The organism is Nonomuraea sp. NPDC001636 (assembly GCF_040298265.1).
GTDB lineage: Bacteria > Actinomycetota > Actinomycetes > Streptosporangiales > Streptosporangiaceae > Nonomuraea.
This window is the reverse complement of record NZ_JBEOZT010000006.1, coordinates 225,237-281,787: the sequence shown is the minus strand read 5'-3', so window position 1 is coordinate 281,787 and position 56,551 is coordinate 225,237. Positions and strand designations below refer to the sequence as shown.

Sequence of the window (56,551 nt, the reverse complement as noted above, 5' to 3'; positions counted from 1 at the left end):
AGCTGGAGCGCATCTACTCCTGGATCCTCGGCGACGTCGGCGGCGGGTGGGACCAGCTCCTGCTGGTGCTGCCGTACGCCGCGGTCTCCTCCGTCCTGCTCCTGCTGCACGGCCGGATGCTGGACGTGCTCAGCGTCGGCGACGAGGAGGCCGGCAGCCTCGGCGTGCGGGCCGGCCGGGTGCGCCTGACCGTCCTCGTGGCCGCCTCGCTGGCCACCGCGTCGGCCGTCGCGGTCAGCGGGCTCATCGGGTTCGTCGGCGTGGTCGTGCCGCACGTCGTCCGGCGGCTGGCGGGCGGCTCGTACCGGATCGTGCTGCCGCTGTCGCTGATCGGCGGCGCGGCCTTCCTCGTGGCGGCCGACCTCATCGCCCGCACCGTGATCGCGCCGGCCGAGCTGCCCATCGGGGTCGTCACGATGTTCGTCGGGGCGCCGTTCTTCGTCGGCGTCCTGCGCATGACCAGGCGGGTGGCCACGTGATCGGCGTACGGGCCCTGTCGGTGCGCCTGGGCGAGCGCGACGTGCTGACCGGCGTCGACGCGCACGTGCGGCGCGGCGAGTGGCTGGCGATCATCGGCCCCAACGGCGCGGGCAAGTCCACGCTGCTCAAGACCGTCATGGGCGCGATCGTCCCGCACCAGGGCGAGGTCGTGCTCGACGAGCGCCCGCTCGCCGCGCTCAGGCCCCGCGAGCGCGCCCGGCTGCTGGCCTACGCCCCGCAGACGCCCGCCCTGCCGCCCGACATGACGGTCTTCGACTACGCCCTGCTGGGACGCACGCCGTACATCCCCTACCTGGGACGGGAGAGCCGGCACGACCGCGAGGTGACCGCGTCCGTGCTGGACCGGCTGGACCTGACCTCCTTCGCCGGACGCCGCGTCGGCGAGCTGTCCGGCGGCGAGCGCCAGCGCGTCGTGCTGGCCAGGGCGCTGGCCCAGCAGGCCCCCGTGCTGCTGCTCGACGAGCCCACCACCGCGCTCGACCTCGGCCACCAGCAGCAGGTGCTGGAACTCGTCGACCGCCTGCGCCGCGCCGACGGCCTGACCGTCGTCACCACCCTGCACGACCTGACCGTCGCCGGCCTGTACGCCGACAGCCTGATGCTGCTGGCCGACGGCCACGCCGCCGCCACGGGCCGCCCCGAACAGGTGCTCACCGAGGCGCTGATCGGCCGGCACTTCGACGCCCGTGTCAAGATCGAGCCGGGCCCCGACGGGCGGCCCGTGGTGCACCTGGTGCGAGGTGGGACGTGAAGCTGACCTATCGCGTGGAGGAGGGGGCCCGGCTGGGGTCCCTGCTGTGGGAGTTCGGTCCCGGCTTCCGCATGATCTCCTCGGCCATGCTCGGCGGCGGCATCGGCCCCCGCGAATGGGTGCTGAACGCCCAGGTCGTGGCCGGTTACGCGCGGATGGACCCGGTGGACCACCTGGTCGAGCTGGGCCCGCCCGGCCCCGGCGTCGGCATGCTGACCGCCGCCTCCGTCGACCGGTACGTGCGGGCCGCCGACGGGGGAGCGGAGGCCGTGGCCACCGTCGGGCTGCGCGTCCCCACCTGGGCCGCCGCCCCCGAGGGCGCCGCCGACCCCGAACTCGCCCCCATGCGGGCGGGGACCGTCAACATCGTGACCGTCCTGCCCGTCGCCATGACCGACGCCGCCCTGGTGAACCTGGTCATGACGGTCACCGAGGCCAAGACCCAGGCGCTGATCGAGGCCGGCTACCCCTGCACGGGCACCGCCTCGGACGCCGTCTGCGTGGTGGTGCCGCAGGACGGCCCCGAGCAGCTCTTCGGCGGCCCCCGCTCGGAGTGGGGCGCCCGCGCGGCCCGCGCCGTCCACACCGCCGTCCGCCGCGGCGCCGAGGCGTGGCGACCCGGTGACTACAGGTGACGATTTTGGGGGAAGTAGCATGTGGACAAGGGCGTGACTCCCGATACTGAGTGGGTGACCGCAACGCCGATCGATCCCCCCACAAGGTGCACCGTTCTTCCCGGCCCGGACGATGACCTCCTTACGTTCCCCAACGGCGGGAACCGTTACGAGCGCGTCTACGGGAGCCTGGTGGTGAGTCCTCCCTCCACCCCCGATCACCAGCGAGTGATCAGCCGGCTGCTGGTGATCCTCGACGACGCGGCCACGCCCGGGCTGGAGCCCTTGCCGGGCGTCGGCGTTCGCGCCGGCGAGGGGTGCCTCCACATCCCCGACCTCGTCGTGGTGCCCGAGAAAGCCTGCGGGTCGGGGCCGCTCGTGCCCAGCGACGTGCTGCTGGCCGTGGAGGTCGCGGGCCCGCACACCCGACTGCTCGACGGTACGAGCAAAGTGCTGGTCTACGCGGCAGCCGGAATCCCCGTCTACTGGCGTGTGGAGCCCGACGAGGGGCCGACGCTCTACGTCTACGAGCTCGACGACGACTCCTACAAGGGGCCCGTCGCGTACGAGGCGGGCACCACGGTCAGTCTCTCGACGCCCTATCCGGTGAGTTTCGACCCGGCCGTCCTGACCGGTCCCCGGGGGTCGAAGCCGTAGTCGTTCGCGGCGCCCTGGGCGGTGATGTGGCCGGACTCCAGGTCGGCCAGGATCGCCGCCGGGTCCCTTTCCGACGGGGGGCCGAGGCCGCCGCCGCCCGTGGTCTCCACGACGAACGCCTCGCCCGCCGCGAACCGCACGTTGTTGACCTTCGAGGCCAGGCGTTCCACCCGCCCGTCCAGGTGGCGCTTGTGGAAGCCGCCCACCCTGCCGGGCAGGCCGCCGTCCCGGCCCGGGGGCGGGAGGCGCAGGCGGTCGCCGCGGGTGGTGACGTGGCAGTCGGCCAGGAAGCGGTACACGGTACGCGAGCCGAGCCCGCCACGGAAGCGGCCGGGGCCGCCGGAGTCGGCGATCGTCCCGACCGACTCCACGATCAGCGGGCAGCGGCTCTCCACCGGCTCGGCCTGCGGCACCGAGTTGCGGCCGATGCCGAAGTGCACGCCCGTCGCGTCCGGCCCGTCCAGCCCCTGCCGGGCGCCCACGCCGCCGAAGTCGTAGGACAGGTGGATCCAGTACGGCGCCCCCACCGCCGCGATCGAGAACGGCTGGAGGATCCCGCTGGCCGCGATCGCGCGGTCCGGCATCGCGTCCGACATCGCCTGGAACACGGCTTCCATGGCGGCGTAGATGGGGACGTACCGGCCGCCGCACGGATACGGGGAACGGGCGTTCAGCAGGGAGCCCTCCGGCAGGACGACCTCGATCGCGCGCAGGCAGCCGTCGTTCATCGGGATCGTCGGGTCCAGGAAGCAGCGCACCGCGAAGACGGCCGCCGCCAGCGACTGCGACGCCGAGGCGTTGATCGCGGCGGGCACCTGCGGCCCGGTGCCGGTGAAGTCGAGGACGGCCGCGTCCCCGCCGAGCGTGACGGCGACCCGTACGTCGTGCGCCACCCCCGGCCGCACCCCGTCGTCGTCGATCGGGTACGACGCCTCGAACCGTCCCCGGGGCAGCTCCGCCAGCGCCGCGCGGGTCCTGGTCTCGGTGTGGTCCAGGTAGTCCTCGACGCCCGCGGCCAGGCCCGCCACGCCGTACTCGGCCATCAGGGACTCCACGCGGGCGGCGGCCACCGCCGTCCCGGCGACCAGCGCCCGTACGTCGCCCATGACCTTGTCGGGCGTGCGGCTGTTGGCCCGCAGGACGGCCTCCACGGCCGGTTCGAGGCCGTCCAGGGTGGCCAGGCGGACCGGCGGGAGCTGGAGCCCTTCGAGGAAGATGTCGGTGGCCAGCGGCGCCATCCCGCCGGCCGACAGCCCGCCCAGGTCGGAGACGTGGATCATGGTGGCGGTGAAGTACGCCGGCACCCCGCCGGCGAACACCGGCCGGTAGACCAGCAGGTCGTTGGTGTGCACGCCGCCCCGGTAGGCGTCGTTGAGCGCGTACGCCTCGCCGGGCCGCATGGTGTGCGGCGGGACGTCCTTCAGCAGCTCGGGCAGCGCGACCTTCAGCGCCATGCTGTTCATCAGCGTGGTCGCCATGGACTGCGCGACCAGGCGGCCCCCGGCGTCCAGGATCGCCGCCGAGGCGTCGGAGCCCTCCACGATGAACGTCGAGTACGCCGACCGCACCACCACGATGCTGGCCTCCTCGGCGGCCACGACCAGCGCGTTCCTCAGCACCTCGGCGGTCAGCGCGTCGTTCACGCGGCGCCCTCCAGGGTCAGGCGCACCGCGCCCGACGGGCCGGCCGCGGCCCGCCAGCCGGGCGGGACGACGATCGTGGACTCGGCGTCCTCGACGATCGCCGGGCCGCGCACCCGGTCCAGCGTCCGCCGCGTGTGCACGGGGACGTCGAGCCATCCTCCGGCCTCGGGGAAGTACGCCCTCCTGCGCCCCTCCACGCCGCCGCCCGCGTCCCCACCAGACCCAGGCGCGGCGGGCGCGGCGGGCGCGGCGGCGTCGGTGACGCGGACGCGGTAGCTGACCAGCTCGATCTCCCCCTGCTGGACGATCCCATACACCTGCTGATATTTCGCGAAGAATCGCGACGCCAGCTCCTCCCGCGACTCCGCCCAGTCCACGGTCAGGTCGTGCGACTGGCCCTTGAACCGCACGTCCACCGACCGGGCCACCCGCACCCGGGCGACGCCCAGGTCGGCGGCGGCGTCGGCGGCCAGCGCGGCGAAGACCTCCTCCGGGTCGCCCGCGTCCAGCCGCGACAACACCCGGTCCGTCGAGAGCGCCCCCGACAGCAGCCCGGCCGCCGAGGCCACCCCGCAGTACGCGGGCACCACCACCGTCGCGATCCCGAACCGCCGCGCCACCCCGGCCGCGTGCATCGGCCCCGCGCCGCCGAACGCCACCAGCGCGAACCCCCGCGGGTCGATCCCGCGCTGGACCGTCACCACGTGCACGGCCGCGGCCATCGAGGCGTTGACGATCTCGTGCACGGCGTGCGCCGCCTGCTCCCGCGACACCCCGAGCGGCCCGGCCAGCCGGTCCACGGCCTTGGCCGCGAGCGGCGCCGACAGCGGCATCGAGGCCGAGGAGAGGTAGCCGAGCACGAGGTCGGCGTCGGTGACCGTCGGCTCGCCGCCGCCGAGCCCGTAGCACGCGGGACCGGGGGAGGAGCCCGCCGACCGGGGCCCGACGCGCAGCGCGCCCGCCGGGTCCAGCCACGCGACGCTGCCCCCGCCCGCGCCGACCTCGGCCAGGTCGATGGCCGGGGTCTTGATCGGCACGCCGGTGCCCGCCCGCCGCCCGCCGAAGCTGCCCTTGCCGCCCACGTGGAACTCGTGGGTGATCTCCGGACGCCCCCCGCGCACCACGCACGCCTTGGCCGTCGTGCCGCCCATGTCGAACGAGATCACGTCCGGCAGCCCGGTCCCGGCCGCCGCCAGCACCCCGGCGGCCGGGCCCGACTCGATGGTGGACACCGCGCGCCGGGCCGCCAGCTCGGCCGAGACGACCCCGCCGCCGGACTCCATGACGTGCACGGGCGCGTCGATCCCGATCGCGGCCAGGCGCTCGCGCAGGCGCGACAGGTAGGAGGTCATCAGCGGGCCGATGTAGGCGGACATGATGGTGGTGGTGGCGCGCTCGTACTCGCGGATCTCGGGCCAGATCTCGCAGGAGGCCACCACGTGCGGCACGTGCTCGCGCAGGATCGCCGCGGCCCGCCGTTCGTGGGCGGGCTCGGCGTAGGAGTGCAGCAGGCAGACGGCCGCCGAGGTGATGCCGCGCCGGGCGATCTCCGCCGCGGCCCGCCGCACCGAGCCGGGGTCCAGGGGGGTGAGCACGGCGCCGCGGGCCGAGACGCGCTCGTCCACCTCGAAGCAGTCGCCGGGCGCGACCGGGGGAGGGGGCGGCGTGAAGCGCAGGTCGTACCGGTCCTCCTCCACGCGGGCGTACCGGCCGAGCGGGACGGCGGCGCGGAAGCCCCGGGTGGTCACGAACGCCACCCGCGCGCCGGTGCGTTCGAGCACCGCGTTGGTCGCCAGCGTGGTGGCGTGCACGACCCGGGTGACCCGGGCGGGGTCTGCGGATCCGAGCGCGCGAGTAACGCCGGTGAGTATGCCCGCGATGGGGTCGTCGTGGGTGCTCAGACACTTGGCCACGGCGGTGACGCCGCCGGGGCCGCTCAGGACCACGTCGGTGAAGGTGCCGCCGACGTCGACGCCGATCGCGAAACCCATCCCGGTACGGTAGTTCCCCGAGCAAGCGCTTGTCTATGTATCGATCTATTGACTTACGGCATCTGATTGGGAACCTGGATCTATTCAGTGTTGGGAGCCAAGATGGCGCGCATCACAGCTCTGGCGGGCGGCGTGGCGGCGGCGCTCGTGCTGCTCGCGATCCCCGCCGCCCTCCCCGCCGCGGCCCACAACCATCCCAGCGGGATCACCGACCTGGTGACGCCGGCCGTGGTGCGGGTGGAGGCGGTGTCCCATGTGGAGATCACCCTGCTCGACCACATCGGCGAGCTGAAACACGTGGAGCGCTCCTACGACATCCCGTTCGCGTCGGGCACGGGGACCGTCGTCAACCCCGAGGGCGACGTCGTCACGCTCAGGCGCAACGCGGTCAACCCTGATGACGTCGCCGTCTACGCCGCCAACAAGATCTTCGCCGAGCACCACAAGGTGAAGATCCCGCTCGACTACCAAAAGCACAAGCTCAAGGACGACCTGCTCGACCACCACCTGCAGGAGTGCTACCCGCCCAAGACCAGCACCGCCACCTGCATCATCGACGTGACCACCGACATCACGGTGTTCACCAACGTCTCGCCGCCCGGCCAGGGCCTGAAGTACAAGTGCATCAAGGCCGGCAAGACCCCCGACACCCCCGCCGTGCTGGTCCCGCTCACGCCCGCCGCCGGCAGCGTGGGCATGCCCACCGCGCCGCTCGCCGACAAGGTGCCCGAGCAGGAGGGCTCGCCGACCAACGTGGCCGGCTTCCTCGGCCGGCCGGGGCCCGGCGTCCAGGAGACCGTGCAGATCGCCCACCTGGCCAAGGGCGGCCAGGCCGGCGTGTCCGGCAGGCCGTTCGCCGACCCGGAGAAGAAGGTGGACGAGCCGGTCAAGCTGGGCGCCCTGGCCGACCAGGGCCTGGCCGGCGCGCCGGTGATCGGCGACAAGGACGGGCACGTCATCGGCCTACTCATCGGCGGCGGCAAGTCGGCCACCATGCTGGGCGTCAGGGAGATCACCGCCACCCTGGCCGCGGCCAAGGTCGCGCCGCGCAGGGGCGCGATCGACACCGCCTTCGAGGCCGCGCTGACCCGCTACCACACCAGGTACTACACCGAGGCGGCGCCGGGCTTCCAGCGCGTCCTGGAGCTCTATCCCGGCAACGTGGTGGCCGCCACGCTGCTCAAGACGTCGCTGGCCAAGCGCGGCGGGCCCGAGGACCAGGGCACCAAGCAGGCGGCGGCGCCCCCGTCGCGCTCCACGCCGCTGTGGCCGTTCCTGGTGGCGGCCGGGCTGCTGCTCATCGCCGGGGCCGGCCTGGTGTTCCTGCTGTGGCGGCGGCGGGCCCCGGAGAGACCGGCCGAGCTGCCGGAGACCCTGCCGGTGCCCTCGCCGTTCGACGAGGGCGCCAGCCAGACCGTCGTCGTGCGCCGCTCGCAGCCGTTCCTGGCGGTCCCGCAGCAGCAGCAGGTGATGACCGCCCCCGACTCGCCGCCGGTCAAGTACTGCACCTCGTGCGGCATGCGGCTCGGCCCGGCCCATCGTTTCTGCGGCTACTGCGGCCATCCCATCGAGACGTGATGCAATTGAACGACAGATCGCTCATCGGCCAGGAGGTGGCCGGGTACTACATCGAGGACATCGTCGGCAAGGGCGGCATGGCCGTCGTCTACCTGGCGCTCGACCCCCGGCTCAGCCGCCGCGTGGCGTTGAAGATCCTCAACCCGGTGCTCTCCGTGGACGACAGGTTCCGCCAGCGCTTCATCCTGGAGTCCAGGACGGTCGCCAGCATCGAGCACCCCAACATCATCCCCATCTACGAGGCCAACGCCGACGCCGACGGCGTGCTGTACATCGCCATGCGCTACGTGGACGGCCTCGACCTGCGCCGGCTCATCTACGACCGGGGCCCGCTGCCGCTCGCCCAGGCCAGCCAGATCTTCGCCCAGACGGCCGCAGCGCTCGACGCCGCGCACGCCCACGACCTGATCCACCGCGACGTGAAACCGGCCAACATCCTGCTGGCCGGCGACCACGTCTACCTGACCGACTTCGGCATCACCAAGCACCGCTCGTCGATCTCCGGCCTGACCCAGACCGACCAGTTCATCGGCACGCCCCGGTACATGTCGCCCGAGCAGATCAACAAGGAGCACATCGACGGTCGGTGCGACCAGTACGCGCTGGCCTGCGTGGTCTACGAGGCGCTGAGCGCGCGGCTGCCGTTCCAGCGGGAGAACGACATCGCGCTGCTGTGGGCGCACCTGGCCGAGCAGCCCGTGCCGCTGTCGCAGCTGCGTCCCGAGCTGCCGCCGCAGGTGGACGTCGTGATGGCGCGCGCCCTCGCCAAGGCGCCGGAGCAGCGCTACGCCACCTGTGTCGAGTTCGTGACCGCGCTGCGCGACGCGATCAGCGGCCAGGAGGCCGAGCCGGGCGGCCGGCACCCGTCGGGGCCCCATCTGGTCCCGCACGCCGTCCCGCGCACCGGCCCGCACGCGGCGCCGGTCCCGGGGGCGGCGGGCCCGCCGGCAGGCCCTCGTACGGGGCCTCAGGCCGTCCCTCAGGCCGGCCCGCAGCAGAGCCCGTACGCGGTGCCCGGCACGGGCCCGCACGGCCTGGGGCAGCCCTCCGGGCCGCACGAGGACCATTCCCGGCGCGCGGCCCCCACCCATCCCACGGCTCCGCCCAGGCGGCCGGGGCGGCTGCCGATCGTGGCGGTCACGCTGGTGGCCGCCGTGGCCGCGCTGACGCTGGTCGCGATGATCATCTTCAACCACCGCGGCGACACCTGGTCGCGCTACGCCGCCAGCGCCGCCGCGCCGCTGGCCTTCGAGTACCCCGGCGACTGGACCGCGCGCACCCACCAGGACCTGTTCGCCGTGGCCTCGCCGCACGCCACCGAGTTCGAGTCGCTGTTCGTGGCCGGTCCGGGCGCCGACTGGTCGGCGATCTCCCAGATCGTCGCCGACGACCCCGACAGCGCCGTGGGCGTGTACGTCCAGGTCTCCGACACCCTCGACGCGGGCGGCGACTCCGAGCAGATGAAGAGCAAGATGGACAACCTGCTGCCCGGCCAGGTGGACCTGGGCAAGCCGGTCCAGGACCAGGCGGGCAGCAGCCCGGCCACCCGCTTCGACGGCGTGCTGCACGACCCGGCCGGCGGCACCCGGCTCGGATTCGTCAGCTACGTCATCGACCGTCAGCCCAAGACCATGCTCGTGATGTACTTCTGCGCCAAGAACACCTGCGACGACGCCGTCCAGACGCGCATCAGGCAGAGCGTGCGCCCCACGTAGACTTGGAACTGACTTGTGCCCGGCTTGACCTGGGTGTCCAAGCCGGGCATCGGCCGTCTACCCTCCGCCTGTGGGCATACGAATCGTCATCGCCGACGACCAGGCGATGGTCAGGGCCGGGTTGCGCATGGTCGTCGAGAGCGACCCCGGCATGGAGGTCGTCGGCGAGGCCGGCGACGGACGCGAGGCCATCGCGGTGGCCCGCCGCACCAGACCCGACATCGTCCTGATGGACATCTCCATGCCCCGGCTCGACGGGCTCGCCGCGGCCAAGGAGCTGCTGGACACGCCCTCGCCGCCCAAGGTCATCACGCTCACGACGTTCGACACCGACGAGAACCTCTACGCCGCGCTGCGCGCCGGCACCAGCGGGTTCCTGCTCAAGGTGTCGCCGCCCGAGCAGCTGCTGGAGGCGATCAGGGTGGTGCACTCCGGCGACGCGCTGCTCGACCCGGCCGTGACCAGCCGGGTCATCGCCACGTTCGCCGGGCGCGCCGACCCCACGCCCTCGCCGATGCTGGCCGAGCTGACGCCGCGCGAGCTGGAGGTGCTGCGGCTGCTGGCCAGGGGGCTGACGAACGCCGAGATCGCCAGGGACCTGTACGTCGGCGAGGCCACGGTCAAGACGCACGTGGCCAGGGTGCTGATGAAACTGTCCCTGCGGGACCGGGCTCAGGCGGTCGTCTTCGCCTACGAATCAGGGGTTGTGCGTCCCGGCGCGGCCTGAGGTTTGACGGACAGGGGGGTACGTATGTGTATATTTTCCGTGAGAAGGCGGTAGTAACAGGAGATATTTCATGCCATCGTTCCCCCGGGTGCTGTTCGACGAGGCCCACAGCGAGTCGTGGACCATCCGCCGCGAGGTCGCCGAGACCATCAACCCCGCCCATCCCGACGACAACAGCTACGCGCGCGCGGCCGCCGCGCTGCGCCATCTGGGGCACGACGTGCTCGCCCACACCGAGGGCGCCCTGACGGCCGCGGTGCTGGCCGGCCAGGACGTCCTGGTGATCGCCCACCCGTCCGGCGACCGGTGGGAGCGCACCACCGGCCACGGCAGCCCCGTCTTCGCCGCCGCCGAGCTGGACGCCGTCGAGGCTTTCGTGGCCGAGGGCGGCGGGCTCGTGGTGCTGGCCGAGGAGGAGCAGGACAAGTACGGCAACAACGTCGCCGAACTGCTCGCCCGCTTCGGCGTCGGCGTCGGTCACACGACCGTGCGCGACCCGAGGAACGCCCATCGCGAGGTCGCCACCTGGGTGCTCGCCGAGCGCGCCACGGGCGACGGCGTGCTGGCCGGCGTGCAGCGGGCCTGCTTCTACCGCTCGGGCGTCCTGACCGCCCCCGAGGAGGCGACGGTGCTGTTCGCCACCTCGGCCACCGCCGACCCGGCGGGCGCGCCGCTGGCCCTCGCCCTGCGGCACGGCAAGGGCCGCGTCGTCGTGTTCGCCGACTCCGACCTGTTCGGCGACGACTCGATCGAGGACTACGACCACCGCAGGCTCTGGGGCAACGTGATCACCTGGGCCGCCCGCGTCCCCGGCGGCGACGAGGCCGCCGGATCCCGGGACGAGGCCAAGGCCGCGCTGTTCGCCCGGCTCAAGGAGGCCGTGGAGGAGCTGAAGCCGCTCCAGGTCAAGGACGGCTCGGTGCCGGAGGAGAAGGAGCGGGCCAAGGCGCTGGTCGCCGAGATCGGCCGCCGCGTGGGCGAGATCGCGCCCTACTTCCCCCATGACGCCGCCTACCTCCAGGCCGTCCAGGACGACCTGGCCGCCTGGGCCGAGCAGGACCTCGGCGTGCCCGACTTCCTGCGCGCCCTGGACCTCTTCCACCCCGACACCCAGCGCGTGGACGGCCTGGAGCACGTCGTGGTGTTCCCCATGTACACCCAGAACGGCAATCTCGACCGCAACCTCGAAGCCGTCTGGATCCGCACCATCTGGCCCGACTGGCTGGCCCGGCTGGAGGCCGGCGGCTACGACAACCCGATGTTCGTGCCGATCGCCTTCGAGGACTTCACCTCCGGCTACGACACCCACTCGGCCGTGCTGTTCCCCGAGACGGTCGCGGTGAGCCAGGCCCCGGCCCGCTTCACCTGGGGCGGCATCTTCGCCGACCGCGAGTCCGCCCGGTTCCGCCGGGTCTCGGCGGCGGCCGCCGCCACGCTCCGGCTCGACCTGCCGCCGGACGCCGCCCGCCTGCTGGACTCCCAGCAGCTCGCCCAGGACACGTTCGTCCTGTGGGACCTGATCCACGACCGCACGCACAGCCACGGCGACCTGCCGTTCGACCCGTTCATGATCAAGCAGCGGATGCCGTACTGGCTGTACTCGCTGGAGGAACTGCGCTGCGACCTGACGGCGTTCGGCGAGGCCGTGGAGCTGGAGAACAAGGGCGTGCCGCACGCCCGGTACGTGCAGCTCGCCATCCTGTTCGACCGGCTGTTCAGGTTCCCGGTCACCGGTGACCGGGTGCGCAACTACGACGGGCTCGGCGGCCAGCTGCTCTTCGCGTACCTGCACCGCAACGACATCGTCCGCTGGACCGACAACCGGCTCACGATCGACTGGGAGCGGGTCGCCGACGGCGTGGCCGACCTGCGGGGCGAGGTCGAGAAGTTGTACCGCGACAGCATCGACCGGTCCAAGCTGGCCCACTGGCTGGCCGCGCACGAGCTGGTCAGCGCGTACGTGCCGCCGGCGCCCGGCTCGGTGTGGGCCAAGGGCGTCCAGGCCCTGCCCGAGGAGCAGAAGGCCAAGGTGGACGCGGTGCTGCCGGACGAGTTCCCGCTCAGCATGTTCTACGAGGCTCTGCGCCGTAAGCTGACAGACGTGGTCGAGTCGACTAAGGGGATCCGCGCATGATCATCCTGGTGACGGGGGCCGGCGGCCCCACGGGTGAAGCCGTTTCCGGGCATTTCCGCAAGCAGGGGCACACCGTGATCGGGGTCGACAAGGACGACGTCGACCTGCTCGACCGCGCGGCCGTCCAGGACCTCGCGGCCCGGATCGACGCCGAGCACGGCCGGGTCGACGGCGTGGTCCACCTGGTCGGCGGCTGGCGCGGCGCGCGCACGTTCGCCGACACCAGCCTGGAGGACTGGGACGCCCTGCACGACCTGCTGATCCGCACGCTCCAGCACGTGTCGCTGGCCTTCGAGCCGCTGCTGCGCAAGAGCGACAACGGCCGGTTCGTGATCATTTCCGCCAAGGCCGCCCAGCGCCCCACGGCGGGCGGCGCGGCCTACGCGGCGGCCAAGGCGGCCTCGGAGGCGTGGACGCTCTCCCTGGCCGACGCGCTGTCCGGCACGAACGCGGCAGCGGTCATACTGGTGGTGAAGGCCCTGGTCAACGACGCGATGAGGGCCGCGAAGCCGGAGGCGAAGTTCCCCGGCTTCACCGACGTCGGCGACCTGGCGGAGGCGATCGCCGGCCTCTACGACCGCCCCGCCGCAGACATCAACGGCACCCGATTGGACCTCACTTCTTGATCCCCCGGCACGACCCCCAGCTCAAGGCGTTCGCCAGCGACAACTACGCCGGCGTGCACCCGGAGATCCTCCAGGCCATCGTCCAGGCCAACGGCGGTCACCAGATCGCCTACGGCGACGACGTCTACACCGAGGCGCTGCAGCAGGTCTTCCAGCGGCACTTCGGCGACGGGGCGCGGGCCTGGCCGGTCTTCAACGGCACGGCGGCCAACGTGGTCTCGCTGCGCGCGATGACCGCCCACTGGGAGGCGGTCATCTGCGCAGAGAGCGCCCACATCCACACCGACGAGGGCGGCGCCCCCGAGGTGGCGGGCGGCATCAAGCTGCTCACCGTGCCCACGCCCGACGGCAAGCTCACCCCCGAGCTGATCGACCGCCAGGCGTGGGGCTTCGGCGACGTGCACCGGGCCCAGCCCAAGGTGGTGTCCATCTCCAACACCACCGAGTGGGGCACCGTCTACACGCCCGAGGAGATCGCCGCGATCTGCGCCCACGCGCACGAGCTCGGCCTGCTCGTCCACCTCGACGGCTCGCGGCTGACCAACGCCGCCGCCGCGCTCGACGTGCCGATGCGGGCCCTGACCACCGACGCGGGCGTGGACGTGCTCTCCTTCGGCGGCACCAAGATCGGCCTGCTGTACGGCGAGGCCGTCGTGGTGCTCAACCCGTCGGCGGCCACCGGCGTCGACTACATCCGCAAGACGTTCATGCAGCTGTCGTCCAAGATGCGGTTCGTCTCGGCGCAGTTCGAGGCGCTGCTCTCGGGCGACCTGTGGCTGCGCAACGCGCGGCAGGCCAACGCCATGGGGCGGCGGCTGGCCGAGGCCGTGGGGCGCATCCCGGGCGTCACGCTGCCCCGGCCCGTGGAGGCCAACGCGGTCTTCGCGATCCTGCCGGCGGACGTCACCGAGCGGCTGCAGAAGCGCTTCCGCTTCTACACCTGGAACGAGGCGACCGGCGAGGTGCGCTGGATGTGCGCCTTCGACACCACCGAGGCGGACGTCGACGCGTTCGCGGCGGCGGTCGCCGAGGAGATGCGGGCCTGACCCGCGGTCAGGAGGCGTGCCGCTCCGCCTGCGTGGCCAGGCGGGCGGCCTGCCAGCCGCCCATCCCGTGCACGCCGGGCCCCGGCGGCGTCGAGGACGAGCAGAGGAACACCCCCGGCAGCGGGGTGCGCCAGGGCGCGGCCGACCAGACCGGCCGCCGCACGAGCTGGACCAGGTCGTTCAGCCCGCCGCCGATGTCGCCGCCGACCAGGTTGGGGTTGCCCGCCTCCAGGGCGGCGGGGCCGGTCGCGTGCCTGGCCAGCACCCGGTCGCGGAAGCCGGGCGCGTAACGCTCGATCTGGTCCTCGACGACGTCCGTCATGTCCGCCGCCGAGCCGTTGGGGACGTGGCAGTAGGCCCACAGCGTGTGCCCGCCCCTGCTCGGATCGGCCGCGTACGGCTGCACGACCAGCACGTACGGGCGGGGCGAGTGCCGTCCGGCGGCGACCTCCGCCTCGGCGAGCGCGATCTCCTCCAGCGTCCCGCCGAGGTGCACGGTCCCGGCCCGCGCGACCTCCGGGTCACGCCAGGGCACCGGGCCGTCGAGCGCCCAGTCCAGCTTGAAGACGCCGGGCCCGTACCGGTAGCGGCGCAGGCCGCGGCGGTAACCGGCGGGCAGGTCGGCCATCGCGAGGAACTGCCGGGGCGTCACGTCGAGCACCACCGTCCGGGCGTCGAGCTCGTCGAGCCGCTCGACCCGGTGGCCGGTCACCGCCTCGCCGCCCAGCGAACGCAGCTCGGCCACCAGGGCGTCGGCCAGCACCTGCGAGCCGCCGCGCACGACCGGCCAGCCCACCAGGTGGGCCAGCGCCCCCAGCACCAGCCCGTAACCGGCGCTGACCGGGGAGCGCAGGTCGAGCATGGAGTGCGCGGCCAGCCCGGCCAGCAGCGCCCGCCCCTCGACGGTGCGCAGCGCCCCGCGGCCGAACGTCGTGGCCGGCAGCGCGGCCGCGGCCCCGAACCCGGCCGCCCGCGCGAACGTGCGCGGCCCGGCCCGCCACGGCCCGAGCGGGCTGAGCAGCACCTCCATGAGCGGGAACCCGGCCCGCGCCGCCGCGCCCGCGGTCGCCTGCCAGACCCGGCCGTCCCTGCCGAGCCCTTCGGCCGTACGGGCCGCGTCGCGGTGCAGCAGCACGGCCGGACGGTCGTCGAGCGGATGGGCCGCGGCCACCGGGGGATGGGCGAACTCGACCCCCTTGAGGTCGAGCGCCCGCATCGCCGGCGAGGCCAGCGCCATCGCCATCACGATGGCGCCCAGGTCGTGCACCCGGCCGGGCAGCGTCAGCTCGCCGGAGCGCAGCCCGCCGCCGAACCGGTCGGCCGCCTCCAGCAGCAGCACCTCGCGCCCGGCGCGGGCCAGCATGACGGCGGCGATCAGCCCGTTGGGGCCCGACCCCACGACGACCGTCTCAGCCCTTGCGGTGACCATGGCGCCCGCCCTTCCGCGCTCCGGGGTCCCAGCCTCTCACGCCGCCCGGCGCGGGGGTTCAGGAGGCCAGGATCGACGGGTACGGCTGCGCGCCCCGCTGCTTGAGCAGGTCGGTCATCAGCCTGATCTCACCGCTCTGCCCCTGGACGATCTTCTGGGCCATGCCGGCCACCTCGTCCCGCGTGGACAGCTTGAGCAGCCCCTCGGCCATCTCCACGCCGCCCTCGTGGTGGCGGATCATGAGCTGCAGGAACAGCACCTCGGCCTGGACGCCCTGCAGCTCCTTGAGCTTGGCCAGCTCCTGCGGCGAGGCCATGCCGGGCATCGCGCCCGGAGCCGTGCCCGGCGCCGCGGGCGTGGCGCCGTGGCCGTGGCCCGCCATCCAGGCCATCGGGCGCTGGTCGGTCGCCTGGTCGAGACCCCACTGCTGCAACCAGCCCTGGAACATGCCGCGCTGGTTGGACTGCGTGGTGATGATGTCGAAGGCGAGGTTCCTGATCTCCTTGGCCGGGCCCTTGTCCCGGATGACGAACGCCATCTCCACGGCCTGCGCGTGATGCGTGGCCATGTCGCGGGCGAACCCGGCTTCCGGCGAGGAGTCTCCGGGCGTGGAGTCGCGGCCGAACAGCAGGAACGCCGCGGCGAGGAGCACCAGCACGGCGCAGACGATCAGAACGGGTTTTCTGGCGGGCTTTTCCATGGCCAGTCCAGCGTACCCATCCCCGCGCAAGCTGTGATCCGACGCTTATGCGCCTCTTATTCTCCGCATACGCCGGCAGGGCATAGGGTGACCGGAGTCAGGTACGCCGATGGAGGGACGATGACGAAGGAGAAGGCGCAGGCGCGGCGCGAGCATCTGCAGAAGATGCGGGCCGAGCAGCAGCGCAAACAACGCCGCGCCGCACTGCTCATGTGGGGGACGGGCGGTCTCATCGTCGTGCTCCTCGTCGGCGTGGTCGGCTTCTACCTGGTCAACCAGGCGCGCGCGACCTCGCTCGACGCGGTGGCCGACTACAAGTACGAGGCCGGCCAGCACGTCGCCAAGACGGTCACGTACAAGGAGACCCCGCCCGTCGGCGGCGAGCACAACAACTACTGGCAGCAGTGCGCGGTCTACGACAAGCCGATCCACAACGAGCACGCGGTGCACTCGCTGGAGCACGGCGCGGTCTGGATCACCTACCGCCCCGACCTGCCCAAGGCGCAGCTCGACGCGCTGAAGGACGTGGCCACCTCCACCGGCCAGCAGGACTACATGCTGGTCAGCCCCTACCCGGGCCTGCCGGCGCCGATCGTCGCCTCGACGTGGGGCCACCAGCTCAAGCTCCAGGACCCGTCCGACCCCAAGCTCCCGGCCTTCATCAAGAAGTACCAGAACGGCCGTGACACCCCCGAGCCGGGCGCCATCTGCGGCGGCCAGGACGCCATCACCACCACGGCCGACCAGGCCCCGCTGCCGCCCGCGCCGACGGGCAACACCCCGATGGAGACGCTGGCGCCCTCGCCCAGCCAGTCCAAGTAACACCCCCTTCGCGACACGTCGAGGGCCCGGCTCCGGCCGGGCCCTCGACGCGTGTCCGGGGCTTCCGCTAGAGGTCGCCGACGAGCAGGCCGCGGCGCAGGCGGGCGTACTCCTCGAAGGAGATGCGGCCGTCGCCGTCGGCGTCGGCCCGCTGGAAGGCGGCCGAGAGCCCGTCGTCGCGGTTCCACAGCGTGCGGAACTCCGCGGCGGTGAGCTCGCCGTCGCCGTCGTGGTCGGCGAGGTCGAAGGTGGCGCGGAACATGGGGTTCAGCACGCCGTCGAGCGCGCCCGTGCGCACCAGCGCCTGGAAGGACTCGACGTACTCCTCCCTGCTGATCCGGCCGTCGTGGTCGGCGTCGAGGGCGTGGACGTGGACGTCCCAGGTGTCGAGGAACGCCGCCACGACCTTCTCGCCCTCGGGGGTGTCCGGCCGCGCGCCGGCCCGCCGGATGCGGTGGCGGGCCAGCGCGATGTAGTCGTCCTTGGTCAGGAAGCCGTCGCCGTCGGTGTCGAGGTCGTCGAAGTTGCGTTCCGCGCTGCCGCGCAGGAGCACCGGATCCATCCAAGCCTCCGTCGTCACGGATCGTCATGGTCTCGTGACTCACGGTAACGTGCGGATCCCCGGCGGCCAAGGCCCGGTCCCGTTTCGCGCGACCGGGCCCGCGGCTCAGGTCAGCGCCTCCTCCAGCGGCGACCACTCCAGGCCGTGCGCCTCGGCCACCGGCCGGCTGGTCAGGCGTCCCTCGTGGGTGCTCACGCCCGCGGCCAGGGCGGCGTCCGTGCGGACCGCCTCGCGCCACCCCTTGCCCGCGACGGCCAGCGCGTACGGCAACGTCACGTTGGTCAGCGCGAACGTCGAGGTGTGCGGCACCGCGCCCGGCATGTTGGCCACGCAGTAGAAGACCGACTCGTGCACCCGGTACGTCGGCTCGGCGTGCGTGGTCGGCCGCGAGCCCTCGAAGCAGCCGCCCTGGTCGATCGAGATGTCCACCAGCACCGAGCCCGGCTTCATCCGGCTCACCAGGTCGTCGGTGACCAGCGTCGGCGCCTTGGCCCCCGGCACCAGCACCGCGCCGATGACCAGGTCGGCCTCCAGCACGGCCTTCTCGATCTCCAGGGTGTTCGACGCGACCGTCTGGCAGTGGCCCTGGTAGATCATGTCCGCCTGGCGCAGCTTGTCGATGTTGCGGTCCAGGAGCAGCACCTCGGCCTGCATGCCGAGCGCGATGGCGGCGGCGTTCATGCCGGACACTCCGGCGCCGATCACCACGACGTTCGCCGCCCGCACGCCGGACACGCCGCCCATGAGCACGCCCCTGCCGCCCTGCGAGCGCATCAGGTGGTACGCGCCGACCTGCGGCGCCAGCCGTCCGGCCACCTCCGACATCGGGGCGAGCAGGGGCAGTGAGCCGTCCCTGTTCTGCACGGTCTCGTAGGCGATGGACGTGACGCCCGAGTCGAGCAGGGCCCTGGTCAGGGGGCCCGAGGCGGCCAGGTGGAGATAGGTGAACAGGATCTGGCCCTTGCGCATCCGGTGGTACTCCTCGGCCACCGGCTCCTTCACCTTCATGATCAGGTCGCACGCGGCCCACACCTCGTCGGCGTGCGGCGCGATGACGGCGCCCGCCGCGGCGTAGTCCTCGTCCGGGATGGCCGAGCCGAGGCCCGCCTGCCGCTCGACGTGGACCTGGTGCCCGTGGCGTACCAGTTCGTGGACGCCCGCGGGGGTGAGTGCGACGCGGTATTCGCTGTTCTTGACCTCGCGGGGAACTCCGACCTTCATGGGGTCATCCCTCGTTCGCGTGGAAAGTTGCCGACAACCTGCGTTCTCATATCCATTTTTCCTCCGATCTCACAGATAGGTGAGGATTTTTCGGCTGATTACCCCGCTGCTGCCCGTCCTCGATAAGCTCACCGGCAGCCCGAACGTCAGGATGGGGTCGTCAACGATGGACAGACCGGTAGAGGCGCCTCCCGCGGAGCCGGAAGAGCCGGAGGAGCCGAAGGCCAGCCGCCTCACCACCATCGTGCTGACCGTCTCGCTGGTGCTCGTCGTCGTCGTGGCGGGCGTGCTCGGCACGGTCGCCGTTCTGATGACCAGGAGCCCCGACAGCCCGCTGCTCGGCGGCGCGCCGCCGCAGCGCCTGGCCACCCCCATCCACTTCGCGCCGGTCAAGGAGACCAAGACCGCGCCCTGCCCGGGCGACCCGGCCGTGCTCGACGAGCAGCAGACCACCTGTTACCTCCTTGAGGACGGCGTCACGGTCGGCGCCGTGCAGCGGATCGAGGCCGTCCGGGGGACCGACAACTCCTACTCGGTGCGCGTCGCGGTCGCCCCGGTCTTCAAGGACCGGCTGGTGCGGCTCATCGACGAGCTCCAGCCCACGCAGCGGCAGGTCGCGATCGTGCTGGCGCCCGAGGGCGAGCAGACGCCGAAGACGGTCCTGGCCGCGCCGGTCGTCACGCAGAGCATGGAAGGCGACAGCCTGAGCATCGCGGGCTTCACCAAGGAGGAGGCCGACGCGCTGGTGGTCAAGATGCTCGGCACGCCGCCGTCCCAGCCGTCGCAGCCGCAGCCGTCCCAGCCGGGCACCGACCAGCAGCCCCAGCAGCCGACGAACCAGCAGCCGACGAACCAGCAGCCGACGGACCAGCAGCAGCCCACGAACCAGCAGCCGCCGAACCAGCAGCCGCAGCAGCCCACGGACACCGGCCAGGGCACCGCGACCACCGGCACGACCGCCCCCGCGGGCGTCGCCCGCGTCCCCGACAAGCGGTACGCCAGCTGCAAGGAGGCCCAGGCCGCCGGCGACGGCCCCTACACGCGCGGACGGCATGAGGAGTACTCCTGGTATCCCGACCTCGACCACAACGGCGTGGCCTGCAACAGCGCTGACATCCGCTAACCGAACAGGGCCCGGAGGGCGTCGATGCCGAAGTAGGCCAGGAAGATCAGCGAGACGGCCCACAACAGCCACGGGATCTCCGCGAACTTCCCCCGGGCCGCCTTGATCAGCGTGTACGAGATCACCCCGGCCCCCACCCCGTTCGTGATCGAGTACGTGAACGGCATCAGCGCGATCGTCAGGAACGCCGGCACGGCCAGCTCGATGTCGGTCCAGGGCACGTTCTTGGACTGCGTCATCATCAGCGCCCCGACCAGCACCAGCGCGGGCGCCGCCGCGGCCGCCGGCACCACCGCGGCGATCGGCGTGAACAGCAGCGTCAGCCCGAGCAGCGCCCCGGTCACGACGCTGGCCAGACCGGTGCGCGCCCCCTCGCCCACACCGGCGGCCGACTCGACGAAGACGGTGTTGGCCGAGGCGCTGACCGAGCCGCCGATCATGCCCGCGACGCCGTCGACGGTCAGGATGCGGCCCAGCCGCGGCACCCGTCCGACCTGGTCCACGAGCCCGGCCTCGTCGCTGACGCCGATGATCGTGCCCATCGCGTCGAAGAAGCCCGACAGCACCAGCGTGAACAGCACCACGGTCGCGGTCAGCGCGCCCGCCCTGGCGAACCCGCCGAACAGGTCGAACTGCCCCACCAGCCCGAAACTCGGCGCCGCGACCAGGGACTCGGGCATGTGCGGCACGACCACCCCCCACTCCTTGGCGGGGACCGATACCAGCGCGTTGACCAGGACGGCCAGCACCGCGGTGACCGCGATGCTGATGAGGATGGCGGCCGGGGTCCTGCGCACGTACAGGACGATCATCAGCAGCAGGCCGAAGCAGAACAGCGTGACCGGCCAGCCCGTGAGGTGTCCGGTCGCGCCGAGCTGCACGGGGGTGCCGGTGCCCCGGGCGACGAAACCCGCGTCCACCAGGCCGATCAGGGCGATGAACAGGCCGATGCCGACGCTGATCGCGTGCTTGAGCGCCAGCGGGATCGCGTTCATGATCAGGGTGCGCAGGCCGGTCACGGCCAGGACGATGATGACCGCGCCCTCCAGCACGACCAGGCCCATCGCCTGCGGCCAGGTCATGTGCGGCGCGGCCTGGTAGGCGACCACCGCGTTCAGCCCGAGCCCGGCGGCCAGCGCGAACGGCGCGTTGCCGACGAACGCCATGAGCAGTGTGGACAGCGCGGCCGCCAGCGCGGTCGAGGTGGTCAGCTCGGCGATGGACAGCCGGGCGCCGGTGACGTCCTTCGCGCCGGCCAGGATGATCGGGTTGAGCAGGATGATGTAGGCCATCGCCATGAAAGTGGTCAGGCCGCCGCGGACCTCGCGTCCGACGGTCGTCCCCCGCCCGGTCAGCTCGAAGAGTCTGTCGAGCACCACACGTCCCCCTCGTCATGGCGAGGGGAGTGCGGGTCACCTACCCGGCGGGGGACATGATCATGCCTTCTCGTGCCGCCCGTGGCCGACCAGGCCGACGAACTCCTCCAGGCCGATCCGGCCGTCGCCGTCGGTGTCGGCCGCGTTGATGAACGCCTCGATCTCCTCCTCGGAGGCGCCGTGGACCCCCAGCGCCTCGTTGGCCTGCCTGATCTCGGCCGCGGTCAGCAGACCGTCGCCGTCGGTGTCGAAGCGACTGAACTCCGCCTCGGCGGCTTCACGACCGCTTGCCATCGGATACCTCCCCGTGATTGGACAAGGCGATATCTTCCGGCCTGATCGGAACGCGAGTCAACCGGAGCCCGGTCGCGGCGCGTACGGCGGCGGCGACGGCCGGGGTGGAGGAGAGCGTGGGCGGCTCGCCGGCGCCGCGGAGGCCGTACGGCGCGGACGGGTCTGGATTTTCCAGGATTTTCAGCTGCATGGGCGGCATGTCGAGCATGGTGGGGATCAGGTAGTCGGTGAACGACGGGTTCAGCACGCGGCCGTCACGTACCTGGATCTCCTCCATGAGCGCCAGCCCGAGCCCCTGGGCGGTGCCGCCGTGGATCTGGCCCTCCAGCGCCTGCGGGTTCATGATCTTGCCCACGTCCTGCACCGCGGCCAGCTCCACCACCTTGACCAGCCCCAGCTCTACGTCCACGTCCACCACCGCGCGGTGCACGCACAGCGCGAGCTGCGTGTGCGAGTCGCCCTGCCCGGTCACCGGGTCCATCGGCTTCGTCGGCCGGTGCCGGTACTCGCGGGTCTCCTCGATCGGCCCGAACCTGGCCAGCGCCTCCCGCGGCGGCAGCCCCTCGAACCGCTCGCGCACCGCCTCGCAGGCCGCCTTGACCGCGCCGCCCGTCACGTAGGACTGCCGCGAGGCCGACGACGAGCCCGCCGAGCCCACGGCGGTGTCGGCGGTCGCCACCGTCACGTCCTCGATGCCCAGCTCGGTGCGCGCGATCTGGGCCTGGACCGTGACCAGGCCCTGGCCCACCTCGGCGGCGGCGGTGTGCACGGTGACCCGCGGCTCGCCGCCGACCAGCTCGGCCCGCACCCGGGCCGTGGAGTAGTCGTCGAAGCCCTCGGAGAAGCAGATGTTCTTGATGCCGACGCCGTAGCCGATCCCGCGCCGCACCGACTCCCCGTGCGTGGTCTGCGAGACGCCGCCCGGCAGCGCGCGCAGGTCCGCCCCCGTCCGCGGGGCGGGCAGCGGCATGGCCTCCAGCTCGCCCAACATGCCGGCCAGCGGCGCGGGGGAGTCGATCACCTGGCCGGTCGCCAGCGCCGAGCCCTGGGAGACGGCGTTGCGCGCCCGGATCTCGACCGGCGACAGGCCGCACGCCTCGGCCAGCCGGTCCATCTGCGACTCGTAGGCGAAGCACGCCTGCACCGCGCCGAACCCGCGCATCGCCCCGCACGGCGGGTTGTTGGTGTAGACGCCCGCGGCGTCGATCCACACGTTCGGCACCTCGTACGGCCCGGCCCCCAGCGAGGCGGCGTTGCCGACCACGGCGGGGGAGGAGGAGCAGTACGCGCCGCCGTCCAGCAGGATGTCGGCCTTGACGTAGACCAGCCTGCCGTCGCGCGTCGCGCCGTGCTCGTAGCGCATCAGGGCCGGATGGCGGTGCACGTGCCCGAAGAACGACTCCTCGCGGCCGTAGACGATCTTCACAGGCCGGTTCAGGCGCAGCGCCAGCATGCACGCGTGCACCTGCATCGACAGGTCCTCGCGGGCGCCGAACGCGCCGCCGACGCCCGACAGCGTCAGCCGCACCTTCTCCGGCGGCAGGCCCAGGCAGGGGGCGAGCTGGTCGCGGTCCACGTGCAGCCACTGGGTGGCGATGTACAGGTCCACGCCGCCGTCCTCGGCCGGGACCGCGAGACCCGACTCCGGGCCGAGGAACGCCTGGTCCTGCATGCCGACCTCGTACTCGCCGGTGACGACGACCTCCGCCTCGAACGTGTCGCCCTTGCGCACCGGCTGGCGCCTGACGTACTCGCGCGACTCGCGCGGATCGGTCACCGCCGGGCGCGGCTCGTAGCCGACCACTATGGCCCGCGCGGCCCTGCGCGCGGTCTCCGGATGGTCGGCGGCCACCAGCGCCACCGGCTCGCCCTGGTGGCGGACCTGGTCGATGGCCAGCACGGGCTGGTCCTTGTGGTCGAGCCCGTAGAACTTCTCGCCGGGCACGTCCTCGTGCGTCAGGACGGCCAGCACGCCCGGCATCCGCAGCGCCGGGCCCGCGTCGATCGACCGGATCCAGGCCGACGGGTGCGGGCTGCGCAGCGTCACGCCCCACACCATGCCGTCCAGCCACAGGTCGGAGGCGTAGGCGAACTCGCCGGTCACCTTCAGCGTCGCGTCCGGCCGCCGCGCGCTCGTGCCGACCCCCTCGGCCCCGCCGACGCCTTCGGACCTGGTGGAGTGGACCGTCTCCGTCATCCTCCGAGTAGAGCACCGGCCCGGCCCGGCCTCCTATGCCCGTGACGTGAAATCCCGGTCATCGCTTGACAGAGCGGGCTTGTATATTCCTCCAAGTGCGCATCAGTGACCTGCTGGCGATCGACGAGCTGGGTCTCAGCCTGCTGGCCGGCGACCCGGAGCGCGAGTTCGGCACGGTCCACATCACCGACCTGCCCGAGCCGGGGCGCTACCTGTCCGGCGGCGAGCTGGTCCTGACCGGCCTGATGTGGCGCGACACCGCCGCCGACTCCGCCCGCTTCGTCACCGCCCTGGTCGAGGGCGGGGTGTCCGCACTCGGCGCGGGCGCGGCCCGGCTCGGGCACGTGCCCGCCGACCTCGTCTCGGCCTGCCGGCAGGCCGGGCTGCCGCTGGTCGAGGTGCCGGTCGAGGTCTCCTTCCGCACGCTGGCCGAGCTGGTCGCGCCCCGGCTGTCCGGCGACGTGCGCGACGCGCTCGGGCGGCACCGCAGGCTCGTGGCGGCCCTGGCCGAGGGCGCCGACCTGCGCGGGCTGTTCGAGCTGACCGCCGCCGAGCTGGGCGTCACGGGCGCCGTGCTGTCCGCGTCCGGTGAGGTGGTCGTCGGCACGGCCGCCGATCCGGCGGGGCTGGCCAGGGCGTACCTGACCGCGCCCCGGCTGCCCGCCCTGGCCGGCGGCGCGACGCTCTTCGCCGTCGGACGCGGCCACCGGGCGGCCGGCTGGGTCCTGGCCTGCGACGGCGACCTGCTCGGCCGCGCCGACCTCGGCTACGAGCTGGCGGCCTGCGTGGCACTCGAACGCGGACGCCTGGAGGAGGGCCGCCGGGTCGAGCGGCGCCTGGCCGGGCAGCTCGTGGCGGCCGCCCTGGCCGACTCCGACGCGGCCGAGCTCAACGCCCGGCTGCGCACGTGCGGCATCGACGCCGACGAGCCGTACGCCGTGGTCAGCGCCACCGCCCCGCGCCCCGGCGCCCCCGGAGGACCCGAGCCGGGCTCGACGAACCCTCCCGGCCCCACCCCCGGCGTCCTCGGCGGCCGGATCCTGGAGGAACTGCTCGCCCGCGAGGTCGTCGCCGCCGCCGTCCCGGCCGAACCACAGGGGCGCGGTGGGGCGGTGGCGGTGGTCGCGTTGCGGGGGAGGAGCGTCGGGGAGCTGGCCGCGCGGTTGCGGGCCGGGGCCGCCGTGCTGGCCGCGCTGCCCGGCACCCGCCTGAGCGTCGGCCTGAGCGGCGCGCTGACCGGCGGCGCCGCGCTCAAGGGCGGCGTGGAGGAGGCCGGGCACGCCAGGCGGCTGGCCGAGGCCCGCGACGGCGGCGTGGTCACCAGCGACGAGATCTACACCCACGCGCTGCTGCTGGCCACCGTGCCCGGCGACGTGCGCCGCTCCTTCGCCGACCGGCTGCTGTCCCCGCTGCTCGCCTACGACCGCCGCCACCAGTCCGGCCTCGTGCGCACGCTCGACGTCTTCCTCGACTGCTCGGGCTCATGGCACGCCTGCGCCGAACGGCTCCACGTGCACGTCAACACCGTCCGGTACCGCATCCGCAGGATCGAGGAGCTGACCGGCAGGAACCTGTCGGCGATGTCCGACCGCGTCGACTTCTTCCTCGCCCTCCGCGACACCACCCCACCCGGCTGACCTCACCGCTCCCGGTCCGCCGCGCCCGCCGCCCGCTCCTCGGCGACACGCTCCAGCCAGGACGGGCTGTTCAGAGCCAGCGCCAGGGACTCCGCCTCGGCCAGGCGTTCCGCCGCCGCCGTCCGCCGCCCCAGCAGCCGGTTGGCCCCGGCGAGCTGGATCAGGCACTGCACCTGCAGGAGCTTCGTGCCGCCCGCCACAGCGAGGTCGAGCGCCCGTCCGAGCTGGGCGAGCCCGGCCTCCAGGTCACCGCGGTCGAGCTGGAGGCCGCCGAGCCCGTGGCGCATGTGCGCCTCCAGCGAGGCGTCGCCGGCCCGCCCGGCCATCGCCGCCGCCTCCTCCAGCGCGACCACCGCCTCCTCCAGACGGCCCATGTGCCGGTAGGCGTTGCCGATCTGCAGCAGGGCGTACCGCTCGCCGACCTCCGAGGCGATCTCCCGGGCGATCTCGCGCTGGGCCAGCCCGTGTTCCAGGGCCCGGTCGTACCTCTGAGCCTTCGCGTACGTGGCGGCCAGGTTGCCGTGGGCCCGTTGCTCGTCGAAGCGGTCGTTGAGCCGTCTGGCCAGGGTCAGGTGCCGGTCGAGGTGTTCCAGTGAGGCGGTGAGGTCGCCCTTGAAGTACTCGCCGGCCGCGGCCTGGCTGTGGGCGTGCATGGCGGTCTCGTCGTCGCCGAGGCGGGCGGCCACCGACAGCGCCTGGTTGCCGACGGAGATCAGATCGGCCACGCGGTAGGCCTTCTGCTGGGGCCAGAACAGCGCAAGGCCGATGGCGGCCCCCGCACGGGCGAGGTCGTCGTCCGGGTCGGCCATGGCCTGGGCCGCGGCGGCCAGCAAGGCGGACTCCTCCTGCTCGATCCAGTCGTTCGCCTCAGCGGCGTCCCGGAAGGCGCGGCCCGGGCCGGCCACCGCGAGGTGCGTCGGGTGGACCCGGTTCGGGTCCGCGGTATGAGCGGCCGACCGCAGGCTCACCGCGTAGTAGGCGAACACCCGAAGCAGCGGGGCCTTGCGGCCCTCGGCGGGGACCAGCTCGCCGGCGAACAGCCGGACGAGGTCGTGCAACTGGAAGCGGCCCCGCGCGTCCCGTTCGAGCAGGTGGGCGTCGCCGAGGCGGTCCAGCGCGCGCCCGGCCTCCCACTCGGGTACGCCGGCCAGCCGGGCGGCCGCGTCCGCCGAGAGGTCGGGGACGTGGAGGAGCCCGAGCACGGCCAGCATCCGCGCGGCCTCCCGATCGAGGGCGCGCTCGCTGTGGGTGAGATGGCTCCAGCTCGCCGCCAGCCCCGACCGTACCGCGAGGTCGCCCGCCTCCAGCTCGTGCAGCCGGGTGCGCTCGTCGGCGAGTCGGCCGGCCAGCTCGCCGACGGTCCAGTCCGGGCGGTCGGAAAGGCGCGCCCCGGCGATGCGCAGCGCCAGCGGCAGCCCGTCGCACAGGCGGATCAGCGACGCGGTACCGGAGGGGTCGGCGCCGACCCGGTCCTCCCCGGCCAGCCGGGCCAGCATCGTTCTCGCCTCGGCGGACGAGAGCCGGCCCAGCCTGATCCGGACGAGACCGTCCCCCGCCTGCAACGAGTCCCTGCTGGTCACGAGGACGGAGACGCCGGCCGGCGCCGGCAGCAGCCAGCGGATCTGCTCCGGGTCGGCGGCGTCGTCCAGAAGCACGAGGAGCCTCTTGGACGCGGCCCTGGACTGCCACAGGGCCGCCGCCTCCTCGATGCCGGGCGGCACCTCCTCGTTGCGGGTGCCGATCGCGCGCAGGAGCCGGGCGGCGATCTCCTGCGGCTTCAGCCGCGGCACGTTCGGCGTCCCGCCGTGGAGGTTGACGAACACCTGCCCGTCCGGGAAGCGGTGCCGTACGGTGTGCGCGACCCGTACGGCCAACGCGGACTTGCCGGAGCCCGGCGCCCCTGAGATCACGATCAACGGGTGCGGCTCGGCGTCGTCATCGGGGGAGAGCAGGCCCCGGAGGCGGGCGATCTCGCGCGGCCTGCCCACGAAGCCGGTGAGATCGCGCGGCAGCTGCCGGGGGACCGGCCCGGCCTCCCAGCCGGGCGCGGTTCGAGCGCTCACCAGGGCGTACGCCTGCCGCACGCCCGCCGCGGGCCCCACCCCCAGCCGGTCGCTGAGTATGCGCCGCGCCTCCGCGTAGACGCGCAGCGCCTCGGGCCGCCGATCGCAGGCGTCCAGCGCCAGGATGAGCAGTTCGTACGGGCGCTCGCGCAGCGGATACCGGGCGATCAGGGACCTGAGCTCGGCGACGGCCTCGTGCGGCGCGCCGAGCAGGATCCGGGCCGCGGCCCGCCCCTCGACGGCGCCCGCGTGCAGGTCCTCCAGCCTCGCCCGCTCCGCCTCGGCGAAGGGGCCCGGCACGTCGCCGAGCGCGCGTCCCCGCCACAGCCCCAGCGCCCGGTCGTAGACGCGCAGCGCCTCCGCCTGCGCGCCCGCCTCGGCCGACCTGCGGGCCGTCTCGGTGAGACGGGCGAAGGCGATCGTGTCCACGCGGTCCGGCTCGACCAGCAACCGGTACCCGCCCGCGGCGCTCTCCACCAGGCCCGGCCGCTCGCCCGGGTTGCGGCCCGGTTCGAGCGCGCGCCTGAGCCCCGCGACGTAGGTGTAGACGCTCTGCTGGGCGCTCGACGGCGGGTGACCGCCCCACAGCCCCTCGAACAGCTGACCTTTGGTGACCACCTGCCCGGGGACGGCCGCGAGCATCACCAGGACCGCCTGTTGCCGCGGCGGCCCCGGATCGACCTCTGCGCCGTCGAGGGTGCACGAGACCGGCCCGAGGAGGCGCAGACCGAGACCGGGCGCGCTCATGAGCGGCCCGCCGCGGTCCTCATCGCCGCCCGCACGGCCGCCTGCTCCTCCTTGGCCCGCTTCTCCCAGGAGACGTAACCGAACCTCTCCGTGACGCGCACCGCGTCGTCGGCGTAGGACAGGGCCTCGTCGAGCTCGCCGAGCGCGCGCGACACCTGCGACAGCGAGATGAGGGCGTTCACGTTGAACCGGTGACCTGTCGAGCCGAGCAGGGACTGCGCCACCCGCAGGTGCTCCAGGGCGTGCCCGGGGTCGCCGAGCTGGATCAGCACGTCGCCGAGCGCCAGGCGGACATGCGCCTCATGGGTGTCGTCGCCCGCCGCGAGGGCGCCGTCCAGTGCCTCGCGGAGCGGCTCGTACGCCTCCCGGGCACGCCCCAGGCCGAGCAGGCTCTTGCCGATCACGATGAGGGCGAAGCGGATCCCGACCTGTGAGCCGGTCGCCCGTGCCACACCCAGCTGACGCTCGGCGTAAGGCAGCGCCTGCGCGTAGCGCTGCGCCGTGACGTGGAGGTTGGCGAGGTTGCCGAGCGCGCGCAGCTCGCCGAAGGAGTCGCCGATCCGGGTCGCCAGCTCCAGCGCCGCCTCCAGGTGCGGCACCCCCTGTTCGGCCCGGCCCGTCAGGCGCAGGCCGTTGGCGATGTTGTCGTGCGCGAGGAGGGCCAGGCGCTCGTCGCCGAGACGCTCGCACACCCGCAGGACCGGCACGTTGAGGTCGATCATCTCCTGACCCGCGTGCTCGCGTTGTTGCTGCCACAGGAGCGCGAAGGCCAGCGTCACGCCCAGCTCCGCCATGTCGTTGTCCGGCGAGTTCAGGGCCTGGGCGGCGGCCGCGTTCAGGACCTGCCGCTCCGCACGCAGCCAGGCCGCCGCCCGCTCGGCGTCTGCGTGCTCACGGACGGGCCCCTCGACGTGCCGGGCGAGTTGCACCCGGTGCGGGTCGACGGCGACGCTCGCCGACCGCGCAGACGCGGCCAGGTAGGACAAGGCTCGCAACAGGGCCTCCTTCCCGTCCGACGGGCGCAGCTCGCCGGAGAAGAGCCTGACCAGGTCGTGCAGCTCGTAACGGCCATCCCGGGCCCGTTCGAGGAGGTTGGCGTCGGCCAGCCGCTCCAGGGCCCGCCCCGCCTCCTCGACAGGGGTGTCGAGCAGCCTCGCCGTCAGCTCCGCCGTCACGTCGGGCACGTGCAGCAGCGCCAGCAGCGGCAGGGCGCGGGCGGCCAGCCGATCGAGCGGGCGGGAACCGGTGGCCAGACCATGGTGACTGCCCGCGAGGCTGGAGCGCACGGCCAGGTCCCCGGCCGCCAGTTCGCGCAGGCGGCCGCGCTCGTCGGCCAGCCGGTCGGCGAGCGCGCCCAGGCTCCATTCGGGATGGTCGGCGAGGCGGGCGCCGGCGATCCGGAGCGCCAGCGGGAGACCGTCGCACAGTCTCACCAGGGCGGCGGTCCGCTCGGCGTCGGCCCTCACCCGCTCGGCGCCGGCCAGCCCGGAGAGCATGAGCGCGGCGTCGGACGAGGTGAGGCGGCGCAGCCGCAACTGCATGCAGTCGTCCCCCGCGCTGAAGGACTCTCTGCTGGTGACGAGGAGGGTGACGCCCAGCGGGGTGCCCAGGAACGGCCTGATCTGCGCCAGACCGGCCGCGTCGTCCAGCAGCACCAGCAGCTTCCTGCCGTGCAGCTTGCTGCGCCACATCGCCGCGGCTTCGTCCAGGTCGGCGGGGATGTCCTCATTGGCCGCGCCGAGGCCGCGCAGCAGCCGCCCCGCGATCTCATGGGGCGGCAGCGGGGAGACGCCCGGCGTGCCGCCGCGCAGGCCGACGGCGAGCTGTCCGTCGGTGAACCGGCCCTCGACCCGGTGTGCCACCTGGACGGCCAGCGCCGACTTGCCCACGCCGGGCGGTCCCGAGATCACCACGAACGGGTGCGGAGGGCCGTCCGCCGGCGACAGCAGAGATCTCAGCCAGGTCGTCTCCGCGGACCTGCCGACGAACCCGATGAGATCGCGCGGCAACTGCCGGGGGACGGCCGGACGGGCCGGCTCGGGCTCCTCCGCGCCCCCGGACAGCACCCGTTGGTGCGCCGCGCGCAGACCCTCGCCGGGCAGGACGCCGAGCTCGTCATCGAGGATACGCCTGGCCTCCTCGAACGCCTGGAGCGCCTCCGCCTGGCGGCCGTCACCGTCCAGGGCCAGGACGAGCAGCTCGTGCAGCCGTTCGCGCAGCGGGTGGCGGCCGGTCAGCTCGCGCAACGGGGCGATGGCCTCGCGGGCCCGGCCCAGGCGGACGAGGAGTTCGGCGCGCGTCTCGGTGGCGCCGAGGAACAGCTCGTCCAGCCGCATGCGCTCGGTCTCGGCGAAGGGGCCGGTCAGGCCGCTCAGAGCCACGCCCCGCCACAGGGCCAGCGCCCGGTCCAGCATGCGCAGGGCGTCGTCCTCGCCGTCCGGCCCACAATCGGCGACCCTCTCCAGCAGCTCGGCGAAGACGCAGGAGTCCACCTGGCGCGGATCGACGAGCAGCCGGTATCCGCCCGCCTCGCCGACGAGCACCTCGGACCGCCGGCCCGGCCTGCGTCCGGGTTCGAGCGTGCGCCGCAGCCCGGCCACGTACGTGTAGACGCTCTGCCCGGCGCTGGCCGGCGGGTTCTCGCCCCACAGGCCCTCCACCAGCTTTCCCATGGTCACGACCCGGCCCGGGGGAGAGGCCAGCATGGCGACGACCGCGCGCTGGCGCGCGGGACCGAGATCGATCTCCTCGCCGTCGAGCACGCCCGTCACCGGGCCGAGCAGGCGGATGGCCACGCCGTCGGTCACCGGTGCCTCGCGCGGGCCTCGTGCACGGCGGCCTGCTCTTCCCTGGCCTCCGTCTCCCACTCCGCGAGCCCGTCGGCCCCGGCCACCGCCTCGGTGACGTGGGCGAGCGCCAGGTCGAGCTCGCCCATGGCGCGGTAGGTGCGCGACAACCCGACCAGGTCGCGCACCCGTCCCACCCGGTAGCCGGCCCGCTCGATCAGCTCCAGGGCGATGAGGTAGTGGGGCAGGGCGTGTTCCGGCTCGCCCAGATCCAGATGCACCCGGCCGAGGACGGCGCGGAGCTGCGCCTGATGGGTCTGGTCGCCCACCTGTTCGGCCTCGGACAGGGCCGAGCTCAGGATTTCGCGGGCCTCCTCCGCCCGGCCGAGGGCCTGACGGGCCTCGCCGATGATGAGCATGGCGTACCGGGCGCCGACCCGCGCGCCGATGAGGCCGGCGATCGTGAGTTGCTGTTCGGCGAAGCCGATCGCCTGCTCGTACCGGCCGTCGTTGACGTACGTGTTGGCGAGGTTGCCCAGCGCGCGCTGCTCGGAGAAGGCGTCGCCGAGCCGTCTGGCGATGGCCAGCTCGGCCCGCAGGTGCTCGACGGCCTCCTCTGTCCGTCCTTGCATGCGCAGGGCGTTGGCGAGCAGACCTTGCGCGTGCATCGTGTTCTCCGCGTCGCCGATCCGTTCGCACACGGTCAGGGCCATGGAGCTGAGCTCGATCATCTCCGTCGTCCGGTAGCTCCGCTGGTAGGCCCATTCCAAGGCGAGCGTGAGCGCCACTCCCATCGCCGCGATGTCGTCGTCCTCGGCGGACAACGCCTGGCGGGCCGCGGCCGCGAGGACGGCCTCCTCCTCCAGCAGCCAGGCCGTCGCCTCCTCCCGCCCGGCCACCACGTGCGCGGCCGACTCCGGAGCGGTGCCGCGCCGGACGCGGTGCGGGTCCATGACGCCGCTGGCCAGGTGCGTGGAGGCGGTGTAGTACGCGAGCGCGCGCAGCACCGGCTTCTTGGGATCGGACGGGCGCAGCTCGCCCGCGAACAGCCGGACGAGGTCGTGCAGCTGGTACCGGCCCGGCCGGGAACGGTCGAACAGATGCGCGTCGGCCAGCCGTTCCAGGGCCAGGTCGGCGTCGGCGGGGTCGCCGTCGAGCAGCGCGGCGGCGGCCTCGGCGGTGACCTCGGGCACGTGCAGCAGGCCCAGCACGGACAGTGTGCGGGCGGCCAGCCGGTCGAGGGGGCGGGGGCTGCGTTCGAGGGCGGCGAAACTGGCCGCCAGACTGGACCGTACGGCCAGATCGCCGGCGACCAGCTCGTGCAGCCGTCGCCGCTCGTCGCCCAGGCGGCCGGCCATCGTGGCGATGCTCCAGTCGGGGCGGCTGGCCAGGCGGGCCCCCGCGATGCGCAGCGCCAGGGGCAGGCCCTCGCAGAGCCGTACCAGCTCGGCCGTGTCGTGCGCGCCGGCCCGCACGCGCTCCTCCCCGACCAGCCCGGCCAGCATCGCGGCCGACTCGGCGGGGGACATCCGGCCGAGTTCGAGCTGGTGGGAGTCCTCGCCCCAGGTCATGCTCTCGCGGCTGGTCACCAGCAGCGCGGTGCCGAACGGAGTGGACAGCAGCGGGCGGATCTGCGTCAGGTCGGCGGCGTCGTCCAGCAGGACCAGGACCCGGCGGCCGTGCAGGAGGCTGCGCCACATCGCCGCCGCCTCGTCCAGGTCGGCCGGTACGGCGTCAGCCGCCACCCCCAGTCCCCTCAAAAACCGGCCGAGCAGGTCGAGCCCGGTCAATGCGGGCAGTTCAGGGGTGGCGCCACGGCAGTTGACGAAGAGCTGCCCGTCGGGGAAGCGCTCCTGAACCAGGTGGGCGACCTGGGCGGCCAGTGTGGACTTCCCGACGCCCGGCGGCCCGGTGACGATCACCAGCGGCGTCGGCGGCTGCCCGCCGTCCGGGGCCAGCCGCCTCTCCAGCTCTTCCAGCTCGCGCGAGCGGCCCACGAACTCCGCCAGGTGGCGCGGGAGCTGGTGCGGCACCCCGCCCGCCCGCCACGGCAGGGGCTCTCCGCGTAACAACAGTTGGTGACACTTGCGTAACCCCTCGCCCGGCGTCAGGCCCAGCTCCTCCAGGAGCAGGACCCGGCCCTCCTCGTAGACCTCCAGCGCCTCCGCCTGGCGGCCCGACCGGTAGAGGGCCAGCATCAGCAGCTCGCGAATGCGCTCGCGCAGCGGGTGGCGGGCGGTCAGGTCACGCAGGTCGTCGGTGAGCTCGTGGTGGCGGCCCAGGTGTAACAGGCTCTCGAACCGCTCTTCCAGCGCGGTCAGGCGCAACAGCTCCAGCCTGGCACGTTCCCGCTCGGCGAACGGGCCGGTCAGGCCGCTCAGCGCGGTGCCGCGCCACATCGCCAGGGCCTCGTCCAGGATCCGCACGGCCTGGCGTTCGTCGCCTTCGCGCCGGCAGTGCAGGGCGTCGTCGAGCCGCGCGGCGAAGCGCACGGAGTCGACCTGCTGGGGAGCGATGTTGAAGACGTATCCGGCGCCGGTGCCCGACAACAGCCGCGACGGGGCGCGCCGCCTGCGGTCGGGCTCGAAGACGCGGCGCAGGCCGGCGACGTAGGTGTAGACGCTCTGCTCGGCGTTGCGCGGCGGCTCGTCGCCCCACATGCCCTGGACGAGCCGGTTCATGGAGACCGGCCGGGCAGCGGCCGAGGCGAGGATCGCGAGCGTGGCCCGCTGCCTGGCCGGGCCGAGGTCGAGGGACTGGACGCCACGTTCGGCGTGAACGCCGCCGAGAAGGCGAATGTAGATGTCGTCGCTCACGCGTCCTCCCCGGTTACGGCCCCGTGTCCCCTCACCAGGGCAGCGTAATCAGATTCCCGTGGAGGTGAAGCGGTCACGCGACTGTAGATCGAATGTAGACGGCGTCAGGTACGCTCTCGGCCAGACGGAGGAAGAGGGGGCACATCGATGGGCTTGAGGACGTCGTCCTCAAGGTGCGCTTCTACACCTTCGAAGGCTTGGTGCGGTTCAGGCCTCAGAGGTGCGCGACGCACCCCCTCTTGGTGAAGTCAGCCGCTCAGCAGCAGTGCGCCATGTCCTGGCCCGAATAGAGTGCAGACGTGTCGGCGTTCGCCGCCGTAACATTGCCTGCGACAGCCACCGCTGCGATGAGCACGGTGGCTAGCGCAGACAGGGCAATACGCATGCGCATGGGGGTTCTCCCTCGCCTATGTGGGGTTGCTCGGACTTCATCATCTCAGGGAGCAACGACTGTGACCACATCTGACCTGGTCGGCCTCCGTATCAAGACCGTTCGGCGACAGCGCGGCCTGTCACAGGCACAGCTGGCGCACCCCGAGTTGTCGGACAGCTACGTCTCCTTGATCGAGAGTGGCAAGCGTACCCCTACCCCCGCAGTCCTGGAGCTGCTGGCGCAGAAACTTGACTGTTCGCTGTCCTACCTGATCAACGGCGTGACCGCCGAGCAGATGGAGGACATCGAGCTGGCGCTCGGCTACGCGCGGCTGGCGCTCGAGAACGGTGAGGTCGCCGAGGCCCGCACGCGTTACACCGAGCTGCTGGCGAACAACAACCTGACAGGGTTGACGGCCCTTCGTCAAGACACCGAATTCGGGCTCGCGCTCGCCACACAGGCCAGCGGCGACCTCGACGGCGCCATCGCCATCCTGCTGCGGCTGCGCGAGGAGGAGCTGTCGACCGAGCGCCGGATCGAGATCGCCATCAACCTGTGCCGCAGCTACCGCGAGAGCGAGCGGCTCACCGAGGCGGTCGAGGTCGCCGAGCGCATACTCAACGCCTCGGCGCGGCCCGCCTGGAACGATCTGCTCGTGGAGCTCGGCGGCAGCCTCCTGGCGGCGTACATGGAGCGCGGCGACCTGCTGCGCGCCCGGCAGTTCGCGGCCGAGCTGCTCAACGCTGCCGACGCCCTCGGCACCCCGCGCTCGCTCGTGGCGGCCAACTGGATGGCCTCCAACACGGCGGCCATCACCGGCCACCCCGAGGAGGCGCTGGCCTTCGCCGAGCGGGCCATGGCCGTGCAACTGGAGCACGGTCAGCCCCGCAGCATCGCGATCATGCGGCTCGCGCTCGCCCAGAGGCGGCTGAAGGCCCGGCCGCACGAGGCCGCCGCCGCCCGCGACATGCTGCGCCAGGGCGTCGTCGAGCACGAGCAGACCTCCACCAGCCCCATCGAGCGGGCCCGCGTGCGCATCGAGCTGGGCGTCGCCGAGGCCATGACCGGAAACCTGGACGAGGCCGTCAAGCAGGCCAAGGCGGGCCAGGAACTGCTGCCGTATTCGGGGTCGGCGCTGGGCGCCGAGGCCGACCTGCTGCTGAGCAGGGTCTACGGCGGAGTCGGCCGGATGGAGGAGGCCCGCGCCCACGTGGTCCCGGTGCGCGACTGGCTGGCGCCGCTGCCCGACTCCCGGCGATCGGCGGCCACCTGGTACGCCACCGCCGAGACGATGGAGCAGCTGGGCGACGCCGACGGCGCCGTGGACGCCTACCAGCGGGCTCTCGCCTGCGCGGGGCTGTAGCGACGTCAGGACCGGGCGGTGGCGTCGGTAGCCTTGGTGGTGCCATGAAGAGTTCCCCGCTCGCGGCACTCACCGCGATTCTCGCCGCCCTGTTCGTGCTCGGCACCGCCGCCCCGGCGCTGGCCCACGACTCACTCAAGAGCAGCGACCCGGCCAAGGGCGCCGAGGTCGAGGCCCTCGACGAGGTCAGGCTGGAGTTCACCGCCAAGGTGCGCATGCCGTTCGTCATCGTCCGGGGCGCGGGCGAGGCCGTCTTCCAGGAGGGCAAGCCCGAGGTCGACGGCGCGGTCGTGCGGCAGGCGGTCAAGGGGCCGCTGCCGGGCGGGAAGTACACCCTCGCCTACCGGGTCGTCTCCTCCGACGGCCATCCCATCGAGGGCGAGATCCCCTTCACGGTCAAGGCGGCTCCGGCGGCCTCGCCGAGCGCGTCGGCCACCGACGCGGCGTCGGCCGCGCCCTCCACCGCCGCCCCCGCTCCCTCCTCCGCCGCTCCGGTCGCCCCCGCGGCCGACCAGGCGGCGGCCACGCCGAAGGGCGGCTTCCCGACCTGGCTGGTCATCGTGATCGGCGCGCTGGTCGGCATCGGCATCGGGTTCCTGTTCAGCGCGCGGAAGAAGAAGCCATGAGCAGAACGGCGCGGCTCGCGCTCGCGGGTGCGGTGGCGGCGGTCGCCGCCCTGGTGATCGGCATGATCGCCGGTGGCCGGGCCTTCCCCAGGATCATCCCCGGGCTGCCCGACGCCGGGGCGGTGGTCAGGTGGGGCCTGCCGGTCTCCAAGCTGCTGATGGACGTCACCGGTGTGCTCACCGTCGGCCTGCTGCTCACGGCCGCCCTGCTGCTGCCCAACGACAAGGGCATGCTCGGTAAGCCGGGCCTGCTCTACGTCAGGGCCTCGTCCTGGACGGCGCTCGGCTGGGCCGCCTCGGCGTTCCTGGCCATCGTGTTCACCACGGCCGACTCCTGGGGCCGTACCGTCCCGCAGATTCTCAACCGGGAATACCTGACCAGCACCGCCACCCAGACCACCCAGGGCGTGGCGCTCACGCTGGTGGTGCTGTTCGGGGTGGCCATCGCGCTGTTCTCGCGCGGCGCGATCACCGCCGGGGCCGCGGCCGGCCTGCTGGTGTTCGCGCTGGTGACGATGTTGCCGCCGCCGCTGACCGGCCACACCTCCTCCTCGCCCAACCACGACCTGGCCACCTCGGCGGTCTCGCTGCACCTGCTCGCGCTGGCCCTGTGGGTGGGCGGCCTGGTGGTGCTGGCCGCGCACGCGATGCGCGGGCAGCCGCAGCTCACCGTGGCCGCCGCCCGGTTCTCCGCGCTGGCGCTGTGGTGCTTCGTCGCGGTCGGCCTGTCCGGCGTGTTCAGCCTGGTCGCCCGGCTCGGCGCGCTGTCCGACCTGTGGACCACCCAGTACGGCCTGCTGGCCCTGGCCAAGATCGTCGCCTTCGTGCTGCTCGGCTACGTCGGCTACTGGCACCGGCAGCGCACGCTCGTCGACCTGGAGGCGGGCCGGCCCAGGGCGTTCACCCGGCTGGCCGGCGGCGAGACGCTGCTCATGCTGGCCACCGTCGGGCTGGCCGTCGCGCTGTCGCGCACGCCGCCCCCCGAGTTCAGCGTGCCCGCCGACCGGGCCTTCGAGCTGCTCGGCTTCCCCGTCCCGCCGGAGATCACCATCGCGAACGTGTTCTCGCTGTGGTGGTTCGACCTGTTCTTCGCCGCGGTGGCCGCCGTGCTCGCCGGGCTCTACGGCGCCGGCGTCTACCGGCTGATGCGGCGCGGCGACTCCTGGCCGTGGGGGCGCACCGCGGCCTGGTTCATCGGCATCGCGCTGCTGGTGTTCGCCACCCAGAGCGGCCTGGCCCGCTACGCCAAGGTCCTGTTCGACGTGCACATGATCGAGCACATGACGCTGTCCATGATCGTGCCGATCTTCCTGGTCCTGGGCGGCCCGGTCACGCTGGCGCTGCGGGCGCTCAAGCCGGCGGCCCGGCGGGGCGACCGGGGCCCCCGGGAGTGGATCACCACGATCCTGCACAGCCGGGCGGTCAAGGTCATGTCCCATCCGGTCGTGGCGACGGCCATCTTCGTCGCCTCCACCTACGCCCTCTACTTCACGCCGCTGTTCGAGTCGGCCATGCAGGAGCACCTGGGGCACATCTGGATGACCCTGCACTTCCTGCTCAGCGGCTCGCTGTTCTTCTGGGTGATCATCGGCGTCGACCCGGGCCCGAGCCGGCTGCCGTACGTCGGCCGGCTGCTGATGCTCTTCGTCACCATGCCCTTCCACGCCTTCTTCGGCATCGCGCTGATGATGACCGGCTCGGTGATCGCCGCCGGCTGGTACGAGCCGCTCGGCCGTACGTGGGGCGACAACCTCCTGCAGACCCAGCAGGACGGCGGGGCCATCGCGTGGGGCTTCGGCGAGATCCCGACGCTGCTCGTGCTGCTGGCCATCGCGGCCCAGTGGTACCGCGACGACGAACGGCAGGCCCGGCGCGCCGACCGCAAGGCCGACCGGGGCGGCGCACGCGACCCCGAACTCGACTCCTACAACGACTATCTCGCCCGTCTCGACCGCGCTGACAAGGGCGAGTAGCGGTTCGGCCATGGCACCCTATCCTCGGCTCACAGGTCTCAGGACCGACGGGTAGCCTGTCTCACAGGGGAGAAGGGCATAACCTCATCAGCTAGCGTGCGCAGACCTTGAGGGGGGATTGCGCGACGCGTGCGGGGCGCCGGAGTGGGGACCGGCGCGGGCCCGGGGTGCCGAGGAAGGCGAGACCATTGGCGGAAGAGACACGCATGCGCGGGGGGCAGAGCCTGGCCGAGGCGCTCGAAGGCCTCCTGGCGCAATGGTCGGAGCGGACGGGGATCACCGTCGAGACCTGGGCGCTGCCCGGCACGGACGTGCCCTCGCGGGTGTCCGGCGGCGTCATGGAGACGATGCGCGAGGCGCTGTCGAACGTCGAGCGCCACAGCCGGGCCCGTACGGTCGCGGTGGCGGTGACCACGGGCCCGAGCGGCCTGCGCCTGACGGTCAGCGACGACGGCCAGGGCTTCGCCGAGGGCGGCGCGGGGCGTGGGATCGCCCGGATGCGGGCCGCGTTCGCCGAGCTCGGCGGCACTTTGTCGGTCAACGGCGTGCCCGGCGAGGGCACGACGGTGAGCGGGGCGATCCCCGGGCGACGCTGACGGCAGGGGCCGGTCAGGGGAGGGTCAGGATCTCGCTGCCCGTCTCGGTGACCACGATGGTGTGCTCGAACTGGGCCGTGCGCTTGCGGTCCTTGGTCACCGCGGTCCACTTGTCGGGCCAGATGTCGTAGTCGATGGTGCCCAGCGTGAGCATCGGCTCGATGGTGAACGTCATGCCCGGCACCAGCTCCACCCGCAACGACGGGTCGTCGTAGTGGGGGACCATGAGGCCGGAGTGGAAGCTCGTGCCGATGCCGTGGCCGGTGAAGTCGCGCACGACGCCGTAGCCGAAGCGCTTGGCGTACGCCTCGATGACGCGGCCGACCACGTTGAGCTGGCGGCCGGGGGCGACCGCCCTGATGGCCCGCATCATCGCCTCGCGGGTGCGCTCGACCAGCAGGCGCGACTCCTCGTCGACCTCGCCCACCAGGTAGGTGGCGTCGGTGTCGCCGTGGACGCCGCCGATGTAGGCGGTGATGTCGATGTTGACGATGTCGCCGTCGCGCAGCACGGTGTCGTCGGGGATGCCGTGGCAGATGACCTCGTTGATCGAGGTGCACAGCGACTTGGGATAGCCCTTGTAGCCCAGCGTGCTGGGGTAGGCGCCGTGGTCGATGAGGAACTCGTGGCCGATGCGGTCGAGCTCGTCGGTGGTGACGCCCGGGGCGATGTGCCGGCCGACCTCTTCGAGCGCCTGCGCGGCGATGCGGCCCGCCACGCGCATGCGCTCGATGATCTCGGGGGTCTTCACGTCGGACTCGCCGGTCGTGGGGCGCTTCTTGCCGACGTACTCCGGCCGCTCGATGTGGGCGGGGACCTTCCGGACGGGCGAGACTCGCCCGGGCTGGAGCAGTGTCGTCATGAAACACGAGTCTACGGGGCAGAATTGACCATGTGAGCGAAGGCCAGTGGTGGTTCTGTCTCAAGCACATGCGGGTCGAGCCCGACCAGGGCTGCCCCAACAAGGACCGGATGGGTCCCTACGCCTCGGAGGAGGAGGCGGCGGGCGCGTTGCAGCGCGCCGCCGACCGCAACAAGGCGTGGGACGAGGCCGAGCAGGAGGACGAGTGACCCCCGCCTACGGCACCACGGCGTAGGCCCGCACGGGGAAGGTGCCCATGCCCGCGATCATCGGGGGCGCGGCATGGAACCTGAACCCCTCCGCGGGCAGCGCCGACAACCCCGTCAGGTGCTCGACGATCGGGATCCCCGCCCTCAGCAGGATCGTGTGGGCGGGGCGTTCGCCGTGCGGCGGGGTGTCGTCGATGTTGAGCGAGTCGATGCCGACCAGCGCCGCGCCCTGCTCGGCCAGCCACGCCGCCGACGCGGGCGCCAGATACGGGTGGTCGCGGAAGTAGGCGCCGGTGCCGAAATGCCGGTCGAAGCCGGTGCGGATCAGCACGGCCCGGCCGCGTACGTCGAGCGCGGTGTCGAGCACCACCTCCCTGCCGTCCCCCGAGGCCGGTACGACCAGGCCGGGCAGGTCGGCCAGGCTGCTCAGCGGCACCTGCGCCAGGTCCTGGCCGCCGGCGTAGCGGTGGTGCGGGGTGTCCAGGTAGGTGCCGGTGTTGGCGGCCAGCGTGATCACGCCGATCTCGAACTCGGTGCCCGGGGCGTAGACCTCGCGTGAGTCCTCCCTGCTCAGGTGGGTGCCCAGCGTCGGCCCCGGGACGCCGGGGTAGGTGGTCATGCCCTCGGTGATGCGATGGCTGAGTTCGACGATCATCTGGCTGCTCCCACCCGGACGAGTCTGACGAGGGCCACCGTGCCGATGGCGGCCCAGACGAGGTTCAGCCCGGTCGAGGGCCAGGCGGCGTTGTAGGCGCTGTTGACCATGAGCCCGAGCGCGCCGAGCAGGTTGACGACCTGGTACGTCGCGCCGTCGCCGGACAGCCGCGCGGACGAGACCAGGGCGTACCCGGCCAGCAGCAGGGCGGCTCCGGCCCAGCCGACGGCGTCGAGGAGGAGATCCATGGCCGATATTCTCTGGATTTTTGGCTTTAAAGCACAAATAAAGAAAGCTTAAGGTAGACGTAAGCTGACCTGCATGGATATCGATCCTCGGCGCCTGCGTGTCCTGCACGAGGTCGCCCGCCGCGGCGGCGTGATGCGCGCGGCCGAGGCGCTGTTCCTCACCCCCTCCGCGGTCTCCCAGCAGCTCGCCCAGCTCGAACGCGAGGTCGGGCTGGCGCTCATCGACCGTTCGCAGCGCCGCGTCTCGCTCACCCCGGCGGGCCGCGTGCTCGCCGGGTACGCCGAGCGCGTCGAGGAGGAGCTGAGCGAGGCCAGGAAGGAGCTGACCAGGTTCACCGAACGCCTGGCCGGGCCGGTGCGGATCGCCGCCTTCCCCACGGCCATCAAGCACATGCTGGTGCCCGCGATGCGCGCCCTGGCCGAGCGCCACCCCCGCATCACGCCGGTCATCCACGAGGTCTACGGCCAGCCCGCCCTTCAGGAGCTGCGCCTGGGCGCCGTCGACCTGCTCATCACCGAGCAGGACATGAGCCTGCCGGTCCCGGCGCAGCCGTCGCTGAACGTCCGGCCGCTGCACGTGGACGAGTTCCGGGTCGTGCTGCCGCCGGACTGGCCGGAGCCGGAGTCGACGGCCGACCTGATGCGCCTGCCCTGGGTGGCCGCCGAGCCGGACCAGGCGTGCGGGCAGGCGCTCGACCGGCTCGCCGGGATCCACGGCGTCGAGCCGCGCAGGACGCACGTCGTCACCGACTTCTCGCCGGTGCTCGCACTGGTCGCGGCCGGGCACGGGGTGGCGATCGTGCCCGCGCTGGCCCTGCTCGACGTGCCGGAGGGCGAGGTGCGGGTGAGCGAGGTGCGCGAGGTGGGGGCGCGCCGCCTGGACGCGGTCACCCGGGTGAGCAGGACGCGCTCGGGCGAGCCGGACCCGGTGCAGGCGGTGGTGATCGGCGCCATCGAGGAGGCCACCGAGAACCTGCGAGCCGCCCTCGGCCCCCGCCTCGCCGCCCAGCCCTGACTTTCGAGCCGCACTCGCCCCCTGTCGCGCCGCCCAGCCATGACCCGGCGGCCGCGCCTTACTCCGTCAGGCGGGGGCCGCTGACCTTCTCCAGCAGGCGGGCCAGGCGTTCGCGCAGCCCCGCCCGCCGCTCGACCTCACCGGCCGCCGCGCTGACCAGGTGCTGGGCGCCGTCGAAGGTGATCAGCCCGGTGGCCGGGACGGCGATGGCGTCGTGGGCTAGCCCGCTCAGCTCGGAGTCGGCGCCCTCGATCGCCAGGATGGTCGCCCCCGTGCGGCGGGCGTCGTCGACGCGTTCCAGCAGCGGGACGGGCGCCGCCTGCTCCGACAGCACGAACAGGGTCTCGCCGCGGCCCGCCTGCCGCAGGCGGTCGAGGCCGACGCGCAGGTGGGCGGGGGCGTCGGCGGGTGGCGACCAGCGGATCAGGGTGGGGGCGAGCTGCGGCAGGCCGGAGAACCTGGCCTCGTCGCTGAGGTGGGCGGTGACGTGCCAGGGCTCGTCGTCGGGTGGGCCGACGAGCAGCAGGCCGCCGGGCGAGCGGGTGGTCCGCAGGGCCAGGCCCAGCTCGCGGGTGCGTTCGAGCCAGCCCGTCGTGGCCAGGAGCTCGCGCAGGAATGCCACCGAACCTGAGTCCATGCCTCCATGGTGCACGAGGAGCGCGGCGGAGGTGGCCCGTTCGCGGCCGGGTGCCGCCCCCGGCCTGCGGCGCTCGCGGCCGGGGCTGGCATGATCGGAGCCATGACAGATGTGAACGGGCTCTCCATCGCGATCCTCGGCGGCACCGGCGACCAGGGGAAGGGGCTGGCGCGGCGGTTCGCGCTGGCCGGGCACACGGTGCTGATCGGCTCGCGCAGCGCCGAGCGGGCCCAGGAGGCGGCCGGCTCGATCGGCTCGGGCGCGCGCGGCGGGGCCAACGCCGACGTGGCGGCCGAGGCCGACGTCGTGATCGTGGCGGTGCCGTACGAGGGGCACAAGGCGCTGCTGGAGTCGTTGCGCGCCGAGCTGACCGGGAAGATCGTGGTCGACTGCGTCAACCCGCTCGGCTTCGACAAGCAGGGCGCCTACGCGCTGCCGGTGGAAGAGGGCAGCGCCGCCCAGCAGGCCGCCGCGGTGCTTCCCGAGAGCCGGGTCGTGGCGGCCTTCCACCACGTGTCCGCCGTGCTGCTGATGGACCCGGCCGTGGAGAAGGTCGACCTCGACGTGCTGGTGCTCGGCGACGACCGCGAGGCCACCGACACCGTGCAGGCGCTGGCCGAGCTGATCCCGGGGGTGCGCGGCGTCTACGGCGGCCGGCTGCGCAACGCCCACCAGGTCGAGGCGCTGACCGCCAACCTCATCTCGATCAACCGCCGCTACAAGGCCCACGCCGGGCTGCGCGTCACCGACGTCTAGAGCCAGCCCGCGTCCTCGGCGACGCGGACGGCGTCGATCTTGTTGCGGGCGCCCGTCTTGGTGATCGCGGCCGTGAGGTAGTTGCGCACCGTGCCCGGCGACAGGTGCAGGCCGGCGGCGATCTCCTCGGCGGTCGCGCCCCTGGCGGCCTGCCGGAGCACGGTGGTCTCGCGGGGGGTGAGCGGGCTCTCGCCGTACTCCATGGCCGAGGAGACCAGCTCGCTCTCCAGCACGCGCAGACCGGCCGCGGTGCGCCTGATGGCCTCGGCCAGGCGGTCGCCCGGCGCGTCCTTGACCAGGAACGCCTCGATGCCGGCGGCCAGCGCCCGGCGCAGGTGGCCGGGCTGCCCCATGGCCGTGAGCACCAGGATCCGGCAGGACGGGAGCCGTTCGCGCAGCTCGGCGGCGGCGGTGATGCCGTCGGTCACCGGCAGGTCGATGTCCACGACCGCCACGTCGGGCCGGACGTCGAGGGCCACCGGCACGATCTCGTCGCCGCGGACGACCTCCGCCACCACCTCGATGTCCGGCTCCAGCCGGAGCAGGGCGGTGAGCGCGGCCCGGATCATGTGCATGTCCTCGGCCAGCAGCACCCGGATCACGCCGGAACCTCCATGCTCAGCAGGAAGCCGCCGCCGTCCGTGGGGGCGGCGGCGCAGGTGCCGCCCGCCTGGGAGGCCCGTTCGGCGAGCCCGGTGAGGCCCCCGCCGGGCACGCCGGGCTCAGCGCCGGGCTCGCCGCCGGTCGCGCCGTCGTTGGCGACCTCCAGGCGGACCCGGCCGTCCCGCAGCGACGTGGTGATCGTGCAGGTGGTGGCCCTGCTGTGGCGCAGGACGTTGGTGACCGCCTCGCGCACCCCCCACGCCAGCGCCTCCTCGGCCCGCCGGGGCAGCGTCACGTCGGCCAGGTGCGCCTGGCAGCTCACCCCCGACGACTCCAGCAGCGCCGCCGCGCGGTCGGTCTCGCCGCTCAGCGACATCGCCCGGTAGCCGCGGGCCACGTGGCGGACGTCCTGGGCGGCCTCGCGGGCGACGCGTACCAGCTCGCCCACCTCGCCGCGGGCGGAGGCGGGGTCGCGGTCCATCAGGCGGGCGGCCAGGTCGCCCTTGAGCGCGATGGCGGTGAGGCTGCGGCCCAGGCCGTCGTGCAGGTCGCGGGAGATGCGCAGGCGCTCCTTGAGCACGGCGGCCTCGGCCAGCTCGGCCCTGGCCGCCTCCAGCTCGGCGGCGACGCGGACGAGCCGGACCAGGACGTAGATCATCGAGCCGGTGATGGGGATGGCGATCACGTAGAACAGGGTGACCACGGCGTAGTGGGGGCCGATCCACATGGTGGCGCCCTCGTACAGCATCATGAGGACGACCAGCGGCACGGACCAGCGCAGCCCCAGGAACACCAGCAGCGTCCCGGCCAGCAGCGGGGCGGCGATCGACGACCAGCCGCTCGGCAGCAGGTAGTCGCCCGCGTAGGTGACGACGGCCTGGAGCACCAGCGTGGCCGGGAACAGCGGCGGGCGCCCGCCGCGCAGGGCGGCCCGCATGTTGACGTAGTGGGTGGAGACGACGGCGACCGTCACGGCCGCCGCGACCAGCCCGATCGCCGGTCCGCCCATGAAGTAGAGCAGCCCGATCAGCGAATAGACGACCGAGACGCCCGTGATGAGCACGCGCGCGAGCCTCTGCGCCGAGGACGAGACCACCACAGCAGCGATTATGTCCGACTCAGGACCGGCGCGGCTCCCAGCGGAACCACAGCCGGATCGCGGCCACGCCCACCACCGCCCACCCGGCCAGGACGAGCGCCGGCACGAGCGCCTCACCGGTCTTCGCCGCGTGCACCACGGCCGAGGTGGGCAGCAGGTCCAGCACCGGGCTCAGCCACGAGGGCAACGGGATCGGCCCCATCGCGCCCGCCGACACCGCGGCGACCAGGAACACCGGCATGGTGAACGCCCCGGCCAGCTCGCTCCGCGGGATCGCCGCCGTGTACGCCGCCCCCAGCAGCGCCATGACGGCCGAGCCCGCGGCGGTCATGGCGGCGAACAGCAGCGGGTCGTCCGGCAGCGGCACCCCGGCGGCGACCCGCACGGCCACCGCGCACAGCACGATCACCAGGAAGGTCTGCGTGGCCGTGCTGGCGACCTGGCCGGCCAGGATCTGCGCGTCGGTCAGCAGCCCCGCGCGCAGCCGCTTGAGCACGAGCTGGTCGCGCCGGTTGGTCAGGGCGACCGCGATGTTCATGAACGCGGTGAGCGCCAGCACGATCGCCAGCGAGCTGTGGAACAGCGCCGTCGCGAACGGCACGCCGCCCCCGGTGACGTGCCGCATCAGCGCCGGCATGCCCACGGTCAGCCCGACCGGGGTGATCACCGAGGCGGCCAGCATGGCCCGGTCGCGCCAGAACAGGCGGGTGCCGAGACGGTAGGTGGCGGTCAGGCTCATCGGGCGCTCCTGGGCAGGTCGAGGAAGAGGTCTTCGAGGGTGGCCGCGCGGACCTCCAGGCCGGTCAGCCGCAGCCCGCGGCCGGCCGCCCACGTCAGCAGCGTCTGCGCGGCCAGGTCGGGGTCCTCGGCCCGGCAGACGGCGGTGCCGGACTCCACCGTGGCCGGCAGCGGCAGGTCGTCCGCGGCGACCCCGGCGGGCAGCCGGAACGTCACCCGTCCGCCCCGCGCGGCCAGCATCTCGGCCATCCCGCCGGCCGCGACGATCTCGCCCCCGTCCATGATCGCCATGGCCGAGGCCAGGCGCTGGGCCTCCTCCAGGTAGTGGGTGGTGAGCAGGATCGTGGTGCCGCGCGCGGCCAGGCCGGAGACGACCTCCCACGTGTTCGCGCGGGCCTCGGGGTCCATGCCGGTCGTGGGCTCGTCGAGGAACAGCACGTCGGGACGGCCGAGCAGGGCGAGCGCCAGGTCGAGCCGGCGCTTCTCGCCGCCGGAGAGCTGGCGCACCCTCGTCCCGGCCTTGTCCGTCAGGCCGGCCAGGTCGAGCGCCTCCCCGGCCGGGCGCGGCGCGGGGGTGAAGTCGCGCCAGACCGCGACCGTCTGGGCGACCGTCAGGTCGGGGAAGAACCCGGCCTCCTGGAGCATGATGCCGACGCGCTGCCGGACGGCCGCGCGGTCGGACCAGGGGTCGAGGCCGGCGACCCGGACGGCGCCGCCGTCCGGCCGCTGGAAGCCGGCCAGCACCTCGACCGTGGTGGTCTTGCCGGCGCCGTTCCGGCCGAGCAGGGCGAAGATCTCGCCCTCGCCCACCCGGAACGAGACGCCCCTGACCGCCGCGAATGTCCCGTGGTTCTTCCTGAGCTCGGTCACCTCGATCATGTGTCCGACTATGGCCGGACGGGTCAGGGGGCCGACAGTGAAGAATTCACGACTTCCTGGACAGCTTCAGCAGCGCGTCCGTGACCCCCTCGGGGTCGATCACCTGGTGCAGGTGGAGTCCGGGCAGCCGGGTCACCGGCCAGCCGCGCCCGGCCGCGTCGCGGGCCACCTCCTCGTACGGCGGCCCGAACCACAGGCACGAGCACCTGACCGCGTCCCAGCCCGCGGGCACGGGGATGGGCTGCGTGTAGTAGTCGAGGGGCAGCCGCGGCTGCTCGCCGGTGACCAGCAGCCGCTGGGCGGGGTCGGGGAGCATGGCCACGATGTCCTCCTCGTCCCACCAGTCGGTCCAGCGCGGGAGCACGCCGTCGGGGCCGGCCAGGCCGCGCAGGAACGGCAGGAAGCCCTCCTCGGCCGTCCTGACCAGCCCCTGGGACGGCGGTATGTGCGCGTCGGCGAACACGCAGGCCACCACCCGGTCGCCCAGCCCCTCCTTGATCACCGGCACGAAGAACCCGGCATTGCTGTGCGCCACCAGCACGAGCGGCCCGTCGGAGGGCACGGCCGCGCGCACCGCGGCGGCCACGCGCGGCCAGTACGGCGCCCCGCCGGCGGACACGCCGGTCAGGTCGGGGACGACGGCCGCCCGGCCGCGCCGCCCCAGCGACTCGGCCACCGGAGCCCACGTCGAGGGCCCGACGGAAGGGCTGTGCACCAGCACGAAGGTCGTTTCCATGGCCCCCACCCTGTCAGACGACGAGGGCGTGCCGGGAGACGGGTTTCCCGGCGCCGTCGTAGGCCGCCCAGGCCGCCGCGAGGTCGCACACCGCCCGCGACAGCTCCTCCTCGGGGAACAGGAAGTGCAGGCGCAGGTGGGCGGCGTGGCCGCCCAGCGGGTCGAAGGAGCCGCCCGGCGGCACCGCGACGCCGTGCCGGAGCGCCACCTGGGCGAAGGACCCGGCGTCGCCGCGGGGCAGGCGCACCCAGACGGTCTGGCCGCCCTGGGCCGGCTCGAACGTCCAGGACGGCAGGCGCGCCCGCAGCTCGGCGCACAGGTGGTCGTGCCGCCGGCGCAGGGCGCGTACGCGGGCCTCGCGCACCTCGTCGAGGCGGCGCAGCAGCGCGACGGCGGCGAGCTGGCTGAAGACCTCGCCGCCGAGATCGTGCACGGCCCGCAGCCTGGCCAGCCGGGAGACCAGCGGCGCCGCCGCGCGGATCCAGCCCACCCGCAGCCCGCCCCACACCAGCTTGCTCAGCGAGCCGACGGTGACGACCCGCTCGCCCCCGCCGAAGGCGGCCACCGGCGCCGGCGTCCCGCCCGAGAAGCACAGCTCGGCGCAGACCTCGTCGTCGATCAGCGGCACGTCGTGCGCGGCGGCCAGGGCGGCCAGCCGCCTGCGGCCCCGGTCGTCCATGACCGCGCCGTCGGGGTTGCGCGCGGTGGGCACGCTGTAGACCAGCGCCGGCCGCTCGCGCACGGCCCGCCGCGCCTGGCCGTCACCCAGGTCACCCAGGTCGTCACTCAGGTTGACGGGCTTGACGACGGCCGCCGCGTGCCGGAACACCTCCAGCGCGCCCGGGTACGTCGGCGCCTCGGTCAGCACGGTGTCGCCCGGCGCCACCAGCAGCCCGGCCAGCAGCGTGAGCGCCTGCTGCGCGCCCGTCGTCACCATGATCTGGTCCGCCGTGGTGGGCAGGCCGCGCGCGGCGTAGTAGGCCGCCAGCGCCTCGCGGAGCGCGGGGTCGCCCGCCGGGTGGTAGCCCAGGTCGCGCAGCCCCGCCACCCGCGCCCCCGCCTCCTGGTACGCCTCGAACAGCGCCGGCGGCGGGTCGTCCGGCGCCGCGCAGGTCAGCAGCCGCACGCCGTCGGAGTCGTGCAGGAGGTTCAGCATCAGCGGGTTGGCCGCCACGCCGTCGGCCGTCCTGGTGGCCGGCGGGTCGCCCGGCGCGACGCGGGTGCCGCTGCCCTGGCGGCGCGTCACCCGGCCTTCTTGCTGGAGCAGCTCGTAGGCGGCGACCACCGTGCCGCGGCCGACGGCGAGCCGGTCGGCCAGCACCCGGTCGGGCGGCAGCCGTTCGCCGGGCGGCAGCACGCCGTCGTCCACGAGCGCCCGCAGCCGGGCGGCGAGCAGCAGGTAGAGCGGCCCGCGCCCGGAGGCCCACCGGCCCAGCAGGTGGACGAGCTCATCGGGATTGGCTCTATTCATGGACCAATTCTCCGGTATTGGCTCTGCATTCGGGCACCAATCCGGGGGATATTCGATGACATGAGTGATTTTCGCCCTGAGACGCGTGCCGTCCACCTGCCGCAGCCCCCGGTCGAGGGCAGCCGGCCGATCGGCATGCCCATCTACCAGAGCGCCGGGTTCGCCTTCGACGACCCCGAGCTGATGGGCGTGGCGATGACCCGTCCCGACGACGCCTTCGTCTACGGCCGCGACACCAACCCCACGGTGCGCGCCCTGGAGCTGGCGGTGTCCGGCCTGGAGGGCGGCGCCGCCGCGCTGGCCGCCGCCTCCGGCATGGGCGCGATCAACACCGTGCTGCTCGCCCTGCTCAAGCCCGGCGACCACCTGATCGCCCAGCGCTCCCTGTACGGCGGCACCGCCACGATGCTCAACGACCTGGCCGGCAGGTTCGGCATCGCCGTCACCCACGTCCCCGAGAACGACCCCGCCGCGCTGCGCGCCGCCGTCCGGCCCGAGACGCGGCTGGTCTACCTGGAGACCATCAGCAACCCGATGGGGCTGGTCGCCGACCTGCCCGCGATGTGCGCCACGGCCCGCGAGCTGGGCGTCCTGTCGGTGGTGGACAACACCTTCGCCACGCCGGTGCTCTGCCGCCCCCTTGAGCACGGCGCCGACGTCGTCGTGCACTCCGCCACCAAGTACCTGTCCGGCCACGGTGACGTGATCGGCGGCATCGCCGTCTTCGCCGACCCCGACCTGTACGGCAAGGTCTGGCACTTCGCCACCGAACTGGGGGCCGCGGCCGCGCCCTTCACGGCCTGGCTGACGCTGCGCGGGATCCAGACACTGCCGCTGCGCATGGAACGCCACTGCGCCAACGCCGACCTCCTGGCCCGGCGGATCGCCGAGCACCCCGCCGTGTCGGCCGTCCACTGGCCGGGGCTGCCCGCGCATCCGTCGTACGAGCTGGCCGCCAAGCTGCTGCCCGCCTTCGGCGGCGTGTTCTCCTTCGAACTGGCCGGCGGGCGGGCGGCGGGGGAGGCGTTCATGCGGTCCGTACGGCTGGCGCGCATCGCCCCCTCGCTCGGCGGCGTCGAGACCCGCGTCATGCAGCCCGCCACCACCTCCCACCGTTTCCTCGGCCCCGAGGACCTGGCCAGGCACGGCGTGAGCGAGGGCATGGTGCGCGTGGCCGTGGGCATCGAGCATCCCGAGGACCTGTGGGCAGACGTGGCCCAGGCGCTCGGATAGCGTCGGCTCATGCCCGCCGATCGCGGGCGCACGACCGAAGGAGAGCCGTGACCACCGTCACTTACCAGGACGTCCTCGACGCGGCCGGCCGGATCGAAGGGCACGTGCTGCGCACGCCCGTCCTGGAGATCTCGCCGGGCCTTTTACTGAAGCTGGAGTTGCTGCAGCACTCGGGCTCCTTCAAGGTGCGGGGGGCCTTCAACCGCATCCTGTCGGCCGGCGCGCTGCCCCCCGCCGGGGTCATCGCGGCCAGCGGCGGCAACCACGGATTGGCCGTCGCCCACGCCGCCAGGGCGCTCGGCGTGCGGGCCGAGATCTTCGTGCCGGAGGTGACGAGCCCGGTGAAGGTGGCCGGGCTCAAGGCGCTCGGCGCGCACACCACCCAGACCGGGGCGATCTACTCCGAGGCCGCGGAGGCCGCCGCCAAGCGCGCCGCCGAGACGGGCGCGCTGGCCGTGCACGCCTACGACCAGGCCGAGGTGCTGGCCGGGCAGGGCACGACCGGGCTGGAGATCATGGAGCAGACCGGCGGCGTGGACACGGTGGTGGTGGCCGTGGGCGGCGGCGGGCTCGCCGGCGGGATCACCCTGGGGGCCCGCGCCGGGGGCGACGCGCCGCGGATCGTGGCGGTGGAGCCGTACGCCATCCCCACGCTGCACGAGGCGCTGCGCGCCGGCCGTCCGGTGCCGGTGCAGGTGGGCGGCGTGGCGGCCGACGCGCTCGGCGCCACGCAGCTCGGCGGGCTGGCGTTCGAGGTGTTGTCGGGGGCCGGGGTGGACAGCGTCCTGGTGGACGACGACGCGATCGTGGCGGCCCGGCGCACGTTGTGGGAGCGGCACCGGCTGGTGGCCGAGCCCGCGGGCGCGGCGGCGTACGCGGCGCTGCTGTCGGGGGCCTACCGGCCCGCGGCGGGTGAGCGGGTGGCCGTCGTGGTCTGCGGCTCCAACACCGACCCCGCCACGCTCTACGGCGCGGCGGGGTGAGCCCGACCCAGGCGCGCGGGGCGCGCGGTCAGCTGTAGGTGTGCTCGGGGGCCGGGAAGGCCCCCGAGGTCACCTCGTCGGCGAAGGCCCGCACCGCGCGGTCCATCTCCGAGGCCAGGTCGAAGTAGCGCTTGACGAACTTGGCCGGGCGCGGCGTCAGCCCCATCATGTCCTGCCACACCAGGACCTGCGCGTCCGTGGACGGCCCCGCCCCGATGCCGACCGTGGGGATCGACAGCGACGTGGTCACCCGGTGGGCCAGATCGGCCGGCACGCACTCCAGCACCACCGCGAACGCCCCGGCCCGCTCCAGGTCCTTGGCGTCGGCCATCAGCTCGTCGCCCGACTGGCCGCGCCCCTGCACCCGGTAACCGCCGAGCGCGTTGACCGACTGCGGCGTGAGCCCGAGGTGCGCCATGACCGGCACGCCCGCCGACACCAGCGCCTCGACCTGCGGCAGCACCCGCCGGCCGCCCTCCAGCTTGACCGCGTGCGCCCCCGCCTCCTTCATGAACCTGGCCGCCGACTCCAGCGCCTGCTGCGGCGACCCCTGGTACGACCCGAACGGCAGGTCGGCCACGACGAGCGCCCGCGACGACCCCCGCACCACGGCCGCGGTGAGCGGGACGAGGTGGTCGAGGGTGACCGGGAGGGTGGAGTCGAAGCCGTAGACGACCATGGCCGCGGAGTCGCCGACCAGCAGCACCGGCACGCCCGCCTGGTCGAACACCCGGGCCGTCATCGCGTCGTAGGCGGTGACCATGGGCCACCGCTCTCCGCGCTCCTTGGCCGCCGCGAGGTCGCGGACGGTGATCCGGCGCCCTGACGCGCCGCCGTACAGCGTGGTGGAAGACATGGAACTCCCTCCAGAAACGTCTCGAGGCGTCCCAGTGACGTCCCCGGACTCCTTCGATGATGTCATGCGGGAAATCCGGTGGCGAAACTGTCGGTGCCTCTTGACACAATCGACGCGGAGGTAAACGACACACCATGGCTCTCGACCAATACCGCAGGCTCTTCCGGCTGCCCGGCGTCCGCACTCTGCTCCTGGTGGGGATGCTCGCGCGCGTCCCGGCCACCGCCATGGGAATGGCGCTCACCCTCCACGTGGTCTTCGGGCTGCGCCTGGGCTACGTCGAGGCCGGCGTGGTGACGATGGCCAGCACGGTCGGCATGGCCGTCGGCTCGCCGCTGTCGGGCCGGTTCGTCGACCGCCACGGGGTGCGTCCCGTGCTCGTCGTCACCACCCTGGCCCAGGCGGTGTTCTGGTCGTGCGCGTGGGCGCTGCCGCTGCCCGCCCTCGCCGTCGCGGCGGCCCTGGCGGGCCTGCTCAACCTGCCGGTGTTCAGCGTGACCAGGCAGTCGCTGGCCGCGCTGGTGCCGCCGGAGCAGCGGCGCACCGGGTTCACGCTCGACTCGATGCTGGTCGAGCTGTCGTACATGACCGGTCCGGCGCTCGCCGCGGCCGGCATCACCACGCTGGGCAGCACGACGACGCTGGCCCTCATCGGCGTCGGCATCACGGCCGCGGGCCTCGGCCTGATCGTGTTCAACCCGCCCACCCGATCGGCCGTCGAGCTGGAGGAGCCGGTGGTGAAGGTGCCGCGGCGGCAGTGGCTCACGCCGGGCTTCGTCGCGCTGCTCGGCACCACGGCGGCGGCCACGTTCATCCTCACCGCGACCGAGCTCGGTCTGGTGGCCACCATCAACACCGCGGGCGAGACGCAGTGGGTGGGCCTCGCCGTGGCGATCTGGTGCCTCTACTCGCTGGTCGGTGGCTTCGTCTACGGCGGGCTGTCGCGTGGGTTCTCGCCCCTGGTGCTCATCGCGGGCATGGGCCTGCTGACCATCCCCGTGGGCCTGGCCGGCGCCGACTGGCGCTGGCTGATCCTGGCGATGCTGCCGGCCGGCCTGCTGTGCGCCCCGGCGTTGTCCTCCACCGTCGACGTGCTCAGCCGCTGGGTGCCCGCCGCGGCCAGGGGCGAGGCGATGGGCCTGCACGGCACGGCCCTGCTCGTCGGCGGTGCCGCGTCCTCGCCGATCGCCGGGGCGATCATCGACGGCAGCGGGCCGACGTGGGCGTTCGTCGTGGCGGGCCTGGTCGGGGTGGTCATGGTGGTGGTCGCGCTGCCGCTGTGGCGGCGGCGTCCGCCGGTCGCGGGCCCGCCGGTCGAGGCCAAGGAGCACGTACTGCCTCCGGCGGCGACCAAGAGCTGATCCGGGGTGGTTCCAGCCTCCCGGCCGTTCGGGCCGGGGGAGCCTGTCAGCGGTGTCCGCAGGGCCTTGTGACGGCCTGTGCGGGGGGTGAACGGGGTTTCCCGTTTGTTTCCCTGTGCGCACTCCGTCCGTCAGTCGAAAGTTACGAAACGAGACCGTTGCGTATCGGAATACCTTGCGATACGGTGTCGTTGCGAAACTTGGTCGTATCGAAATTAAGGACGTTCTCATGGATCAGAACGCGGGGCATCCACGCAGGTGGGGCATCCTGGGAGTGCTGGTGTTCAGCCTCCTGGCGGTCGTGCTGGACAACACGATCCTCAACGTGGCGATGAAGACCATCGCCGACCCCCATGCCGGCTTGGGCGCGACGCAGGGCCAGCTGGAGTGGGCGATCAACTCCTACACGCTGGTCTTCGCCGGGCTGCTGTTCACCTTCGGCGTGATCGGCGACCGCACCGGCCGCAAGCGCATGTTGTTCATCGGCATGGCGCTGTTCGGCCTGGCCTCGCTGGCCAGCGCCTACTCCCAGGACCCGATGCAGCTGATCCTCGCCAGGGCGGCGATGGGCATCGGCGGCGCGGCGATCATGCCGGCCACGCTGGCGATCATCTCCAACGTGTTCCCGCCCGGCGAGCGTGGCAAGGCGATCGGCATCTGGGCCGGCGGCGTGGGGCTCGCGGTGGCGATCGGCCCGATCACCGGCGGCCTGCTCATCGAGCACTTCTGGTGGGGCTCGGTCTTCCTGATCAACGTGCCGATCGTGGTGATCAGCATGTTCCTCATCGCCGCCTTCGTGCCCGAGTCGCGTGACCCGAAGCCGTCCAGGCTCGACCCGGTGGGCGTGCTGCTGTCGATCATCGGTCTGGTCGCGCTGGTCTACGGCATCATCCGCGGCGGCGACCTGGGCACCCTGGCCAGCGCCGAGGTGCTCGTTCCGACGGTGGCCGGCCTGCTCGTGCTGGGCGTGTTCGTGTGGTGGGAGCGTCGCATCGACAACCCGGTGTTCGACGTGCGCAACTTCAGCAACGTCCGGTTCAGCTCGGCCATCGGCATGATGGGCCTGGTCTTCTTCGCGATGATGGGCGGGATGTTCTTCCTGACCTTCTACCTGCAGATCGTGCTGGGCTTCAGCCCGATCCAGGCGGGGGCCCTGATGATCCCGTTCGCCGCCGCGCAGCTCATCTTCGCGCCGCTCAGCCAGCGGGTGAACCAGCTCTTCGGCGCCAAGCTGTCGGCCACGGTCAGCATGCTCGTGGTGACCGCGGCGCTGGGCAGCTACGCGCTGATGGACGTCGACACGCCCGTGGTGCTGATCGAGATCATCTTCTTCGTCCAGGGCGCGGCCATGGCGAACATCATGCCGCCCGCGACCACCGCCATCATGGAGGCGCTGCCCAGGGAGAAGGCCGGTGTGGGCTCGGCCATGAGCAACACCGTCCGCCAGGTCGCCGGCGCGCTCGGCGTGGCCGTGCTCGGCTCGGTCCTGTCCAGCAGCTACCGCGGCGAGATCGCCTCGGCGCTCCCGGCCGGCGCCCCGCACGCCGCCGGTGAGTCGATCATGGCGACGATGGACTTCGCCGGGAAGCTCGGCGAGCGCGGCCACGCGCTGATCAAGCCCGCCTTCGCCGCCTTCGTCGACGGCATGCACGTCACGGCGATGGTGTCGGCCGTGATCGGCCTGGTGGGCGTCGCGGTGGTGGCCAAGTGGATGCCGGGCAAGGCGCGCCCGGTCCAGCAGGCGGAACAGAAGGAACCAGCGGTAGTGTGAGGCCGCGATGACGATCCAGGATTCAGGGACTGCCCGCCCGGCGGGCCGTCCGCGTAGCGAGAAGGCCGAGAAGGCGATCATCGACGCGACCCTCGACCTGATCGGCGAGGGCATGGGGGTGTCGGAGCTGTCGATCGAGGCCATCGCGTCGCGGGCGGGCGTCGGCAAGACCACGATCTACCGGCGCTGGTCCAACAAGGAGGACCTGGTCGTCGACGCCCTGTCCACGCTGAAGGCGCCGCTCCCGCCGCTGTCCGGCACCTCCGTGCGCGACGACCTGATCTCCCTGCTCGACGCGATGCGCCGGGAGGCGGGCCAGGCCCGCACCCGGTGCGTGATGAACATCGCGATGAGCGAGGCCGATCGTTATCCCCGGCTGATGGAACGCTTCGTGAAGCGGGCCGTCGAACCGCGCAGGGAGGCGCTGCGCTCGGTGGTCGAGCGCGGCGTCGCCACCGGCGAGCTCCGGGCCGGCCTCGACGTCGACCTGGTGATGTCCCTGTTCTCCGGCACGATGATGTGGCAGTCCAAGTGGGGTCCGGCCGGTGACCTCCCGGCCGACCTGGCCGAACGGGTGGTCGACATGGTCCTGCTCGGGCTGGCCGGAGACCGCGCCGAGCCCTGAGCCGCCCGCACCCGCCACGGAGGCCCGCCCCTCGGGACGGCCTCCGTTCCGCGTTCCGGGGAGCCTGGGCCCCTACTGTCGCGCCATGCTCTGAGCCGCCTGCGCCGCCGGGCCGGGGGCGTCGGTCAGGGTGAAGGGCACGGTGGCCGCCACGCGGCCGTTGACGATGACGTCGAGCTCGCGCGGGCCGGGCGGCTCGTTGCGGGTGGTGACCGGGCGGAAGGAATGGCTCCTGCGCAGCGTGAACGCCGCCCCCTCGGCGGTGGCCGAGCGTTCGCCCAGGTGGAAGACGCGGCGCGAGCCCGCCCTGCGGACGGCGTACTTGAGCACGAGCGGGCCGGGCGCGCCCGCCGTGACCGTGACGGTGAAGGTCAGGCTGCCGCCGACGGCGACCGTGTCGGACTCCAGGGTGAGCGCCCGCGCCGAGCCGCTGCCCGGCGTGGCGCCCAGCAGCGCGAGCGCCTCGGGATGCCCGGACCGCAGCAGCCCGCGCACCGCGTGGCGGACGACCCGCTCGACGTGCGAGCCGCCGCCCGCCCGCCAGCGGGCCAGCACGGCGAGCGCCGCGTCGGGATGATCCTTGGCCAGGTCGTTGACGTGGTTGGCGACCGAGCGGCGGACGTATTCGCTCGGGTCGTCGCGCAGCAGGTCGAGCAGGGGCAGGGTGGGGCCGGGCGCCATCAGCCAGCCGACCCGCGGCGCCCACGGCAGGCGCGGCCGGGAGCCTTCGGAGGCCAGGCGGCGCAGGTGCTCGTCGGGGGACTCGGCCCAGCCGTACATGATCTTGAGAGCGGCGTCGCGGTGGCGGTCGAGGTAGGGGCGCACGGCGAACTCGCCCGTCGAGTACGGCGTGAGCGCCGCCAGCGTGGCCATCGCCGCCTCCAGGTGGCCGAGCCCGTGGACGGCGGTGTGGTCGGTGAGCGGCCAGCCGCTCCACAGGTCGAGCTCCCCGCGCGCGGCGCAGGCCCGCACCAGCTCGGCGGCCCGCGGGTAGGGCAGCGGGAGGGCGTCGTGGAGGGCCGCGGAGACGTGCCTGACGCGGCCCTTCAGCTCCAGCGGGCCGAGCCCGGCCAGGGCGTGCTCGGTGAACCGGGCGCGCGGGAACGCCGGCCACACGGCGGCCATGC

The 56,551-nt window shown here is 73.2% G+C and carries 49 protein-coding genes (2 of these 49 only partly in view); 25 read left to right on the top strand and 24 right to left on the bottom strand.

All coding sequences use genetic code 11. The features are described 5' to 3' along the window. The 4 genes in view from ABT158_RS15425 to ABT158_RS15410 are tightly spaced (at most 21 nt apart) and all read left to right on the top strand, a layout consistent with a single transcriptional unit that may run on beyond the window. On the top strand, positions 1-479 hold the 3' end of the coding sequence (locus ABT158_RS15425) for a FecCD family ABC transporter permease (protein WP_352353541.1). It extends 577 nt beyond the left edge of the window; 479 of the gene's 1,056 nt are visible here — the last part of the coding sequence; its start codon lies beyond the left edge, outside the window; it ends in the stop codon at positions 477-479. Next, a complete protein-coding gene (locus ABT158_RS15420) occupies positions 476-1,252 on the top strand; it encodes an ABC transporter ATP-binding protein (RefSeq protein WP_352323661.1) in 777 nt (258 codons plus the stop codon). Before ABT158_RS15425 ends, ABT158_RS15420 begins: the two co-directional genes overlap by 4 nt. After that, positions 1,249-1,887 (top strand): adenosylcobinamide amidohydrolase, encoded by a 639-nt coding sequence (locus tag ABT158_RS15415; protein ID WP_352353539.1) that lies wholly within the window; start codon positions 1,249-1,251, stop codon positions 1,885-1,887. Before ABT158_RS15420 ends, ABT158_RS15415 begins: the two co-directional genes overlap by 4 nt. Before the next feature lie 21 nt (positions 1,888-1,908). After that, the gene (locus tag ABT158_RS15410; RefSeq protein WP_352353537.1) at positions 1,909-2,523 is read left to right on the top strand and encodes a Uma2 family endonuclease; all 615 of its coding nucleotides are present in this window, start codon (positions 1,909-1,911) and stop codon (positions 2,521-2,523) included. On the opposite strand, the gene ABT158_RS15405 is transcribed toward ABT158_RS15410, so the two are convergent. Next, a complete protein-coding gene (locus tag ABT158_RS15405) occupies positions 2,466-4,166 on the bottom strand; it encodes a hydantoinase B/oxoprolinase family protein (RefSeq protein WP_352353535.1) in 1,701 nt (566 codons plus the stop codon). The genes ABT158_RS15410 and ABT158_RS15405 overlap by 58 nt on opposite strands. Beyond that, positions 4,163-6,157: a hydantoinase/oxoprolinase family protein gene (locus ABT158_RS15400; RefSeq protein ID WP_352353533.1), complete on the bottom strand. Its 1,995-nt coding sequence runs from the start codon at positions 6,155-6,157 to the stop codon at positions 4,163-4,165. Before ABT158_RS15400 ends, ABT158_RS15405 begins: the two co-directional genes overlap by 4 nt. A gap of 102 nt (positions 6,158-6,259) precedes the next feature. On the opposite strand from ABT158_RS15400, the gene ABT158_RS15395 reads away from it, so the two are divergent. The 6 genes from ABT158_RS15395 (at position 6,260) to ABT158_RS15370 (ending at position 13,983) form a co-directional block, all read left to right on the top strand. Continuing rightward, positions 6,260-7,735 carry a hypothetical protein gene (locus ABT158_RS15395; RefSeq protein ID WP_352353531.1) on the top strand — a complete coding sequence of 492 codons (1,476 nt, stop codon included), beginning with the start codon at positions 6,260-6,262 and terminating at the stop codon, positions 7,733-7,735. Further along, on the top strand, positions 7,735-9,450 hold the full coding sequence (locus tag ABT158_RS15390; RefSeq protein WP_352353673.1) for a serine/threonine protein kinase: 1,716 nt from the start codon (positions 7,735-7,737) through the stop codon (positions 9,448-9,450). The genes ABT158_RS15395 and ABT158_RS15390 overlap by 1 nt, the downstream gene beginning before the upstream one ends. A 70-nt stretch (positions 9,451-9,520) precedes the next feature. Then, positions 9,521-10,177 (top strand): response regulator, encoded by a 657-nt coding sequence (locus ABT158_RS15385; protein ID WP_352353529.1) that lies wholly within the window; start codon positions 9,521-9,523, stop codon positions 10,175-10,177. Between the two features lie 70 nt (positions 10,178-10,247). Further along, positions 10,248-12,311, top strand: coding sequence for a DUF6421 family protein (locus ABT158_RS15380; RefSeq protein WP_352353527.1), 2,064 nt, complete (start codon positions 10,248-10,250; stop codon positions 12,309-12,311). Further along, complete coding sequence (locus ABT158_RS15375) at positions 12,308-12,937, top strand: SDR family NAD(P)-dependent oxidoreductase (RefSeq protein ID WP_352353525.1); 630 nt, start codon at positions 12,308-12,310, stop codon at positions 12,935-12,937. Before ABT158_RS15380 ends, ABT158_RS15375 begins: the two co-directional genes overlap by 4 nt. Beyond that, entirely contained in the window at positions 12,934-13,983 is a 1,050-nt protein-coding gene (locus tag ABT158_RS15370) for a threonine aldolase family protein (RefSeq protein WP_352353523.1), read from the top strand. The genes ABT158_RS15375 and ABT158_RS15370 overlap by 4 nt, the downstream gene beginning before the upstream one ends. 7 nt (positions 13,984-13,990) lie before the next feature. Here the strand turns inward: ABT158_RS15370 and ABT158_RS15365 are convergent, their stop codons facing one another. Together ABT158_RS15365 and ABT158_RS15360 are read right to left on the bottom strand one after the other, a co-directional pair. Next, the gene (locus ABT158_RS15365) at positions 13,991-15,412 is read right to left on the bottom strand and encodes a phytoene desaturase family protein (RefSeq protein ID WP_352353521.1); all 1,422 of its coding nucleotides are present in this window, start codon (positions 15,410-15,412) and stop codon (positions 13,991-13,993) included. Between the two features lie 58 nt (positions 15,413-15,470). Continuing rightward, complete coding sequence (locus ABT158_RS15360; RefSeq protein ID WP_352353519.1) at positions 15,471-16,112, bottom strand: DUF305 domain-containing protein; 642 nt, start codon at positions 16,110-16,112, stop codon at positions 15,471-15,473. Between the two features lie 120 nt (positions 16,113-16,232). Between ABT158_RS15360 and ABT158_RS15355 the strand changes: the two genes are divergently transcribed. Next, a complete protein-coding gene (locus tag ABT158_RS15355; RefSeq protein WP_352353517.1) occupies positions 16,233-16,934 on the top strand; it encodes a thioredoxin-like domain-containing protein in 702 nt (233 codons plus the stop codon). A 67-nt stretch (positions 16,935-17,001) separates the two neighbouring features. Here the strand turns inward: ABT158_RS15355 and ABT158_RS15350 are convergent, their stop codons facing one another. Together ABT158_RS15350 and ald are read right to left on the bottom strand one after the other, a co-directional pair. Further along, positions 17,002-17,496 (bottom strand): EF-hand domain-containing protein, encoded by a 495-nt coding sequence (locus ABT158_RS15350; protein ID WP_352353515.1) that lies wholly within the window; start codon positions 17,494-17,496, stop codon positions 17,002-17,004. A 105-nt stretch (positions 17,497-17,601) separates the two neighbouring features. Then, positions 17,602-18,717: an alanine dehydrogenase gene (ald, locus tag ABT158_RS15345; protein WP_352353513.1), complete on the bottom strand. Its 1,116-nt coding sequence runs from the start codon at positions 18,715-18,717 to the stop codon at positions 17,602-17,604. A gap of 166 nt (positions 18,718-18,883) precedes the next feature. Between ald and ABT158_RS15340 the strand changes: the two genes are divergently transcribed. Then, on the top strand, positions 18,884-19,840 hold the full coding sequence (locus ABT158_RS15340; protein ID WP_352353511.1) for an excalibur calcium-binding domain-containing protein: 957 nt from the start codon (positions 18,884-18,886) through the stop codon (positions 19,838-19,840). Here the strand turns inward: ABT158_RS15340 and ABT158_RS15335 are convergent. The 3 genes from ABT158_RS15335 to ABT158_RS15325 are packed head-to-tail and all read right to left on the bottom strand — an operon-like array spanning position 19,837 to position 23,707. Beyond that, complete coding sequence (locus tag ABT158_RS15335; RefSeq protein ID WP_352353509.1) at positions 19,837-21,216, bottom strand: NCS2 family permease; 1,380 nt, start codon at positions 21,214-21,216, stop codon at positions 19,837-19,839. The genes ABT158_RS15340 and ABT158_RS15335 overlap by 4 nt on opposite strands. 60 nt (positions 21,217-21,276) lie before the next feature. Beyond that, positions 21,277-21,510, bottom strand: coding sequence for an EF-hand domain-containing protein (locus ABT158_RS15330; RefSeq protein ID WP_352323877.1), 234 nt, complete (start codon positions 21,508-21,510; stop codon positions 21,277-21,279). Next, positions 21,494-23,707: a xanthine dehydrogenase family protein molybdopterin-binding subunit gene (locus ABT158_RS15325; protein WP_352353507.1), complete on the bottom strand. Its 2,214-nt coding sequence runs from the start codon at positions 23,705-23,707 to the stop codon at positions 21,494-21,496. Before ABT158_RS15325 ends, ABT158_RS15330 begins: the two co-directional genes overlap by 17 nt. A 95-nt stretch (positions 23,708-23,802) precedes the next feature. Here ABT158_RS15325 and ABT158_RS15320 point away from each other — a divergent pair, with 95 nt between their 5' ends. Further along, positions 23,803-25,344 (top strand): PucR family transcriptional regulator, encoded by a 1,542-nt coding sequence (locus ABT158_RS15320; RefSeq protein WP_352353505.1) that lies wholly within the window; start codon positions 23,803-23,805, stop codon positions 25,342-25,344. Between the two features lie 2 nt (positions 25,345-25,346). Here the strand turns inward: ABT158_RS15320 and ABT158_RS15315 are convergent, their stop codons facing one another. The 3 genes from ABT158_RS15315 to ABT158_RS15305 are packed head-to-tail and all read right to left on the bottom strand — an operon-like array spanning position 25,347 to position 33,756. Next, entirely contained in the window at positions 25,347-28,154 is a 2,808-nt protein-coding gene (locus tag ABT158_RS15315; protein WP_352353503.1) for an AfsR/SARP family transcriptional regulator, read from the bottom strand. After that, entirely contained in the window at positions 28,151-30,961 is a 2,811-nt protein-coding gene (locus ABT158_RS15310; RefSeq protein WP_352353501.1) for an AfsR/SARP family transcriptional regulator, read from the bottom strand. The genes ABT158_RS15315 and ABT158_RS15310 overlap by 4 nt, the downstream gene beginning before the upstream one ends. Next, on the bottom strand, positions 30,958-33,756 hold the full coding sequence (locus ABT158_RS15305; protein ID WP_352353499.1) for an AfsR/SARP family transcriptional regulator: 2,799 nt from the start codon (positions 33,754-33,756) through the stop codon (positions 30,958-30,960). The genes ABT158_RS15310 and ABT158_RS15305 overlap by 4 nt, the downstream gene beginning before the upstream one ends. A 452-nt stretch (positions 33,757-34,208) precedes the next feature. Between ABT158_RS15305 and ABT158_RS15300 the strand changes: the two genes are divergently transcribed. The 4 genes from ABT158_RS15300 (at position 34,209) to ABT158_RS15285 (ending at position 38,687) form a co-directional block, all read left to right on the top strand. Beyond that, positions 34,209-35,492, top strand: coding sequence for a helix-turn-helix domain-containing protein (locus ABT158_RS15300; protein ID WP_352353497.1), 1,284 nt, complete (start codon positions 34,209-34,211; stop codon positions 35,490-35,492). Positions 35,493-35,536: 44 nt separating this feature from the next. After that, positions 35,537-36,118, top strand: a complete 582-nt coding sequence (locus ABT158_RS15295) for a copper resistance CopC family protein (RefSeq protein WP_352353495.1) — start codon at positions 35,537-35,539, stop codon at positions 36,116-36,118. Further along, entirely contained in the window at positions 36,115-38,091 is a 1,977-nt protein-coding gene (locus ABT158_RS15290; RefSeq protein ID WP_352353493.1) for a bifunctional copper resistance protein CopD/cytochrome c oxidase assembly protein, read from the top strand. The genes ABT158_RS15295 and ABT158_RS15290 overlap by 4 nt, the downstream gene beginning before the upstream one ends. A 206-nt stretch (positions 38,092-38,297) precedes the next feature. Further along, entirely contained in the window at positions 38,298-38,687 is a 390-nt protein-coding gene (locus ABT158_RS15285) for a sensor histidine kinase (protein WP_352353491.1), read from the top strand. Positions 38,688-38,700: 13 nt separating this feature from the next. Here ABT158_RS15285 and map read toward each other — a convergent pair whose 3' ends face one another. Next, positions 38,701-39,549, bottom strand: coding sequence for a type I methionyl aminopeptidase (gene map, locus ABT158_RS15280; RefSeq protein ID WP_352353489.1), 849 nt, complete (start codon positions 39,547-39,549; stop codon positions 38,701-38,703). Between the two features lie 32 nt (positions 39,550-39,581). Between map and ABT158_RS15275 the strand changes: the two genes are divergently transcribed. After that, positions 39,582-39,758, top strand: a complete 177-nt coding sequence (locus tag ABT158_RS15275; protein ID WP_352323881.1) for a hypothetical protein — start codon at positions 39,582-39,584, stop codon at positions 39,756-39,758. 7 nt (positions 39,759-39,765) lie between these two features. On the opposite strand, the gene ABT158_RS15270 is transcribed toward ABT158_RS15275, so the two are convergent. Then, the gene (locus ABT158_RS15270) at positions 39,766-40,413 is read right to left on the bottom strand and encodes a cyclase family protein (protein ID WP_352353487.1); all 648 of its coding nucleotides are present in this window, start codon (positions 40,411-40,413) and stop codon (positions 39,766-39,768) included. Next, on the bottom strand, positions 40,410-40,661 hold the full coding sequence (locus ABT158_RS15265) for a CBU_0592 family membrane protein (RefSeq protein WP_352323864.1): 252 nt from the start codon (positions 40,659-40,661) through the stop codon (positions 40,410-40,412). Before ABT158_RS15265 ends, ABT158_RS15270 begins: the two co-directional genes overlap by 4 nt. A gap of 73 nt (positions 40,662-40,734) precedes the next feature. Between ABT158_RS15265 and ABT158_RS15260 the strand changes: the two genes are divergently transcribed. Next, positions 40,735-41,676: a LysR family transcriptional regulator gene (locus ABT158_RS15260; protein ID WP_352353485.1), complete on the top strand. Its 942-nt coding sequence runs from the start codon at positions 40,735-40,737 to the stop codon at positions 41,674-41,676. Positions 41,677-41,734: 58 nt separating this feature from the next. On the opposite strand, the gene ABT158_RS15255 is transcribed toward ABT158_RS15260, so the two are convergent. Further along, positions 41,735-42,313: a hypothetical protein gene (locus tag ABT158_RS15255; RefSeq protein WP_352353483.1), complete on the bottom strand. Its 579-nt coding sequence runs from the start codon at positions 42,311-42,313 to the stop codon at positions 41,735-41,737. Between the two features lie 102 nt (positions 42,314-42,415). Between ABT158_RS15255 and npdG the strand changes: the two genes are divergently transcribed. Next, entirely contained in the window at positions 42,416-43,069 is a 654-nt protein-coding gene (gene npdG / locus ABT158_RS15250; RefSeq protein ID WP_352353481.1) for an NADPH-dependent F420 reductase, read from the top strand. On the opposite strand, the gene ABT158_RS15245 is transcribed toward npdG, so the two are convergent. The 6 genes from ABT158_RS15245 to ABT158_RS15220 are packed head-to-tail and all read right to left on the bottom strand — an operon-like array spanning position 43,066 to position 48,595. After that, positions 43,066-43,671, bottom strand: coding sequence for a response regulator transcription factor (locus tag ABT158_RS15245; protein ID WP_352323860.1), 606 nt, complete (start codon positions 43,669-43,671; stop codon positions 43,066-43,068). The two genes, npdG and ABT158_RS15245, sit on opposite strands and share 4 nt — an antisense overlap. Beyond that, complete coding sequence (locus tag ABT158_RS15240) at positions 43,668-44,771, bottom strand: sensor histidine kinase (protein WP_352353479.1); 1,104 nt, start codon at positions 44,769-44,771, stop codon at positions 43,668-43,670. The genes ABT158_RS15245 and ABT158_RS15240 overlap by 4 nt, the downstream gene beginning before the upstream one ends. Before the next feature lie 19 nt (positions 44,772-44,790). Then, entirely contained in the window at positions 44,791-45,510 is a 720-nt protein-coding gene (locus tag ABT158_RS15235; protein WP_352353477.1) for an ABC transporter permease, read from the bottom strand. Further along, the gene (locus tag ABT158_RS15230) at positions 45,507-46,388 is read right to left on the bottom strand and encodes an ABC transporter ATP-binding protein (RefSeq protein ID WP_352353475.1); all 882 of its coding nucleotides are present in this window, start codon (positions 46,386-46,388) and stop codon (positions 45,507-45,509) included. The genes ABT158_RS15235 and ABT158_RS15230 overlap by 4 nt, the downstream gene beginning before the upstream one ends. Before the next feature lie 46 nt (positions 46,389-46,434). Beyond that, positions 46,435-47,124: an alpha/beta hydrolase gene (locus ABT158_RS15225; RefSeq protein WP_352353473.1), complete on the bottom strand. Its 690-nt coding sequence runs from the start codon at positions 47,122-47,124 to the stop codon at positions 46,435-46,437. Between the two features lie 13 nt (positions 47,125-47,137). After that, positions 47,138-48,595, bottom strand: coding sequence for an aminotransferase-like domain-containing protein (locus ABT158_RS15220; protein ID WP_352353471.1), 1,458 nt, complete (start codon positions 48,593-48,595; stop codon positions 47,138-47,140). A 60-nt stretch (positions 48,596-48,655) separates the two neighbouring features. Here ABT158_RS15220 and ABT158_RS15215 point away from each other — a divergent pair, with 60 nt between their 5' ends. Then, positions 48,656-49,828, top strand: a complete 1,173-nt coding sequence (locus ABT158_RS15215) for a trans-sulfuration enzyme family protein (protein WP_352353469.1) — start codon at positions 48,656-48,658, stop codon at positions 49,826-49,828. Between the two features lie 47 nt (positions 49,829-49,875). After that, positions 49,876-50,811, top strand: a complete 936-nt coding sequence (locus ABT158_RS15210) for a serine/threonine dehydratase (protein ID WP_352353467.1) — start codon at positions 49,876-49,878, stop codon at positions 50,809-50,811. Between the two features lie 28 nt (positions 50,812-50,839). Here the strand turns inward: ABT158_RS15210 and panB are convergent, their stop codons facing one another. After that, positions 50,840-51,667 (bottom strand): 3-methyl-2-oxobutanoate hydroxymethyltransferase, encoded by an 828-nt coding sequence (gene panB / locus ABT158_RS15205; RefSeq protein ID WP_352353465.1) that lies wholly within the window; start codon positions 51,665-51,667, stop codon positions 50,840-50,842. 134 nt (positions 51,668-51,801) lie between these two features. Here panB and ABT158_RS15200 point away from each other — a divergent pair, with 134 nt between their 5' ends. The 3 genes from ABT158_RS15200 (at position 51,802) to ABT158_RS15190 (ending at position 55,424) form a co-directional block, all read left to right on the top strand. Next, positions 51,802-53,028 carry an MFS transporter gene (locus ABT158_RS15200; protein WP_352353463.1) on the top strand — a complete coding sequence of 409 codons (1,227 nt, stop codon included), beginning with the start codon at positions 51,802-51,804 and terminating at the stop codon, positions 53,026-53,028. A 229-nt stretch (positions 53,029-53,257) separates the two neighbouring features. Next, positions 53,258-54,799 carry an MFS transporter gene (locus tag ABT158_RS15195; protein ID WP_352353461.1) on the top strand — a complete coding sequence of 514 codons (1,542 nt, stop codon included), beginning with the start codon at positions 53,258-53,260 and terminating at the stop codon, positions 54,797-54,799. Positions 54,800-54,806: 7 nt separating this feature from the next. After that, positions 54,807-55,424, top strand: coding sequence for a TetR/AcrR family transcriptional regulator (locus tag ABT158_RS15190; protein ID WP_352353459.1), 618 nt, complete (start codon positions 54,807-54,809; stop codon positions 55,422-55,424). A 72-nt stretch (positions 55,425-55,496) separates the two neighbouring features. On the opposite strand, the gene ABT158_RS15185 is transcribed toward ABT158_RS15190, so the two are convergent. Further along, positions 55,497-56,551, bottom strand: partial view of a YhaZ family DNA alkylation repair protein gene (locus ABT158_RS15185; protein WP_352353457.1) — the 3' portion only. Its footprint extends 58 nt past the window's final position; only the last 1,055 of its 1,113 coding nucleotides appear in the window; its start codon lies beyond the right edge, outside the window; it ends in the stop codon at positions 55,497-55,499.

Bases quoted from the DNA above. Each gene is read 5' to 3' on its own strand.
- ABT158_RS15315 (WP_352353503.1), bottom strand. From the start codon at position 28,154: ATGAGCGCGCCCGGTCTCGGTCTGCGCCTCCTCGGGCCGGTCTCGTGC.
- ABT158_RS15290 (WP_352353493.1), top strand. From the start codon at position 36,115: ATGAGCAGAACGGCGCGGCTCGCGCTCGCGGGTGCGGTGGCGGCGGTC.
- ABT158_RS15330 (WP_352323877.1), bottom strand. From the start codon at position 21,510: ATGGCAAGCGGTCGTGAAGCCGCCGAGGCGGAGTTCAGTCGCTTCGAC.
- ABT158_RS15190 (WP_352353459.1), top strand. From the start codon at position 54,807: ATGACGATCCAGGATTCAGGGACTGCCCGCCCGGCGGGCCGTCCGCGT.
- npdG (WP_352353481.1), top strand. From the start codon at position 42,416: ATGACAGATGTGAACGGGCTCTCCATCGCGATCCTCGGCGGCACCGGC.
- ABT158_RS15265 (WP_352323864.1), bottom strand. From the start codon at position 40,661: ATGGATCTCCTCCTCGACGCCGTCGGCTGGGCCGGAGCCGCCCTGCTG.
- ABT158_RS15350 (WP_352353515.1), bottom strand. From the start codon at position 17,496: ATGGATCCGGTGCTCCTGCGCGGCAGCGCGGAACGCAACTTCGACGAC.
- ABT158_RS15235 (WP_352353477.1), bottom strand. From the start codon at position 45,510: ATGAGCCTGACCGCCACCTACCGTCTCGGCACCCGCCTGTTCTGGCGC.
- ABT158_RS15195 (WP_352353461.1), top strand. From the start codon at position 53,258: ATGGATCAGAACGCGGGGCATCCACGCAGGTGGGGCATCCTGGGAGTG.
- ABT158_RS15260 (WP_352353485.1), top strand. From the start codon at position 40,735: ATGGATATCGATCCTCGGCGCCTGCGTGTCCTGCACGAGGTCGCCCGC.
- ABT158_RS15375 (WP_352353525.1), top strand. From the start codon at position 12,308: ATGATCATCCTGGTGACGGGGGCCGGCGGCCCCACGGGTGAAGCCGTT.
- ABT158_RS15270 (WP_352353487.1), bottom strand. From the start codon at position 40,413: ATGATCGTCGAACTCAGCCATCGCATCACCGAGGGCATGACCACCTAC.
- ABT158_RS15400 (WP_352353533.1), bottom strand. From the start codon at position 6,157: ATGGGTTTCGCGATCGGCGTCGACGTCGGCGGCACCTTCACCGACGTG.
- ABT158_RS15340 (WP_352353511.1), top strand. From the start codon at position 18,884: ATGGACAGACCGGTAGAGGCGCCTCCCGCGGAGCCGGAAGAGCCGGAG.
- ABT158_RS15255 (WP_352353483.1), bottom strand. From the start codon at position 42,313: ATGGACTCAGGTTCGGTGGCATTCCTGCGCGAGCTCCTGGCCACGACG.
- ABT158_RS15395 (WP_352353531.1), top strand. From the start codon at position 6,260: ATGGCGCGCATCACAGCTCTGGCGGGCGGCGTGGCGGCGGCGCTCGTG.
- ABT158_RS15295 (WP_352353495.1), top strand. From the start codon at position 35,537: ATGAAGAGTTCCCCGCTCGCGGCACTCACCGCGATTCTCGCCGCCCTG.
- ABT158_RS15325 (WP_352353507.1), bottom strand. From the start codon at position 23,707: ATGACGGAGACGGTCCACTCCACCAGGTCCGAAGGCGTCGGCGGGGCC.
- ABT158_RS15220 (WP_352353471.1), bottom strand. From the start codon at position 48,595: ATGAATAGAGCCAATCCCGATGAGCTCGTCCACCTGCTGGGCCGGTGG.
- ABT158_RS15360 (WP_352353519.1), bottom strand. From the start codon at position 16,112: ATGGAAAAGCCCGCCAGAAAACCCGTTCTGATCGTCTGCGCCGTGCTG.
- ABT158_RS15380 (WP_352353527.1), top strand. From the start codon at position 10,248: ATGCCATCGTTCCCCCGGGTGCTGTTCGACGAGGCCCACAGCGAGTCG.
- ABT158_RS15285 (WP_352353491.1), top strand. From the start codon at position 38,298: ATGCGCGGGGGGCAGAGCCTGGCCGAGGCGCTCGAAGGCCTCCTGGCG.
- ABT158_RS15365 (WP_352353521.1), bottom strand. From the start codon at position 15,412: ATGGTCACCGCAAGGGCTGAGACGGTCGTCGTGGGGTCGGGCCCCAAC.
- ABT158_RS15390 (WP_352353673.1), top strand. From the start codon at position 7,735: ATGCAATTGAACGACAGATCGCTCATCGGCCAGGAGGTGGCCGGGTAC.
- ald (WP_352353513.1), bottom strand. From the start codon at position 18,717: ATGAAGGTCGGAGTTCCCCGCGAGGTCAAGAACAGCGAATACCGCGTC.
- ABT158_RS15225 (WP_352353473.1), bottom strand. From the start codon at position 47,124: ATGGAAACGACCTTCGTGCTGGTGCACAGCCCTTCCGTCGGGCCCTCG.
- ABT158_RS15215 (WP_352353469.1), top strand. From the start codon at position 48,656: ATGAGTGATTTTCGCCCTGAGACGCGTGCCGTCCACCTGCCGCAGCCC.
- ABT158_RS15200 (WP_352353463.1), top strand. From the start codon at position 51,802: ATGGCTCTCGACCAATACCGCAGGCTCTTCCGGCTGCCCGGCGTCCGC.
- panB (WP_352353465.1), bottom strand. From the start codon at position 51,667: ATGTCTTCCACCACGCTGTACGGCGGCGCGTCAGGGCGCCGGATCACC.
- ABT158_RS15355 (WP_352353517.1), top strand. From the start codon at position 16,233: ATGACGAAGGAGAAGGCGCAGGCGCGGCGCGAGCATCTGCAGAAGATG.
- ABT158_RS15230 (WP_352353475.1), bottom strand. From the start codon at position 46,388: ATGATCGAGGTGACCGAGCTCAGGAAGAACCACGGGACATTCGCGGCG.
- map (WP_352353489.1), bottom strand. From the start codon at position 39,549: ATGACGACACTGCTCCAGCCCGGGCGAGTCTCGCCCGTCCGGAAGGTC.